At 72.6% G+C, this 57671-nt stretch carries 52 protein-coding genes and 3 tRNA genes; 13 read left to right on the top strand and 42 right to left on the bottom strand.

The genetic code is table 11. The features are described 5' to 3' along the window. Positions 1-46: 46 nt before the first annotated feature. Complete coding sequence (locus VNF07_01525; GenBank protein HVB04916.1) at positions 47-325, bottom strand: hypothetical protein; 279 nt, start codon at positions 323-325, stop codon at positions 47-49. 118 nt (positions 326-443) lie between these two features. Further along, positions 444-525 (bottom strand) — tRNA-Leu (locus VNF07_01520). A 51-nt stretch (positions 526-576) separates the two neighbouring features. Here VNF07_01520 and VNF07_01515 point away from each other — a divergent pair. Continuing rightward, complete coding sequence (locus tag VNF07_01515) at positions 577-945, top strand: hypothetical protein (protein ID HVB04915.1); 369 nt, start codon at positions 577-579, stop codon at positions 943-945. Here the strand turns inward: VNF07_01515 and VNF07_01510 are convergent, their stop codons facing one another. Genes VNF07_01510 through VNF07_01500 form a run of 3 tightly spaced genes read right to left on the bottom strand, consistent with a single transcriptional unit; the run spans position 946 to position 5247 of the window. Beyond that, on the bottom strand, positions 946-1965 hold the full coding sequence (locus VNF07_01510) for an alpha/beta hydrolase (GenBank protein ID HVB04914.1): 1020 nt from the start codon (positions 1963-1965) through the stop codon (positions 946-948). It abuts the gene before it with no gap. Between the two features lie 32 nt (positions 1966-1997). Next, complete coding sequence (locus VNF07_01505; protein HVB04913.1) at positions 1998-3380, bottom strand: aminotransferase class III-fold pyridoxal phosphate-dependent enzyme; 1383 nt, start codon at positions 3378-3380, stop codon at positions 1998-2000. Between the two features lie 37 nt (positions 3381-3417). Beyond that, positions 3418-5247, bottom strand: coding sequence for a glycosyltransferase family 39 protein (locus VNF07_01500; GenBank protein HVB04912.1), 1830 nt, complete (start codon positions 5245-5247; stop codon positions 3418-3420). Between the two features lie 23 nt (positions 5248-5270). On the opposite strand from VNF07_01500, the gene VNF07_01495 reads away from it, so the two are divergent. Continuing rightward, positions 5271-6560: a DNA repair exonuclease gene (locus tag VNF07_01495; protein HVB04911.1), complete on the top strand. Its 1290-nt coding sequence runs from the start codon at positions 5271-5273 to the stop codon at positions 6558-6560. Beyond that, positions 6557-9319, top strand: coding sequence for an AAA family ATPase (locus tag VNF07_01490; protein HVB04910.1), 2763 nt, complete (start codon positions 6557-6559; stop codon positions 9317-9319). Before VNF07_01495 ends, VNF07_01490 begins: the two co-directional genes overlap by 4 nt. 7 nt (positions 9320-9326) lie before the next feature. Here VNF07_01490 and VNF07_01485 read toward each other — a convergent pair whose 3' ends face one another. After that, positions 9327-9914 (bottom strand): vitamin K epoxide reductase family protein, encoded by a 588-nt coding sequence (locus tag VNF07_01485; GenBank protein ID HVB04909.1) that lies wholly within the window; start codon positions 9912-9914, stop codon positions 9327-9329. Further along, on the bottom strand, positions 9914-10945 hold the full coding sequence (locus tag VNF07_01480) for a DUF929 family protein (protein ID HVB04908.1): 1032 nt from the start codon (positions 10943-10945) through the stop codon (positions 9914-9916). The genes VNF07_01485 and VNF07_01480 overlap by 1 nt, the downstream gene beginning before the upstream one ends. Positions 10946-11124: 179 nt before the next feature. On the opposite strand from VNF07_01480, the gene VNF07_01475 reads away from it, so the two are divergent. Continuing rightward, on the top strand, positions 11125-12975 hold the full coding sequence (locus tag VNF07_01475; protein HVB04907.1) for an ABC transporter permease: 1851 nt from the start codon (positions 11125-11127) through the stop codon (positions 12973-12975). A gap of 28 nt (positions 12976-13003) precedes the next feature. Further along, positions 13004-13747: an ABC transporter ATP-binding protein gene (locus VNF07_01470; GenBank protein HVB04906.1), complete on the top strand. Its 744-nt coding sequence runs from the start codon at positions 13004-13006 to the stop codon at positions 13745-13747. A gap of 7 nt (positions 13748-13754) precedes the next feature. Here the strand turns inward: VNF07_01470 and VNF07_01465 are convergent, their stop codons facing one another. The 10 genes from VNF07_01465 to VNF07_01420 all read right to left on the bottom strand — a co-directional run bounded on the left by VNF07_01465 (position 13755) and on the right by VNF07_01420 (position 24496). After that, a complete protein-coding gene (locus tag VNF07_01465; protein ID HVB04905.1) occupies positions 13755-14975 on the bottom strand; it encodes a GNAT family N-acetyltransferase in 1221 nt (406 codons plus the stop codon). Continuing rightward, on the bottom strand, positions 14975-16228 hold the full coding sequence (ispG, locus tag VNF07_01460) for a flavodoxin-dependent (E)-4-hydroxy-3-methylbut-2-enyl-diphosphate synthase (protein ID HVB04904.1): 1254 nt from the start codon (positions 16226-16228) through the stop codon (positions 14975-14977). Before ispG ends, VNF07_01465 begins: the two co-directional genes overlap by 1 nt. 120 nt (positions 16229-16348) lie before the next feature. Further along, positions 16349-17653 carry a site-2 protease family protein gene (locus VNF07_01455; protein HVB04903.1) on the bottom strand — a complete coding sequence of 435 codons (1305 nt, stop codon included), beginning with the start codon at positions 17651-17653 and terminating at the stop codon, positions 16349-16351. After that, complete coding sequence (dxr, locus tag VNF07_01450; protein HVB04902.1) at positions 17650-18843, bottom strand: 1-deoxy-D-xylulose-5-phosphate reductoisomerase; 1194 nt, start codon at positions 18841-18843, stop codon at positions 17650-17652. Before dxr ends, VNF07_01455 begins: the two co-directional genes overlap by 4 nt. An 81-nt stretch (positions 18844-18924) precedes the next feature. Continuing rightward, complete coding sequence (locus VNF07_01445; GenBank protein HVB04901.1) at positions 18925-20313, bottom strand: phosphatidate cytidylyltransferase; 1389 nt, start codon at positions 20311-20313, stop codon at positions 18925-18927. Between the two features lie 43 nt (positions 20314-20356). Next, complete coding sequence (gene frr / locus VNF07_01440) at positions 20357-20929, bottom strand: ribosome recycling factor (GenBank protein HVB04900.1); 573 nt, start codon at positions 20927-20929, stop codon at positions 20357-20359. Continuing rightward, positions 20926-21624, bottom strand: a complete 699-nt coding sequence (gene pyrH / locus VNF07_01435; GenBank protein HVB04899.1) for a UMP kinase — start codon at positions 21622-21624, stop codon at positions 20926-20928. Before pyrH ends, frr begins: the two co-directional genes overlap by 4 nt. A 59-nt stretch (positions 21625-21683) precedes the next feature. After that, positions 21684-22490, bottom strand: coding sequence for a translation elongation factor Ts (gene tsf / locus VNF07_01430; protein ID HVB04898.1), 807 nt, complete (start codon positions 22488-22490; stop codon positions 21684-21686). A gap of 1 nt (position 22491) precedes the next feature. Then, on the bottom strand, positions 22492-23427 hold the full coding sequence (gene rpsB, locus VNF07_01425; protein ID HVB04897.1) for a 30S ribosomal protein S2: 936 nt from the start codon (positions 23425-23427) through the stop codon (positions 22492-22494). A gap of 169 nt (positions 23428-23596) precedes the next feature. Then, entirely contained in the window at positions 23597-24496 is a 900-nt protein-coding gene (locus tag VNF07_01420; protein HVB04896.1) for a tyrosine recombinase, read from the bottom strand. A gap of 96 nt (positions 24497-24592) precedes the next feature. On the opposite strand from VNF07_01420, the gene VNF07_01415 reads away from it, so the two are divergent. Genes VNF07_01415 through VNF07_01405 form a run of 3 tightly spaced genes read left to right on the top strand, consistent with a single transcriptional unit; the run spans position 24593 to position 27456 of the window. Continuing rightward, complete coding sequence (locus VNF07_01415) at positions 24593-25285, top strand: response regulator transcription factor (GenBank protein HVB04895.1); 693 nt, start codon at positions 24593-24595, stop codon at positions 25283-25285. After that, the gene (locus VNF07_01410) at positions 25286-26833 is read left to right on the top strand and encodes a HAMP domain-containing sensor histidine kinase (protein ID HVB04894.1); all 1548 of its coding nucleotides are present in this window, start codon (positions 25286-25288) and stop codon (positions 26831-26833) included. It begins immediately after the preceding gene. Then, positions 26830-27456 (top strand): hypothetical protein, encoded by a 627-nt coding sequence (locus VNF07_01405; GenBank protein HVB04893.1) that lies wholly within the window; start codon positions 26830-26832, stop codon positions 27454-27456. Before VNF07_01410 ends, VNF07_01405 begins: the two co-directional genes overlap by 4 nt. 3 nt (positions 27457-27459) lie before the next feature. Here the strand turns inward: VNF07_01405 and rsfS are convergent, their stop codons facing one another. Continuing rightward, complete coding sequence (rsfS, locus tag VNF07_01400) at positions 27460-27834, bottom strand: ribosome silencing factor (GenBank protein HVB04892.1); 375 nt, start codon at positions 27832-27834, stop codon at positions 27460-27462. A gap of 43 nt (positions 27835-27877) precedes the next feature. Then, the gene (gene nadD, locus VNF07_01395; GenBank protein HVB04891.1) at positions 27878-28483 is read right to left on the bottom strand and encodes a nicotinate-nucleotide adenylyltransferase; all 606 of its coding nucleotides are present in this window, start codon (positions 28481-28483) and stop codon (positions 27878-27880) included. 116 nt (positions 28484-28599) lie between these two features. Between nadD and VNF07_01390 the strand changes: the two genes are divergently transcribed. Both VNF07_01390 and VNF07_01385 read left to right on the top strand, forming a co-directional pair. Then, positions 28600-29964, top strand: a complete 1365-nt coding sequence (locus tag VNF07_01390; protein HVB04890.1) for a 3-deoxy-7-phosphoheptulonate synthase class II — start codon at positions 28600-28602, stop codon at positions 29962-29964. Next, the gene (locus tag VNF07_01385) at positions 29961-32057 is read left to right on the top strand and encodes a hypothetical protein (protein ID HVB04889.1); all 2097 of its coding nucleotides are present in this window, start codon (positions 29961-29963) and stop codon (positions 32055-32057) included. The genes VNF07_01390 and VNF07_01385 overlap by 4 nt, the downstream gene beginning before the upstream one ends. A 41-nt stretch (positions 32058-32098) precedes the next feature. Here the strand turns inward: VNF07_01385 and VNF07_01380 are convergent, their stop codons facing one another. From VNF07_01380 to tig, 21 genes are all read right to left on the bottom strand, one after another. Continuing rightward, positions 32099-32965: an LLM class F420-dependent oxidoreductase gene (locus tag VNF07_01380; GenBank protein HVB04888.1), complete on the bottom strand. Its 867-nt coding sequence runs from the start codon at positions 32963-32965 to the stop codon at positions 32099-32101. A gap of 30 nt (positions 32966-32995) precedes the next feature. Beyond that, on the bottom strand, positions 32996-35683 hold the full coding sequence (locus VNF07_01375) for a glycoside hydrolase family 3 C-terminal domain-containing protein (protein HVB04887.1): 2688 nt from the start codon (positions 35681-35683) through the stop codon (positions 32996-32998). 78 nt (positions 35684-35761) lie between these two features. Then, the gene (locus VNF07_01370) at positions 35762-36478 is read right to left on the bottom strand and encodes a histidine phosphatase family protein (GenBank protein HVB04886.1); all 717 of its coding nucleotides are present in this window, start codon (positions 36476-36478) and stop codon (positions 35762-35764) included. A 33-nt stretch (positions 36479-36511) separates the two neighbouring features. Beyond that, entirely contained in the window at positions 36512-37045 is a 534-nt protein-coding gene (locus VNF07_01365) for a flavin reductase family protein (GenBank protein HVB04885.1), read from the bottom strand. Between the two features lie 39 nt (positions 37046-37084). Beyond that, positions 37085-38524 (bottom strand): VWA domain-containing protein, encoded by a 1440-nt coding sequence (locus VNF07_01360; protein HVB04884.1) that lies wholly within the window; start codon positions 38522-38524, stop codon positions 37085-37087. Beyond that, positions 38521-39432 carry a MoxR family ATPase gene (locus VNF07_01355; GenBank protein HVB04883.1) on the bottom strand — a complete coding sequence of 304 codons (912 nt, stop codon included), beginning with the start codon at positions 39430-39432 and terminating at the stop codon, positions 38521-38523. The genes VNF07_01360 and VNF07_01355 overlap by 4 nt, the downstream gene beginning before the upstream one ends. Next, entirely contained in the window at positions 39429-40676 is a 1248-nt protein-coding gene (locus VNF07_01350) for a glutamate-5-semialdehyde dehydrogenase (protein HVB04882.1), read from the bottom strand. The genes VNF07_01355 and VNF07_01350 overlap by 4 nt, the downstream gene beginning before the upstream one ends. A gap of 32 nt (positions 40677-40708) precedes the next feature. After that, complete coding sequence (gene proB / locus VNF07_01345; protein ID HVB04881.1) at positions 40709-41827, bottom strand: glutamate 5-kinase; 1119 nt, start codon at positions 41825-41827, stop codon at positions 40709-40711. A gap of 28 nt (positions 41828-41855) precedes the next feature. Continuing rightward, positions 41856-43124 carry a GTPase ObgE gene (gene obgE / locus VNF07_01340; protein ID HVB04880.1) on the bottom strand — a complete coding sequence of 423 codons (1269 nt, stop codon included), beginning with the start codon at positions 43122-43124 and terminating at the stop codon, positions 41856-41858. A gap of 39 nt (positions 43125-43163) precedes the next feature. Further along, positions 43164-43421 (bottom strand): 50S ribosomal protein L27, encoded by a 258-nt coding sequence (gene rpmA, locus VNF07_01335; GenBank protein HVB04879.1) that lies wholly within the window; start codon positions 43419-43421, stop codon positions 43164-43166. Next, complete coding sequence (gene rplU / locus VNF07_01330) at positions 43422-43763, bottom strand: 50S ribosomal protein L21 (protein HVB04878.1); 342 nt, start codon at positions 43761-43763, stop codon at positions 43422-43424. Between the two features lie 64 nt (positions 43764-43827). Continuing rightward, the gene (locus VNF07_01325) at positions 43828-45609 is read right to left on the bottom strand and encodes an Rne/Rng family ribonuclease (GenBank protein ID HVB04877.1); all 1782 of its coding nucleotides are present in this window, start codon (positions 45607-45609) and stop codon (positions 43828-43830) included. 306 nt (positions 45610-45915) lie between these two features. Beyond that, the gene (locus VNF07_01320) at positions 45916-48024 is read right to left on the bottom strand and encodes a penicillin-binding transpeptidase domain-containing protein (GenBank protein HVB04876.1); all 2109 of its coding nucleotides are present in this window, start codon (positions 48022-48024) and stop codon (positions 45916-45918) included. Next, a complete protein-coding gene (locus VNF07_01315; GenBank protein HVB04875.1) occupies positions 48021-48551 on the bottom strand; it encodes a hypothetical protein in 531 nt (176 codons plus the stop codon). The genes VNF07_01320 and VNF07_01315 overlap by 4 nt, the downstream gene beginning before the upstream one ends. Before the next feature lie 25 nt (positions 48552-48576). Beyond that, the gene (gene mreC, locus VNF07_01310; GenBank protein ID HVB04874.1) at positions 48577-49413 is read right to left on the bottom strand and encodes a rod shape-determining protein MreC; all 837 of its coding nucleotides are present in this window, start codon (positions 49411-49413) and stop codon (positions 48577-48579) included. 17 nt (positions 49414-49430) lie between these two features. Further along, positions 49431-50462, bottom strand: a complete 1032-nt coding sequence (locus VNF07_01305) for a rod shape-determining protein (protein HVB04873.1) — start codon at positions 50460-50462, stop codon at positions 49431-49433. Positions 50463-50549: 87 nt separating this feature from the next. Continuing rightward, positions 50550-50960, bottom strand: a complete 411-nt coding sequence (gene ndk / locus VNF07_01300; protein HVB04872.1) for a nucleoside-diphosphate kinase — start codon at positions 50958-50960, stop codon at positions 50550-50552. Continuing rightward, on the bottom strand, positions 50957-52321 hold the full coding sequence (locus tag VNF07_01295; GenBank protein HVB04871.1) for a folylpolyglutamate synthase/dihydrofolate synthase family protein: 1365 nt from the start codon (positions 52319-52321) through the stop codon (positions 50957-50959). The genes ndk and VNF07_01295 overlap by 4 nt, the downstream gene beginning before the upstream one ends. 18 nt (positions 52322-52339) lie before the next feature. Next, the gene (gene clpX / locus VNF07_01290) at positions 52340-53611 is read right to left on the bottom strand and encodes an ATP-dependent Clp protease ATP-binding subunit ClpX (protein ID HVB04870.1); all 1272 of its coding nucleotides are present in this window, start codon (positions 53609-53611) and stop codon (positions 52340-52342) included. A 15-nt stretch (positions 53612-53626) separates the two neighbouring features. Beyond that, positions 53627-54256, bottom strand: a complete 630-nt coding sequence (locus tag VNF07_01285) for an ATP-dependent Clp protease proteolytic subunit (GenBank protein HVB04869.1) — start codon at positions 54254-54256, stop codon at positions 53627-53629. 2 nt (positions 54257-54258) lie between these two features. Then, on the bottom strand, positions 54259-55656 hold the full coding sequence (gene tig, locus VNF07_01280) for a trigger factor (GenBank protein ID HVB04868.1): 1398 nt from the start codon (positions 55654-55656) through the stop codon (positions 54259-54261). An 86-nt stretch (positions 55657-55742) separates the two neighbouring features. Between tig and VNF07_01275 the strand changes: the two genes are divergently transcribed. The 3 genes from VNF07_01275 to VNF07_01265 all read left to right on the top strand — a co-directional run bounded on the left by VNF07_01275 (position 55743) and on the right by VNF07_01265 (position 56604). Then, positions 55743-55816: transfer RNA gene (locus VNF07_01275), tRNA-Pro, on the top strand. A 31-nt stretch (positions 55817-55847) separates the two neighbouring features. Continuing rightward, positions 55848-56510, top strand: a complete 663-nt coding sequence (locus tag VNF07_01270) for a DUF429 domain-containing protein (protein HVB04867.1) — start codon at positions 55848-55850, stop codon at positions 56508-56510. A 20-nt stretch (positions 56511-56530) separates the two neighbouring features. Beyond that, positions 56531-56604: transfer RNA gene (locus VNF07_01265), tRNA-Gly, on the top strand. 307 nt (positions 56605-56911) lie between these two features. Here VNF07_01265 and VNF07_01260 read toward each other — a convergent pair. After that, the gene (locus VNF07_01260; protein ID HVB04866.1) at positions 56912-57328 is read right to left on the bottom strand and encodes a PIN domain-containing protein; all 417 of its coding nucleotides are present in this window, start codon (positions 57326-57328) and stop codon (positions 56912-56914) included. Further along, entirely contained in the window at positions 57328-57621 is a 294-nt protein-coding gene (locus VNF07_01255) for a type II toxin-antitoxin system Phd/YefM family antitoxin (protein HVB04865.1), read from the bottom strand. The genes VNF07_01260 and VNF07_01255 overlap by 1 nt, the downstream gene beginning before the upstream one ends. Positions 57622-57671: the final 50 nt, after the last annotated feature.

Here is a 57671-nt window from a genome sequence, read left to right as displayed (position 1 = left end):
ACCGATCGACACGGGCCACGACAAGGCCGGGGGCCCGCGCCGACGCCTACTGCGCGGTCGGTGGCTCGGGCTCCTCGCACGGCGCCCGCATCTCGAGCTGACGGACCCACTCGTTCACCCAGTACCGGTCCAGCGCGGCGCGGAAGCGCTCGGCGACGATCGGATCCGGCTGCACCGAACGGAGGCGCCCGTCCTGGCGTCCCGCGGCCACGAGGACGCAGCGCAGGAGCTCGCCGAGGTCACTGAGACGCCGCGCGAGGGCGGACTGGCGCGGCGGCCGGTCCGCCCGATCCCCCGTCCCCCGCTGGATCCTTCCGCCGATCACCTCTGCACTATGAGCCGACCTGGCGAGCACCGCAACACGCCTCCTCGGGGGGACCGCTGACGAGTGTCCGTCGGCGCTCCCGGGGTCTCGACAGCCCACGCAGCCCGTCATGGATCGGTGCGGGCGGAGAGACTCGAACTCTCACCCCCGAAGGGACCGGGACCTAAACCCGGCGCGTCTGCCAGTTTCGCCACACCCGCGTCCGAGAATTATGGACCGCGCCCGCCGCCGGCCCCGGCGAGAATGTCGCGGTGCCGCGCCGCCTCCGCCTGATCGGCTACTGGCGGAACGACTTCACCTACGACTGGCCCGACGTCCTGCGGTGGATCGACCCCGACTGGGAGGCCGCGGAGCGCGCCCTCACCGTCGCCTACCTGCGCTCGGGCGCCTTCGCCCGACGCTTCTGGGGGAGCTCGACCTGCCGCCTGTGCGGCATCGAGAACGGGCGCGAGGAGCTCACCGACGGCGAATGGCTGTGGCCCGACGGCCTCGCCCACTACGTCGAGGAGCACGGGGTGCGCCTCCCCGACGAGTTCGTCGCCCACGCCCGCGCCCGCTACGGCAAGGTCGCCGAGGAGGAGATCGACCGCTCCTGGTGGCGGGCGCAGCGGGCCCGCTGATCAGCCCGACTGCGCGAAGGTCACGATCGCGCTCACGAGGGCGCCCTCGTCCTCGGCGAGCACCGCGTAGCCGCCGCCCGCGACGAGGTCGAGCTTGCGCTTCGGCAAGAGCATCGCGAGGCGGGTCGAGTCCGCCGCGGGGACCACGCCGTCGGCGAGGCCGTCGATCACGAGGGCGGCGGAGCGGATCCCGCCGAGCCCCGCCCCGAGCGCCCGGTCACCCGCCAAGGACGCCGCGGCGCTCGCCTCGGAGCGCACGCCGCTCGCGACGATGTCGTCCGGGGAGACCTGGAAGACGCGGGCGAGCCACGCCTGGCGGGCACCCGGCTCGGTCGCGGGGAACATCAGGCTCGCGACGGTGCCCGCCGTCACCGTTGGCGAGGCCAAGACGGCCGCCGCAGCGGGCGGCACGCCGAGGGCGCGGCTGCCGCCGACCATCGAGTCGACGAGCACGAGGCGGCCGACGCTCGACGGGTGGCGCTCGGCGAGCGCGAGCACGACCGCGCCCCCGAGGCCCCAGCCGAGCGCCACTGGCTTTTTGAGCTGCAGGGAGTAGACGAGCCCGGCGGCGACGTCCGCGTAGGACTCGACGGTCGGCGAACCAGCGAGGGCCGCCGAGTAGCCGGCGCCGGGGAGGTCGAAGATCGTCACCGTGAAGTGCGCGGCGAGGTCGGTGAGCAGCTGCGGGTCCCACCACGTCATCGTGCCGTGCTGGCCCATCACGAGCAGCAGCGCCGGCCCCGAGCCGAACTGGCGGAAGCCGACGCGCACGCTCCCCGCCGAGTACGGGAGGAGCGGCTCGCTCGCGGGCGGCGCGGCGGTGCCCTTCGCGAGGATGGGGGCGGGAATGCGCTCGATCGGGCCGAGCGAGGCGTAGGAGCCCTGCGGGCTCGTGCCCGTGAGCGTGACCGGCACCGGCAACGTCGTCGGCGGCACGGTGGTGGTCGTCGTGGCCGCCTGGGGGGCGGGGGACGAGCAGGCGCAGAGCGCCGCCGCCAGGGTGGCGAGCGCGATCGGCAAGAGGGCGCGCCGTGGCGCGCCGGGAGTGCGGGTCAGCGGTCGCGCCCGAGCGCGGCCTTGGCGAGGGTCTTGCCGAACTCGAAGACGAGGGCGTTTCGGTGCGCGTCGGCGAGGACCTCGTCGAGCGACTCGACGAAGTACTCGACCTCCTCGTGGCCGATCACGAGCGGCGGGAGCAGCTTCACGACGTTCATCTGGTCGCCCGCGACCTGGGTGAGGATCCCGTGGCGCTGGAAGAGCGGCCCCACCACGAGCTGGGAGAAGAGCCCCTTGTGCATCGCCTCGAGGAGCTTGAAGCGCGAGCGCATGCGGAACGACTTCGGCTCCCCGAAGACGAGGCCGATCATCAGCCCCTGGCCGCGCACCTCGTGGAAGAACTCGTAGCGCTCGACGAGGGGATCGAGCGCCTTGCCGAGGGCGTCACCCGATTGCCGCGCCCGGTCGATGAGGTCCTCGTCGTCGATCACCGAGAGGGTCGCGAGCGCGGCGGCCATCGCGAGGGCATTGCCCTTGAAGGTCGAGGAGTGGACGAGCGCCCGCTCCATCGAGGAGTAGACCGCGTCGGAGGTGGCCGTCGAGCAGAGCATCGCGCCGACCGGGACGTAGCCGCCCGAGAGCGCCTTGGAGACGGTGAGGATGTCCGGGACGAGGCCGTAGTGCTCGTGCGCCCAGAGCTTCCCGGTGCGGCCGAGGCCGGTCTGCACCTCGTCGACGACGAGCAGCGTCCCGTACTTGCGGCACAGCTCCTGCACGGCGTCCCAGTAGGCGAGCGGGGCGACGTTCACCCCCTTGCCCTGGATCGGCTCGATGATGAAGGCCGCGACCTCGCGGCGCGAGAGCGCCCGCTCGAGGGCGCCGATGTCGCCGAAGGGCACCTGCTGGAAGCCGGGGAGGAGCGGGCCGAAGCCGCGCCGGAACTCGCCGCCGCCGTTCGCGCTGAGCGCGCCGAAGGTGAGGCCGTGGAAGCCGTGGTCGCAGAAGACGACGCCGCTCCGCTTGGTCGCGAAGCGCGCGAACTTGAGCGCCGCCTCGACCGCCTCGGCGCCCGAGTTGGTGAGGAAGACCCTCCCCATCTGCGGGCCGCAGCGGGCGAGGAGCGCCTCGGCGAGGAGCCCGGGGAGCAGCGCCGCGTCCATCTGCACGAGGCTCGCGAGGTCGGCGTCGATCGCGTCGTGCACCGCCTTTTTCACGACCGGGTGGGCGCGGCCGAGGCCGAAGACCCCGAAGCCGGCGAGGAAGTCGAGGTAGCGGCGCCCCTCGTTGTCGTAGAGGTAGGCGCCCTCGGCGCGCACGTACTGGCGGTCGAAGCCGATCGAGCGCAGCACGCGCACGAGCTGCGGGTTGATGTGACGGCCGTAGAGCTTGAGGTTCTCGCCGGCCCGCTCCGCGAGCAGCGCGTTCAGGTCAAAGCTCATCACGTCCTCCGAGCGAGGAAGCGTACCTGCGGCCCGCTCACGGAGCTGACACCTTCGAGATGATGGCGAAGTACCGGAAGACCGCCTGCGGGTCGACCGGGTGGGCCGGCTCGACGAGGGTGAAGTCGCCGAGGGTGACGCTCCGGTAGGCGATCCGCCGCCGTTGCAGGTAGATGCCGAGCTCGCGCGCGTCGAGGCAGCGGTTGCCGACTGCCGCGCAGCCCGGATCGAGGAGCGGCGCGTTGCCGAGGTGCAGGGCGACGAGGCTGCGGTGGCCGGGGGTGACGAAGAGCCAGGCCGCCCTCGGGTCGCTCTCGACGCGCGTGAGGTAGGGCGGATAACGGACGAGCCGCGCGTCCGAGGCGGTGATCGCGCCCCGGGATTCGAGGTCGAGGACGTAGCTCACCCAGTAGCCGGCGTACATGGTGCGCTGCCGCCGGGCCTCGAGCTCGCTCGCGAGGCGGCCGACGTAGCTGCTCGGGTCGCTCGTCCACGTCGTCCAGCTGCGCGACGACGACCCCCGCACGTGGTTCGCGGGGTACGGGGAGCGGCTGTCGAGGGCCCACCCCGTGAGCGCCAGCGCGCCGACGAGGAGGAGCGCCGGCAGCGCTCCACCGAGCAGCGGGCGCCCTCGGCGGGCGAGCAGGCCGCCGAGCTCCGCCACGCCCGCGGCCGCGAGCAGGGCGACGACCGGCGGCAGGAAGAGCGAGTACCGGCCGTCCAGCCAGTAGTAGGTGAAGGGCGAGGCGGCGAACAGGAAGGGATAGGCGAGGGCGAACAGCACGAGCAGCGCCGCCCGCCCGCCTCTCGCGAGCGCGAGCAGCCACACGAGCCCGGCCAGCACCACCGCCACGGCGATCGCCTCTCCGGCGGCGACGCCGAAGAGCCAGTGGCCGCTGCCGTTGAGGTCGTTCGTCGGGGACCAGAGCTGCAGGCCGAGGACCATCGGCACGGCGTGCTGGGCGAGGGTCTTCAGGTGGCTGAGGAAGCTCGGATCGGGGGTCACCCCGGCGTGCAGCGAGGCGAAGCCGCTCCGCAGGTTCGCCCACCACCACGGGAGCGAGCCGACGACGAAGGCCCCCGCTCCGAGGGCGAGGGCGCCGGCGCGCAGCGCCGCCTCGCGCCGCAGCAGCCGGTAGGCGAACAGCAGCCCCACGGGCACGAGGTAGTAGGCGATCTCCGGCGTCGCCCACCATCCGACGCCGGAGAGGAGGCCGAGGCCGGCGACCGACCAGCCGCGGTGGGGCGCGCCCGGATCGAGCGCCCGCAGGGCCAAGAGGCTGGCGCCGAGGCCGCAGACGAGGGCCGCCCAGCGGAAGCCGTACTCGAGGGTCGACTGCCAGATGTAGGTCTCGGACCACAGCCAGTAGAGGAGCCCCGCCGCGACCCCGACGCGCAGCGAGAAGAGGCGGCGGCCGAGCAGCACCACGAGCACGACGGTGAGCGCGTCGAGGAGCACCGGCGTGAGCGCCAGCGTGAAGCTCGACTGGCCGAGCACGGCGAACACGAGCGCCACGGCGTAGGGCTCAACCCCGCCGTAGCTCTGCCCCCAGTAGAAGGCGAAGAAGTGGCCGTGCAGGATCTCGTGCGCCATCAGCCCGACCACGGCCTCGTCGGAGTTGATCGGCTGGCGGCCGAGCGCCCAGAGCCGGAGGAAGAGGCCGAGAGCGAACAGCAGGGCGATCCCGAGGAGCCGCAGACGGCGTGCGAGACCGGTGGGAGGGGGCTGCTCGGCAGCTCCGACGACCGCGGGGGGCGGGAGGGTGGCGACCCCCGACGGCGCCTGCAACGAGGAATCGACCACGACGAGCAGGCGATCGTAGTGGGCACCCCGGTCCGCGGGGCGCGAGGTCCGCGGTTGTGACATACCCCCTCTGTACGCTCAGCGCGATGGCCGAGCGGCCGCACTCCTTCTCCTTCGTCCACGCAGCGGACCTCCATCTGGACACGCCCTTCAGCGGCGTTCACGCCGTCGCGCCACAGGTCGCGACGGCGTTGCGCGACGCCTCGCTCGCCGCGCTCGACGCCATCGTCGACCTCGCGATCAGCCGTTCGGCGGCGTTCGTGCTGTTCGCTGGCGACGTCTACGACGGCGCGGAGCGCGGCCTGCGCGCCCAGCTGCGCTTCCGCGACAACCTCGCGAGGCTGTCGCGGTCGGGGATCGCCTCCTTCGTCGTCCACGGCAATCACGACCCTGTGGAGAGTGGCTGGTCCGCCCTCGGAGAGGGCTGGCCCGAGGGCGTCACGGTGTTCCGGCCGCACGAGGTGACCGTCGTCCCGGTCATGCACGACGGGGCGCAGATCGCCACGGTCCAGGGGATCAGCTACGCGCGCCGGGACACCGCCGAGAACCTCGCCCGCCTCCTCACGCGCCCCGATGGCGACGGCGTGCACATCGGCCTCCTCCACTGCAACGTGGAGGGCGCGCCGGGCGGCCATGCGAACTACGCACCGTGCACGCTCGACGACCTGCGGGCGACCCGTCTCGACTACCTCGCTCTCGGCCACGTGCACGAGCGCCGCATCCTCGCCGGCCCCGGGGCCGGTGACCCCTGGGTCGTCTACCCCGGAAACAGCCAGGCACGGAGCCCACGCGCGAGCGAGCGCGGCGCGAAGGGAGCCGTCGTCGTCGAGGTGCGCGACAGCGTGGTGCTCGAGCCCGAGTTCGTCGCCTGCGACCAGGTCCGCTTCGCCGAGGTCGCGGTCGACGTCGCAGAGTTCAGCGAGTTCGGTGGCCTCGCCTCCGAGCTCGCGGCGCTGGCGGAGGAGGCGCGGGCCGCGGCCGACGGGCGATCGGTCGTGCTGCGCGGCGTGCTCGGCGGTCGGGGCGGGCTGCACCGCGACCTCGCCCGCCCGGGGCTCCTCGACGAGCTGCTGCGCCACCTGCGCGACGGCTCCGGCGCGCTCAACCCCTTTGTCTGGTGGGACGCGATCGTCGACGAGAGCGCCGCCGAGACCGAGGTCGAGGCCGGGCGTGGCGACTTCGCCGACGACCTCCTCGCCATCGCCGCGGCGCTCGAGGACGAGCACCTCGCAGCAGCGCTCGCGGCCCTCGCCGGCGAGGCACCCCGCCCGTTGCGGCGGCCGATCGACGAGCTGCTCGCAACGCGCGAGCAGCGCGAGTCGCTGCTCGCGGCGGCGAGCCGGCTCGCGCTGAGTGAGCTCGGAGGGTCACGGTGAGGATCTCCACATTGCGCGTCGACGGCTACGGCAAGCTCGCCGACCTCGAGCTCGGCCCGATCGACCGGGGCCTCACCGTGGTCCTCGGCCCGAACGAGGCGGGGAAGTCCACCCTCCTCGACTTCGTGCGCGGTGTGCTGTTCGGCTTCCCGGACCGCCGCCAGCGCCTCCCCTTCCACGAGCCGCTGCGTGGCGGCCGCCACGGTGGCGCCGTCGGCCTCGTCGACGAGGAAGGCGAGCCCTGGCTGCTCGAGCGCCACGTCGGCAGGGCGCCGGTCCTCGTCGGCCCCGACGGCTCGGTCCGGGACATCGCCGCCCTGCAGCGCCTCGTCGGTGGTGCCGACGACGCGCTGTTCCGCTCGGTCTTCGCCTTCGGCCTCGGCGAGCTCGCGGCCTTCGAGTCCCTCGACCGGGACGAGGTGCGCGAGCTCGTCTTCTCAGCGGGCGTCCTCGGCGCCGGCCGCTCGGCGAGCGTCGCGCTGCGCGCCATCGACCAGCAGCGCCAGACCCTGGTCCGCCCCCGCCAGCAGGAGGCGAGGGCGAACCAGCTGCGGCTGCAGCTCGACGCCCTCGACGAGTCGCTGCGCTCCGCGCGCGCCGCGGCCGCGACCTACGCCGCGACCGCGGCCGAGCGCGACCGCCTGCGCTCCCTCGCGCTCGCGGCCCGGTCACGCGCCGAGTCACTGCACCGCCGTGCCCGCGAGCTCGAGCGCCTCGAGTCGTGCTGGGCACCCTGGCGCCGCGGCCGCGAGGCCGCCGAGGAGCTCGCCGACCTCGGCCCGGTGAGCGCCGAGGTCGCCGCAGTGCGCGAAGCCGAGTTCGAGATCCGCGCCCTCGGCGAGCAGCTCTCCGGCCACGAGGAGCGCTCGAAGGAGCTCCACCGCCTCGCCGGCCAGCACGCCGGGATCGAGCGCTCCATCGAGCTGCGCCTCGCCGAGATCGGCTTCGAACCCTCAGAGCGCGCCCTGCCGGCGCTCGACATCGGCCTGGAGGACGAGGTCACCGCCCTCGGCGTCCGCCAGCGCGCCGCGGCCGCCGCGGCCGCCGCGCTCGCCGAGGAGGAGGCGACGGCACAGCGTGAGCTGGCGGCGATCGGGGGCTCCCCCGGCGCCGCCGACTCCGGCGCGGCGCAGCTCGACGAGCGCCGTCGCGACGCCCTCGAGCTGCGCGGCCTGCTCGCCACGCTCGACCGCCTGGAGGGCGAGGCTGCGGCACGGCGGCAGGCCGCGGCCTACGCCGCCCTCGCCGGGCGACGGCCCCGCCAGCTGCCACGCGCCGGCGCCGCAACCGCGCTCGTCCTCGCACTCGCGCTCGCCAGCGCGGCCGTCGCGACACGGCGTCCGCTGCTCCTCGCCGCTGCGGGCGCCGCGCTCCTCGTCGCGCTCACCGCCGCCGCCCTCCTGCGCGCCGAGCGGCGCCGCGGCGCCTCCGCGGCGCTCCGCGCCCCCGATGACCTCGACGGACGGGTCGAGCGCGTGCGCGCCGACGTCGCGGCGCGCGGCGACGCCCTCGGCCTCGGGTCACGCCCCGAGCGTGAGGAGGTCGAGCTGCTCGTCGATGAGCTCGAGGAGGCGAGAGAGGGGCAGCGACGCGCCGAGGAGGTCGAGCGCGCGGGTGCGCGGGTACGCGAACGCCTGGACGGGATCCGCGCCCGGCGCGCCCTCCTCGACGGCGAGCTCGCCGAGATCGCCACCACGGTCGGCAGGGTCGCGGAGAAGCTCGAGCTCGCCCCGGGCCTCACCCCCGACGCGCTGGCCCGCGCCATCGACGGGCTGCGCAGCGTGAACGAGCTGATCGCGGCGAGCGCGCGCGTCGCCCCCGAGCTCGCCGCCGTCCGCGAGTCGACGGCCGACTACGAGTCGCGGCTCTCTCGGCTGTGCGCCCGCCTCGGCCTCGGCCCGGCGGCAGAGGCCGCGGCGAGCGTCGGGGCCCTCACCTCAGCGCTGCAGGGAGCGCTCGCGGACTGCAGCGGGCGCGAGCGCCTCGAGAGCGAGGTCCTCGGTGCGCGCCGCCTCCTCGAGGAATCCCTCGGCGAGGGCGACGAGGCGGAACGGCTCCGGGGTGAGCTCACGACCGGGACCCTCGCCGCGTGGGGCGAGGAGCGCCTCGCAGTCGAGCAGGCGCTCGCCGACGTCGACGCCTCCTACGAGGAGCTCCTCGGCTCCCAGCTCGACGCCGAGCGGAGCCTCGGCGCGCTCGCCTCCTCGGAGGACGTCGCCTCCCTCTCCCAGGAGCGCGAGCTCATCGCCACCGAGCTCGCCGGCGCGCTCTCGCAGTGGCTGCGCCTCGGCCTCGCGGGGACGCTCATCCAGCGCACCCTCGCCCGCTACGAGGCGGAGCGCCAGCCCCTCGTCATCGCCCGCGCCGGCGCGCTCTTCTCGGGGGTCACCGGCGGCGCCTACGAGAAGCTCGTCGCCCGCGAGGAGGCCGACCAGCGGCACCACGGGATCGAGGCGATCACTCCCTCGGGCGTGCGCGTCGACGCCGCCGAGCTGAGCCGGGGCACCGCCGAACAGCTCTACCTCTGCCTCCGCCTCGCCTTCGCGGCGACCTTCGCCGAGCGCTCGGTCGCCCTCCCGCTGCTTTTGGACGACGTCCTCGTGAACTTCGACGCCGACCGCGCCGGCGCGATGAGCCGGGCGATCGCGACCGTCGCCGAGGAGCACCAGGTGATCGTCTTCACCTGCCACCCCCACCTCGCCGAGGCCTTCCTCGCCACGGGCCCCGGAGCGGCGCTCCTCCAGCTCTCCCCCGCGTAGCGCCCGCTCAGCCCTCGGCGGCCGCCTCGCGCAGGTCGAGGGCGTCGTCCCAGCCGGTGGCGATCGTCACGAAGAGCAGGAAGGTGAGCACGTGCACGGCCGTGCACCAGATGCAGATCGCGCGGATCTCGAAGAGCTCGGCGTAGAGCAGGTAGCAGATGAAGCCGACCCCGGTCACCGCTCCGACGAGGCGCGCCGGGGCGATGAAGTGCTGCTGCGAGCGCCACGCGGGAGGCACGCAGAGGGCCAGCATCGCCACGAAGAAGGCCAGCCCGAGGATGGCGACGGGGACACCGAAGACGAGCGACTGCGGGCTCGTGATCACCTTCTCACAGTTGATCCCCTTGATCGCGAGGCAGGAGATCGAGGCCGAGGAGGTGAAGTGGATGTAGGTGAGGTAGCTCGCCGCCCCGAGACCGAGGATGCAGAGGACGGTCGCGACGATCGGACGGCGGGAGACGAACTCCACCTCGGTGCCCGGCTCGGGGCGGGGTGCCGGCGCCCGCCGCAGGCGCGTGCGCCGCGCCGGTGGGGGCGGCGGAGCGGCGAGCGTGCTCGGCCGACGGCCACGCGCGGCCGTCGGGGGCTTCGGCACTAGCCGACGGGCTTCTGCTTGGCGAGGGCCGCCGCCGCGGCCTTCACGCCGGACGTGCTGCAGACGCTCGCGGGCTTGCCGCCGTCGAGGGCGCAGATCGCGGCCGAGAGGTAGTTCGCCTCGCTGATGAAGTACTTCGCGCCGATCCCCGGTCCGATGCCGCTCGTCGGGTCGGTGAGCGAGCTCGCCACCTCCGCGGCGCCCGGGCCACCGCCCGAGAGCGCCTGCGCGATGGCGGCCAACGCCTGTGGGTCACCGGAGGAGACGTACTTGTTGCCGATGTCGAGGAAGGGGATGCCCGCGCTCGACGAGGGGTTGAAGGGCGCCGCCGCCTTGCCCGAGGCCGAGCCGTCGTACTTCGCGTAGAGGTCGTTCACCTGCTTCGGCACCGACTGCAGCGGGTTCTTGTCGCGGTCGAGGTACTCGTAGGGGGTGAAGGCGACGTAGGGGCTCGAGTACGTCGCGCCGAGGAAGCTGAAGGTGGGGACGCTCGAGGGGATGTCGGTCGAGGAGGAGGTGGTCTGCTTCAGGCCGCTGAAGGTCCCGAAGCGGCTGAGCGCGGCGATCATCGACCAGCGCATCACCCCGCAGTAGGGGCAGTACTCGGCGCCGTAGTAGACGAAACGCGGCTTGCCGTCGGAGGTGAGCGCCGGCTGGTCCTTGGTGAGGGTGAATGGTGCCGGCTGGTTGGAGATGCCCACCGAGTTGTAGGTCGCGAGCGGGACGTTGAGGACCGGGTCGAGCTGGGTGGCGGCGGCGAGCGCGGGGTGCTGGCCGGTCGAGATCCCCGACGAGGAGCCGGGGCCGGAGTTGCCCTTGGCGAAGTTCCACACCAACAGCGCGACCACGACGACGACCACCGTGCCGACCGCGATCCAGCCGGCCTGGCGCGAGCGAGCCTGGTGCCGACGGTCGTAGCGGCGCTGCGCGCTCGCCGACATCGTCGCGTTCTGCTGGCCGCCGAGGCGCCGCGCACCGGCGGCGGTGCTCCTCGGGTCGGGTCTCCGACCCTGCTTGGAGTTGCGCGCCACTCTCTATCTCCTCCGGCTCCGGACGCCGCAGTGTACCGGCACCCCCTGTGACGCTCCTGAAGAGCGCGGCGGGGGCGCGCACAAATCTGCGGTGAGCTCTCGGCGTGGCCCCAGCTCGGCCACAGAATGGTTGCATACGGTCAGGGCAGCGAACAGTTAGATACGCAAAGGAGTCACCCGTGTTCTCGCTCGGCTACGCCTTCAACGAGCTCCGCCGCCGCTTCGGCCGCACCCTCGTGACCGCCCTCGGCCTCGCCGCCGGCGTCGGCCTCGTGATGGGGATCATCGGCGTCTCCGAGGGCCTCTCCGAGGCCCAGAACCGGATCCTCTCCCCCCTCGGCAGCGTCGGCACCGACATCATCGTGACGCGCACGATCGCCCCGACGACCGAGCAGACGACGGCCACGACCACGCCGAGCAGCGGCTTCCCCGGCGGTGGCGGTGGCGGTGGCGGCTTCTTCGCGCGCGGCGTCGCCGGCTCGGGCGTCACCGCCTCGCAGGCGGCCGCTCTCGCGCAGAACAACGCCTCGGTGATCACCGACCTCGCGAAGCTCGGAAAGCCCGGCACCCAGTTCACCCACGACTTCTTCGTCCCCGGCACGCTCATCACCTTCCCCGCGGCCGCGGTCAGCGACGTCTCGAAGATCACCGACGTCACCTCCGCGGTCGGCGCGCTGTCGCTGCAGGCGCTCCACCAGACTGGCACGGTCCCGAAGATCACCGACACCGTGAAGACCGGCGGCCAGACCCTGAACACCAAGGTGAAGGCGCCCACCCTCACCCCCGCCCAGCAGGCAACCCAGCGCTCCTGCATCCAAGCCGCGCTGCAGAAGTCCTTCGGCTCGTTCTTCAGCGGCGCCGGCACCGCGGGCGCCGGCAAGGGCGGCGGCGGACGGGGCGGCCTCGGCGGCGCCGGCAACTCGGGCGCCCCCGCCGGGGCAGGCGGCCCGACGACCACCCAGCGCCGCCAGTTCGCCGGCTTCGCCAACAACCCCGTCGTCGAGAAGTGCCTGACCCCCGCCGAGATCACCTACGAGCAGCAGGTGGTGGTCCCCGAGCGGACGATCCAGCGGGTGCTCGCCACGCCGACCACCAACACGAACACCTCGAGCTACACCGTCGCCGGCGTCGACCCCTCGAACACGACGACCGGCCTCGTCACGAGGGCCCAGCTCGTGCAGGGCAGCTGGTTCACCGCCGCCCCCGCCGACGAGGTCCTCGTGAACACGGCCTACGCCAGCACCAAGAAGCTGAAGCTCGGCGGCACGCTCACGATCAACGCCAAGGGCTACAAGATCGTCGGCCTCGTCTCCCCGACCCTCACCGGCAACGTCTCGGACGTCTACTTCCCCCTCACGACGATGCAGAGCCTCTCCTCGGCGAAGGGCTACGTGAACGAGGTGCTCGTCGCGGTGAAGAACTCCTCGGACGTCTCGGCGGTGACCGCGGCGATCAAGAAGGACCTCCCCGGTGCTGAGGTGCTCACCTCCAAGCAGCTCGCCGACCAGGTGAGCGGGAGCCTCTCCAACGCCCACAAGCTCGCCAACACGCTCGGCACCGCGCTCGCCATCGTCGTGCTGCTCGCGGCCTTCCTGATCGCGATGCTGCTCACGCTCTCGAGCGTCGCCAAGCGGGTCCGCGAGATCGGCTCGCTGCGGGCGATCGGCTGGTCACGCGGCGCCGTCGTCCGTCAGGTGATGGCCGAGACCCTCGGCATCGGGGTGATCGGCGGCCTCATCGGGATCGGGGTCGGGGCGATCGTCTGCGGGATCGTCGCCGCCGTCGGCCCCGGCCTCTCGGTGACGACGACCGGCCTCACGGTCGGCGCCTCGACCCTCTCGCAGAGCCTCCTGCACCAGTCGACGACGGGCACGATCAACACGATCGTGCACCTCACCGCCCCGATCCGTGCCGCGACGATCGGCCTCGCCTTCGCCGGTGCGCTCGTCGGCGGCCTGCTCGCCGGCGCCGCGGGCGGATGGCGGGCGGCGCGCCTCGCCCCGGCCACCGCGCTGCGGGACCTCGGCTGAGCGGGCGCGAGAGAGAAAGGACGACCCCATGGACACCACCGAGACCACGGCCGCGACGACGGGGGCCGGCGCCCCCACCGCCCCCCTCTACGAGCTGCGCCACCTCGAGCGCACCTTCACCCGCGGCGGCGTCGCCGTGCACGCGGTGCGCGGCATCGACCTCACGATCGCGCGCGGCGAGATGATCTCCCTCGAGGGGCCGAGCGGCTCGGGCAAGAGCACCCTCCTGCAGCTCCTCGGCGCCCTCGACAGCCCGACCGGAGGGGAGATCCTCTTCGGCGGCCGCAACCTCGCCGGCCTCGACGACCGGGCGCTCACCGCCATCCGCGCCAAGGAGATCGGCTTCGTCTTCCAGCACTTCAACCTGATCCCCACCCTCACCGCGACCGAGAACGTCGCCGTGGCGATGATCCCGAACCACGTACGCCTGAAGGAGCGCACCGCCCGCGCCGAGGAGCTGCTCACCCAGGTCGGCCTCGCCCACCGCCTCGGCCACCTCCCCTCGCGGCTGTCGGGCGGCGAGCAGCAGCGCGTCGCGATCGCGCGCGCGCTCTCGAACAGCCCGAGCGTGATCATCGCCGACGAGCCGACGGGCAACCTCGACTCCGAGACCGCGAAGGAGGTGATGGCGGCGATCGCGGACCTCAACCACCACGCCGGCGTGACCATCGTCATCGCCACCCACGCGGAGGACGTCGCCCGCCTCACCGACCGGCGGGTGCGGATGCGCGACGGCGCGGTCCTCGAGGACTCGACCGCTTCCCCCGCCTGAGGGCGCCCTACAGCTCGGCGCCCTGGAAGGGTGCGCGGCCAAAGAGGAAGAGGCGGTCGGCGCGCGCCGCCGCTCCCGCCACCTCCTCGCGCGCCGCACCGACCTCGGTGAGGCGGGCGAAGCTCGTCGCGCCGAGGTAGGTGGCGGCGAGCGCGTCCACCCCGAGGCGGAGCTCCCCGCCCTCCTCGTTCGCGACGGCGCGGCCGCGGCCCCCGGGGTCGACCTCGAGGCGCCAGCAGCGCGCGTTCCAGGGGCAGCCCGGGTCCTCGACCTCGAGGGTGACGGCACCGGCCGCCGCGTACGAGCGGCCGCCGAGCGCGCCGGGCAGGTCGACCAACCGCAGCCAGCCACGGTGGCGCTGGGCGACGACCTCGCACGCGCCCGGGTCGCGCAGCAGGTGACGGAGGGGTTCGTCGACCGGCCGGGGCGCGGTCGTGATCGTCACGCCCTCCCCGAGCGAACCGATCACCCAGCCGAGCGCGCGGTAGGCGGCGGGCGTCGTCGCGACGAGCTCCTCGAGGCGCACCTCGCGCCCGCTCGCGCCGACGAGGGCGCGGTAGCGGAGGTAGCCGTCGAGCTCGCCGTCGGCCTCGTGGGCGACGACGAAGCCGGTCCGGTCGGCCCCCTTGTCGGTGACGAGAAGGCGGCGCCACTCCTCGGCGGTGCGGGTGATCTCGCCGACCGAGGCGCGGCGGTGGCGGTCGAATATCGCGGGCAGTGCCTCGAGGGCCTCGTCGGGGCGCAGCTGCACGAGGGAGCCCGGCGGGGAACCGGGCTCGTTCGCGACGGCGCGGCCGGGGGCGATGCGGTACTCGTTCGCCCAGCTCGCGGGGGCGAAGCCGAAGCGCCGGTAGAAGCCTCCGTCGCCCGCCTCGAGGAGCGCGACGGCCTCGCCGCGATCGTGCGCGTCCTCGAGGAAGCGGGCGACGAGGCGGCCGCCGAGCCCCTGGCGGCGGTGCGTCGGCGCGACCCCGAGGTCGGTGAGCGCGGCGACGCGAAGCGGCCGCGGCCCGGGGACGGTGAGCTCGACGAGGTGGCTCGCGAGCGTGCCGAGGACGGCCCCGCCGGCTTCGGCGACGAGGCAGCGCCCGGGGTCGAGGGCGGCGAGGAAGAGCTCGCGCTCGTCGTCGGGGAACGAGAAGACGAAGGCGGCCTCCACACAGGCGGCGAAGGCGTCGAGCTCGTGGGGCGCCGGCGCCCGCAGCACGGGCGCCGGCCGGTGGCGCATCAGCTCTCGCTGGCCCCGCTGTCGCCCTTGCCGAGGTTCTTGCGGATCTTCAGGATCACGTCCTCGGAGTGGTTGGCGTCCTCGCCGCGCTCGCCGAGCAGGAGCAGGCGGTCGGCCGCGGCCTCGCGCTCGGCGCCGGCGTCGGCGGCCTCCATGCGCGCCTCGATCCCTTCGGCGACGATCTTCTCGGCCTCTGAGACGAGCGCCTCGACCATCTCGTCCTCGGGGACGACGCGGATGATCTTGCCCTTGATGAACAGGTGGCCCTTGTGCTTGCCCGCCGCGATGCCGAGGTCGGCCTCGCGCGCCTCGCCGGGGCCGTTCACCACGCAGCCCATCACCGCCACCTGCAGCGGGAGGTCGCGCTCGCTGAGCGCCGCCTGCGCCGCCGAGGCGACCGCGATGACGTCGATCTCGGCGCGCCCGCAGCTCGGGCAGGCGATGAGGTCCAGGCCCCGCCGCTCGCGCAGCCCGAGGGCCTCGAGGAGCTGGCGGCCGGCGCGCACCTCCTCGACGGGGTCGGCGGTGAGCGAGTAGCGGATCGTGTCGCCGATCCCCTCGGCGAGCAGCGTGCCGATCCCGGCGGTGCCCTTCAGAAGCCCCGCCGGCGGCGGCCCCGCCTCGGTCACGCCGAGGTGCAGGGGGTGGTCGAAGGTCTCCGAGGCGAGGCGGTAGGCCTCGATCATCACCGGGACGTTCGAGGCCTTCACCGAGATCTTCACGTCGTGGAAGTCGACCTCTTCGAAGTAGGCGATCTCCATCCTCGCCGACTCCACGAGCGCCTCGGGGGTGGCGCCGCCGAAGCGCTTGTAGAGCTCGGGGTGCAGCGAGCCGGCGTTCACGCCGATGCGGATCGGGATGCCGCGGTCCTTGGCCTCGGAGGCGACGAGCTTGATCTCCTCGGGCTTGCGGAGGTTGCCGGGGTTGAGGCGCAGCCCCTGCACCCCCGCCTCGAGGGCGGCGAGCGCCATCTCCACGTGGAAGTGGATGTCGGCGACGATCGGCACCGGCGAGCGGGGGATGATCTGCGCGAGCCCCTCGGCGGCCGCCTGCTCGTTGCAGGTGCAGCGCACGATGTCCGCGCCCGCCGCGGCGAGGGCGTAGATCTGCTGCAGCGTCCCCTCGACGTCCGCGGTCTTGGTGGTCGTCATCGACTGCACGCTGACGGGCGCGCCGCCGCCGATCGCCACCGGCCCGACGTGGACCTGCTTGGTCTGCCGCCGCTGCCCCAGGTTCCCTGCCGCACGTGCCATCGTCCGCGGTCCTCCTCGACTGCGCCGCCACCTCTGCGCCCTCAGACTACGGCCTCACGGCCCTTCCTCGGGTGTGGGCGAGGTGAACGGCGGGCGAACTGTTCGACCGCGCGCCGGCGATCAGCCCCCGGGCAGGTGAACTGGATTCACGGCGTTCGCGTAGAGGGCGCCGAGGCCGAGCACGAGGATGAAGGCGAGGAAGAGGTAGGCGACCGGCATCAGCTTCGCGACGTCGGCGTGGTAGCGGCGGCCGCGGCGCGAGCGCAGCCGCTCGTAGACGGCGATCGCCACGTGGCCGCCGTCGAGCGGGAGCATCGGCACGAGGTTCACGATGCCGACGAAGACGTTCACCGCGACGAGGATGTAGAGCAGCTCGGAGACGTTCTGGTGCGCCGCCTGCGCCCCGACCTGGATCGCACCGAGGATCGAGACGAGCTGGCCGGAATTGCCGGTCGCCCCCGTGTTCCCCGCGGCCGCGGCGGCGTGCTGGGAGCGCGCCGAGGCCACCGAGCGGGCGAAGGAGGCGAGGCCGTGCGGCGAGAAGATCTCGCCGAGCCCGGCGAAGCTCGCCCGCGTCACGCTCCCGAGGAGCGCGCCGGCCCGCCCGAGGGCGGAGAGGGGGTTCTCGGTCACGTAGCTCTGGCCGAGCGCCACCCCGATCACCCCGACGGGCTGCTTGGCCTTGATCTCCGGCGTCGGGACGCCGTTCACCGCGACGTCGAGACCGCGGGCGTCCCGGCTCACGACGACGACGGAGACGAGCCTGCCGGCACGGCGCACGCCGAGGTCGAGGCGGGCGTCTGGATGGGCGTGCACGTAGTTGACGAAGTCGTTGGCGGTCGGCACGGCACGGCCGTCCACCGAGACGACGACGTCGCCGGCGTGCAGCCCCGCCGCCTTCGCCGGGCTGACAGCATTGGTGTAGGTGGTGAAGCCGCCGATCTCCGCGGCGGACGAGGGCAGGCCGGCGAAGGCGACCATCCCCCACAGGAGGAGGAAGGCCATCACGAAGTGCATCGTCGACCCGGCGACGCCGACGAGCACGCGCCGCGGGAAAGTCGACTGCCGGTAGCTGCGCGCCTCGTCGAGGGGGTCGACCTCCTCGAGGCCGGTCATCCCGACGATCTTCACGTAGCCGCCGGCGGGGATCGCCTTCACGCCGTACTCGGTCTCGCCGCGGCGGAACGAGAGGATCCGTGGCCCGAAGCCGAGGAAGTACTCGGTGACCTTCATCCCCGAGAGCTTCGCGGTGACGAAGTGCCCGGCCTCGTGGGCCATCACCATCACCACGAGGGCGAGGACGACGATGAGCACGTCGAAGCCGTGCAGCCACAAGGTGAGCAGGACGACCGCCGCGACGAGCGCCAACAGCCGGTAGAGCGCGCTGCGATTGCTCGTCTGGACCGAGGGCGGGCGGCCGATCACGCGACGACGGCGGCGGCCTCGACCACCGACGCAGCGACGCGGCGAGCCGCGGCGTCCGCGGCCAGCACGTCCGCGACCTCGACGAGCTTGGTCGCCTCGTGGCGCGAGAGCGTCTCCTCGACGACCCGGGCGATGTCGAGCCACCCGATGCGGCGCTCGAAGAAGGCCTCCACCGCGACCTCGTTCGCTGCGCTCAGCCACGCCGGCGCCGAGCCGCCCAGGCGGCCCGCCTCGAAGGCGAGGCCGAGGCAGGCGAAGGTGCCGAGGTCCGGCTCCTCGAAGTCGAGCGAGCGCAGCGCCCGCCAGTCGAGGGTGCCGAAGGGCTCGCCGAAGCGGTCGGGGTAGGAGAGGGAGTAGCCGATCGGGAGGCGCATGTCCGGGTAGGAGAGCTGTGCGATCGTCGCGCCGTCGACGAACTCGACCATCGAGTGGACGATCGACTGCGGGTGCACGACGACCTCGATGCGGTCGAAGCCGACCCCGAAGAGCTCGTGCGCCTCCAGCACCTCGAGGCCCTTGTTCATGAGCGTCGAGGAGTCGATCGTGATCTTCGGCCCCATCTTCCAGGTGGGGTGGGCGAGGGCCTCGTCGATGGTCACCGCGGCGAGCGAGGCGCGCGAGCGGCCGCGGAAGGGGCCGCCGCTCGCGGTGACGAGCACACGGCGGACGTCGGTCGGGCTCTCCGGCCCCTCCGGCCCGACGTGCGCGTCGGGGCCGACGTGGCGACGCTCGCCGAGGCACTGGTGGATCGCGCAGTGCTCGGAGTCGACGGGGACGATCTCCGCCCCGCGCGCCGAGCGGGCCGCCTGCACGACCGGGGCCCCGGCGATGAGCGACTCCTTGTTGGCGAGCGCGAGGCGGCGGCCGCTCGACAGCGCGGCGACCGTGACCGGCAGGCCGGCGAAGCCAACGACGGCGTTCAGCACGATGTCACCGGTCGCGCCGAGCTCGGAGAGCGAGGCCGGCCCGGCGAGGACGGTCGTCCCCGCGGGAACGATGGCGCGCAGCTCCTCCACGCGGGCCGCGTCGGCGATCGCGACGACCTCGGGGCGGAGCTCACGGGCCTGCTCGGAGAGGAGCTCGACGTTGCTCCACGCGCCGAGCGCGACGACGCGGAAGTCCTCCGGCGCCCGCCGGCAGACATCGACCGCCTGCGTCCCGATCGAGCCCGTCGAGCCGACGATGCTCACCTCACGCACGGCTGCGACCCATCGGGAAAGGGTACCGGTGGCCGGGGTCCCGGCGGCAGCAGGGCGCGGGCGATGAGCTCCTCACGAGAGGTGTGCCAGGCGGGCGAGCGCGTAGGTCGCCGGGAGGACGAATAGCAGGGCGTCGACGCGGTCGAAGAGGCCGCCGTGGCCGGGCAGCAAGTTGCCCATGTCCTTCAGCTCGAGGTCGCGCTTCACCATCGACTCCGTGAGGTCGCCGAGCGGGGCCACCGCCGAGACGAGGACGCCGAGCTCGAGGGCGCTGAGGCGGCCGAAGGGGTGCAGCATCCCGACGGCGAGCACGGCGACGAGCACGGTGAGCAGGGTCCCTCCGACGAGGCCCTCGAGGGTCTTTCCGGGGCTGATGTCGGGTGCGATGCGGTGGCGGCCGACACGGGAGCCGACCACGAAGGAGCCCACGTCATGGGCCACGGTGAGCAGCACCGCGGCGAACACGAGGGTCACGCCGTGGCGGTGCGGGAACTGCGCGGGGGCGAGGAGGAGGCCGCCGAAGGCGCCGAGGCCGCCGACCCACACCGCGACGAAGAGCGTCGTCGCCATCGAGACGAGGGGATCGGCGGGGGGACGGAGCAGGTGGAACAGCGCCGTGAGGACGACCGCGCAGCCGAGGACGGTCATGATCCCCGAGCCCTGGCGCAGGTAGGCGGCGACCACGAAGGCGGGGACGGTGAGCAGCCCGACGAGCGTCGCCGGCCGGTAGCCGGCCCGCTGCAGGGCGGCGAATGCCTCGCCGGCCGTGAGGGTCAGCGCGAGTGCGGCGAGGACGAGCGTGGCGAGGGCGCCGAGCAGGAGGCAGACGGCGACGAGGGCTGCGAGACCGAGCCCCGTGAGCGTCGCCACCCGGCCGTCACGCCCCTTCGGCGCGGGCTCGGTCGCGCCCCGCCGCGAGCGGCTCGAGGCGTGCCTGCGGCGTTCGCTGCGCAGCGTCGCGAGATCTTCCGGCGCCTCCTCCTGGTTGAGCAGCGGCGCCCAGGCCGCCTCGGGCTCGGTGCCCTCGACGGGCGAGCCGCCCCGCTCGAGCTCCTCGAAGGAGAAGGTGAAGGGAGCCTCCCCCGGCTCCACCGTGCCGGCGATCACCGTGTCGTCGCTCTCGTCGGGCTCGACTGCGGCGAAGATCGAGAGGTCGGTCTCGGCCGCCCAGTCCGAGCTCGCCTCACGCCACGTCGGGCCACGCACCGCGTCCGGGCGTTCGGCGTCGGGGTGGTCGAGCAGCACCCGCGGCACCTGCCCGGTCGGAGGGTCGGCCCAGTTGGGCAGCTCGTAGGCCTCCGTCGGCTGCTCGACGGCGACCTCCTCGTCTTCGGGATGCGGGTGGACGAGCCCGGCGGCCACCGCCGCCTCGACAGCCGCGATCCGCACCTCGCCCGTCGACGGGCCGTTGCCCTCGGCGCGCGTCTCGTCCTTGTTGTCGTCTTCGGGCTGTTCGGCCACGACTCCCCCTGCTCACCCGACTTCCTCACGCGCCGACGCGCGCTCAGACGTCGAGCAGCTCCTGTTCCTTGTGGGCGAGGAGATGGTCGATCTCGGTGACGAGCTCGTGCGTGAGGTGCTCGAGCTCCTTTTCCGCGCGATCGAGATCGTCGGAGGAGATCTCCCCGTCGTGCTCCAGCGCCTCGAGCTCGTGTCGGGTCTGGCGGCGCACGTTGCGCACCGCAATTTTCCCGTCCTCGGCGCGCTGGCGCACCGTGCGGACGAGCTCCTTGCGTCGCTCCTCGTTCAGCTGGGGGAAGGACAGGCGCAGCACGATGCCGTCGCTCGACGGGTTGACGCCGAGGTCCGAGCTCTGGATCGCCTTCTCGATCGCCTTCAGCGCGCTCTTGTCGTAGGGGTTGATCACGAGCGTGCGCGCCTCGGGCACCTGGAAGCCGGCGAGCTGCTGGAGGGGCACCTCGGTGCCGAAGTAGTCGACGCGCAACCGCTCGACGAGCGCTGGGCTGGCCCGGCCGGTGCGGATCGTCGAGAACTCGGTCTTGGTGTGCTCGATGGCCCTGTCCATCTTCTCCCGTGTCTCTGAGAGGGCGATGGCGATCAAGGAGTCGTCGCTCACGTGATCAGCGTACCGATCTGTTCCCCGGCGAGCGCCCCGCGGATGTTGCCGGCGCGCATCAGGTCGAAGACGACGATCGGGAGCGAGTTGTCCTTGCAGAAGGTGATCGCGGTGAGGTCCATGACGCGCAGGTCCTCGGAGATGACGTCCATGTAGCCGATCTCGTCGTAGCGGGTCGCACTCGGGTCGACCTTCGGGTCTGCGCTGTACACGCCGTCGACCCCGCCGTGCGTGCCCTTCAGCACGACCTGCGCCTCGATCTCCGCGGCGCGCAGCGCCGCCGAGGTGTCGGTCGTGAAGAAGGGGTTGCCCATCCCCGCGGCGAAGATCACGACGCGGCCCTTCTCGAGGTGGCGGGTCGCGCGACGGCGGATGTAGGGCTCGCAGACCTCCGCCATCGCGATCGCCGAGAGCACCCGCGTCGGCTGCCCCTCGCGCTCGAGGGCGTCCTGCAGCGCGAGCGCGTTGATCACCGTGCCGAGCATTCCCATCGTGTCCGAGGTGGCGCGGTCCATCCCCTCGCCGGCGCCGGTCTGCCCCCTCCAGATGTTGCCGCCGCCGACCATGATCGCGAGCTCGACGCCGAACTCGACGCGCGACTCGGCGATCTCCTTCGCGATGCGGCGGGCGGTGTGCGCGTCGATCGTCTCGTCCGACGCGGACGAGGCGAGGGCCTCACCGGAAAGCTTGAGCACCGCCCGGCTCCAGCGCCGGGCGGGGAGAGGCGAGATCGGCGAGACCTCGGCCAAAGTGCCTAGGCCCCCACGACGACCTGCGCGAAGCGGAGGACCTGCGCGTCGCCGAGGATCTGTGCGACCGACTTCTTGTCGTCCCTCGCGTAGGGCTGCTCGAGGAGGGCGCGCTCCTTCACGAAGCCCCTGAGGCGCCCCTCGACGATCTTCTCGAGCTGCTCCTCGGGCTTGCCCTCGTTGCGCGCCGTCGCCTCGATCGTCTCGCGCTCCTGCGCGAGCACCGACTCGGGGATGTCCTCGCGCCGCAGATACTCGGGGCGGGCGAAGGCGATATGGATCGCGACGTCGTGGGCGAGCTCGGGGGTGGCGCCGGCGAGCTCGACGAGCACGCCGTTCACGCCGCGGCCGTTCTGCACGTGCAGGTAGCTGTCGAGGATCGCGTCGGGGGAGGCCTCGAAGCGGGTGTGGTTCCCGACCGCGATGTTCTCCTTCAGCGTCACCTTCAGCTGGTCGATCTCCTCGTCGTGCTTGGCGAGGGCGTCCTCGCCCTCGCTCGCGAGCGTCTCGGCGAGCGTGTCGACGAGCTGCACGAACTCGGCGGACTTGGCGACGAAGTCGGTCTCGCACTCGAGTGCGAGGACGCCACCGAGACGCCCGCCACCGGTGACGACGACCGAGACCGCACCCTCGGCGCGCTCGCGCTCGGAGCGCTTGCTGGCCCCGGCGAGGCCCTGCTCGCGGAGCCAGCGCGTGGACTTGTCCTGGTCGCCGTCGCACTCGATGAGGGCCCGGCGGGCGTCGAGGATTCCCGCGCCGGTCGCCTGGCGGAGTGCCTGAACCTCCTTGGCGGTGGGGGTGTAGTCGGACATCTCAGGCCTCCGGGGTGCTCGCAGCGACGCTCTCGAGTTCGGTTTCGGGTGCGGCCTCGCTCGCGGGGGTCGCGGTTGCAGGTGCCGCTTCGCTCGCGGGGGCCGGGGTTGCAGGTGCCGCTTCGGCCACCGGCGCTGCCTCGGCGGGCTCGGCTGCCGCTGCCTCGGCGGCGGGCTCGGGCTCGGCGGGGACGGGCTCTGCGGGGCCGCCCTCGTTGCGGGTCTGACGGAGCGAGTCCGAAGCGCGGCGGGAAGCGATGTAGCGGCCCTCGCTCACCGCGTCGGCGACGACGCGGCACATCAGTCGGCCCGAGCGGATCGCGTCGTCGTTGCCGGGGATCACGTAGTCGATGACGTCGGGGTCGCAGTTCGTGTCGACGACGGCGACGACGGGGAGGCCGAGCTTGTTCGCCTCGGTGACCGCGATGTGCTCCTTCTTCGTGTCGATGACGAAGATCGCGTCGGGGAGGCGCCGCAGGTTGCGGATGCCGCCGAGGTTGCGGGCCAGCTTGTCGAGCTCGCGGGTGAGGATCAGCGCCTCCTTCTTCGGCATCGCCTCGAAGTCCCCCGAGCTGCGGCGCGACTCGAGCTCGACGAGCTTGCGGACGCGACCGGAGATCGTCTCGAAGTTGGTGAGCATGCCGCCGAGCCAGCGCTCGTTCACGTACGGCATGCCGCAGGAGGTCGCGTACTCGGCGACGGGGTCCTGGGTCTGCTTCTTGGTGCCGACGAAGAGCACCGTCCCGCCGTTCGCGACGAGGTCGCGGAGGAAGCGGTAGGCGGTGTCGATGCGGTCGAGGGTCTGGTGGAGATCGATGATGTAGATCCCGTTGCGCTCGCCGTAGAGGAAGCGCTTCATCTTCGGGTTCCAGCGCCGCGTCTGATGGCCGAAGTGCACCCCGGCCTCGAGCAGCTGCTTCATCGTGACGACTGCCATGACAACTCCTTCAACGGTTGGCGTTCGTGCGTCGCGCCCGGAGGCGACCGTTTCGACGACACGATGTGCGTGCGCGGTGAGACACCGGGACCCGGGCGGGTCCGAGGGAGAGGATACCCGGTCCAGGGGTCGCCCACTCCGGCCGCGGTGGCAGCGGGCCGACGGCCGCTCAGGCCCGCGGATGGGTCTCCGCGTAGACCGCAAGCAGCCGCTCGCGCGAGACGTGGGTGTAGATCTGGGTGGTCTGCAGGCTGGCGTGGCCGAGCAGCTCCTGGACGACGCGCAGGTCCGCTCCCCCGTCGAGCAGGTGGGTGGCGAAGCTGTGGCGGAGCGCGTGCGGGTGGGTGGGCCGTGAGGCCCGGCGGTCGATGATGCGCCGCACGTCTCGGGGGCCGAGACGGCTGCCCCGCTGGTTGAAGAAGACCGCCCCCGCGGGGGAGTCGTCGGCGAAGAGCGCGCTGCGCGCCTCGCGCAGGTAGCCGGTGAGCGTCGCCACGCTCGCCGCGCTCATCGGCACCCGCCGCTGCTTGGAGCCCTTCCCCCACACCGTGACCACGCCGTTCGCGAGGTCGACGTCGCCGAGGTCGATGCCGCAGCACTCGCTCACCCGCAGCCCCGAGCCGTAGAGGAGCTCGAGCACGGCGTCGTCTCGGAGGTCGAGCGCGTCGGCCCGCGCGTCGCGCTCGCCGCCTCCGGCAGGGGCCGCTGCGGCGGGCTCGAGCAAGCCGGCGAGCTCCTCGTCGCTCAGCACCTGCGGCAGGCGCGCCGCGCCGCGCGGCGCGCTGAGCCTGCGCGAGGGGTCCACCGCGATGAGGTGCCGGCGCTCGGCGAAGGCGAAGTAGCGCCGCAAGGTCGAGGCCTTGCGGGCGATCGTCCGCCGCGAGTAGCCGCGTGTGTCGAGGTAGGCGAGGTAGCGCCGGAGCAGCAGGCGGTCGACCTTCTCGGGGCCGTCGAGGCCCGAACGCGCCGCCCATTCGACGAAGGCCTCGGCGTCGGAGCAGTAGGCGCGCACCGTCGCCGGAGCGGTCGCGCTGAGTGATTGCAGGAACGCCTCAATCTCCCAGCTCATGGGCCTAGGCTAACGATGACCCCACGACGGGGGCTGGCACTTGGGCACTCGGGCCGAGGATCCCCCGGGGGCGCCGTACGGGGGGAGAATGCAGCCATGGCGAGCCACATCCTGATCGTCGAGGACGACGAGCGGATCCGCGCCTCGATGTGCCTCGCGCTCGAGGACGAGGGCTACGACGTCACCGAGGCCGCGAGCGGCGAGGAGGCCCTCGAGATCTTCGGGCAGTCGCTCGTCTCACAGCCCTTCGACCTGATGATCATCGACATCATGCTGCCGGGGATCGACGGCTTCGCGTGCTGCCGCGAGCTCCGCCGGCAGAGCGCGATCCCAATCATCATGGTGACGGCGCGCACCGACACCCACGACGTCGTCGCCGGCCTCGAGGCGGGTGCCGACGACTACGTGACCAAGCCCTTCGAGCCGAAGGAGCTGGCGGCGCGCATCCGCGCCCTTTTGCGGCGGGCGCGCCTCGCCGAGGGCGGCCCGGCGGTGCTCACCTTCGGCGATCTCGAGATCCTCCCCGAGGCGGGTGTCGTGCGGGTCGCGAGCGTCGAGGTGCACCTCACCCGCACCGAGTTCCTGCTGCTGTGCGAGCTCGCCGCCAACCCCGGCAAGGTGCTCTCGCGCGAGCAGCTCCTCGAGCGGGTGTGGAGCTACGACTACTTCGGCGACGGCCGGCTCGTCGACGTCCACGTGCGCCGGCTGCGCACCAAGGTCGAGCCGGACCCCGCCAATCCCCACCACGTCCTCACCGTGCGGGGTCTCGGCTACAAGCTCGCCCCCTAGGTGAGCGTGCGCGCGCCGGCGGCACGGCGCGAGCGGCCGTGGCGCCTCGGGCGCCGCCTCCGCCATCTCCGCCCGCAGCTGCGGGTGCGCCTCATGCTGAGCTTCGGCCTCGGCGCCCTCGCGCTCTGCATCGTCGTCACGAGCACCGCCTACTTCGCCGTGCGGCGGGCGACGCTCAACCAGTTCGTGCAGAGCGCGGTGACCCGCGCCGAGGCCAACGCCACCCTCTTCGGCCAGAACCTCAACAAGGGGGAGAACGTCTACGCGATCGAGGGGCTGATCGCCCCGATCGACGCCGCCGCCGGCCAGGACACGAGCACCTGCCCCCTCGCCACCTCGGTCCTCAACGCGGGCGGCGACTGGGTGCCCGACGACACCTACCTCTTCCTCACCCCCGAGGGCTCCCCGAACACCGAGAAGGCGCTCAGCGCCTACGGCGTGACGAAGGCCGTCTCCGCGGGCAAGGCCGCGGAGCAGATCGTGCAGTTCCCGCCCTGCGGCGCCTACATCCTCGTCGGCTACGCCGTGCCGACCCCCGGCGGGCCGAACGCCCGCTACTTCGCGCTGATCTCGACCCAGCCCGTCAGCCACACCCTGCACCTGCTCCTCGCGGCGCTCGCCCTCGCCTCGGCGGTGACGGTGTTCGCCGGGATGATCCTCGGGCGCTGGGGGGCCGACCGGGTGCTGCGGCCGCTGCGCTCGATCGCCGAGGTCGCGAGCGCGATCGCCGACGGCCGCCTCGACTCGCGCATCGAGGCGCAGGGCTCGGGTGACCTCGCGGTGCTCAGCTCGTCGTTCAACCAGATGGTCGACCGCCTCCAGCAGCGCATCGAGCACGACGCGCGCTTCGCCTCGGACGTCAGCCACGAGCTGCGCTCGCCGCTCACCACCCTCGCCACCTCGCTGTCGGTGATCGAGTCCCGTCGCGAGGAGCTCCCCGAGCGCGCCCAACAGGCGCTCGACCTCCTCTCGGCCGAGGTGCACCGCTTCCAGGCGATGGTCCGCGACCTGCTCGAGATCTCGCGCCTCGACGCCGGCTCGGTCGACTTCCAGATGAGCCTCGTCGAGGTGGGCGAGCTCGTGGAGAACGCCCTCGCCGCCTCCGCCGCCGACCACGTGCCGCTCGAGATCGACCCGCTCGTCGGGCAGCGCAAGATCACCGCCGACAAGCGGCGGGTCGAGCGGGTGATGACGAACCTCGTCGACAACGCGGCGCGCCACGGCGGTGGCGCGGTGCGCGTCTCGGTCGAGTACGCCGGCACCGCCGAGGCGGACTTCGTGCGCATCGCGGTCGAGGACGAGGGGCCGGGCGTCCCCGAGGGCGAGCGCAGCCGCATCTTCGAGCGCTTCGCCAGAGGGACCGTCGCCGCCGGCCGCCGCGGCCGCGGCGGCGGCTCGGGGCTCGGCCTCGCGCTCGTCGCCGAGCACGTCCGGCTGCACGGCGGGCGGGTGTGGGTGGAGGACCGCGCGGGGGGAGGGGCGCGCTTCGTCGTCGAGGTCCCCCTCACCGCCCCGGGCGCCGGCGAGGAAGAGGAGGAGGAGCAGTGAGCCGCCGCTCCCGACGCGCCGCGCTCTTCGCGCTCCTCGCGGGGCTCGCCGCGCTGCCCGCCTGCGGCATCCCGCTCGACGCCACCCCGAACACGATCCGCGGCCTCCCGAACAACCCGCCGACGCCGACGAGCACGGCGACGGGGAGCAGCGGATCCCAGAAGGCGACCATCTACTACATGCAGGGCACCCGTCTGCGGGGGGTGACGCGGGCGGTGACCAACCTCAGCCCGGCGACGCTGTTGACGCTCCTCGTCCTCGAGCCCACGCCGGGCGAGGCCGACGAGAAGGGCGGCCACATCTTCAACGTCCTCAGCCCGAACGACGCGCTCGGCCTCGCGAACCCGAACGCGAGCCGCGGCGACCTCACCGTGCAGCTCCCACCCGAGATCCGCAGCCTCGAGGGGAGCCTGCTCGCCGACGCCTACGGGGAGATCGTGTACACCCTGCTCGACCCGGCGAACAACCACGGGTGCGCGTACACCGGCGTGCTGTTCATGCTCGACGGCCAGCCGCTGCCGGCGCTGCTCCCGAACTTCCTGCTCGCCGCCGGCCGCGCCGTGACGCGCAAGGACTACCTGAAGATCGCACCGAAGGGTGCGGCGGCGCCGACGGCCTGCTGAGGGTTAGCGGGCCTGCCCGGCCGACGGCGTCAGCTCGTCGTCGAAGTCGCGGCGGGGGGCGTCGGCCCACAACCGCTCGAGGTCGTAGTACTCGCGGGCGGTCTCGGAGAAGACGTGCACGACGAAGTCCCCGTAGTCGAGGAGGATCCACTCGCCGGAGTCGTTCCCCTCGATGCGGCGCTCGAGGGTCCCCGCGGCCTCGCGCAGGCGTCGCGAGATCTCGTCGACGATCGACTTCATCTGCCGGTTGTTCCTGCCGCTCGTGACGATGAAGTGGTCGGTGATCCCGAGCAGCTCACCGACCTCGAGCAGCACGGTGGACTCGTCCGTCTTGCTGGCCGCGGCGCGAGCGGCGACCTGGGCGAGCTCGAGGGTCAACGGGCGGAACCGCCGCGTGGCATCGCTGGAGCGCCGTAGTGACTCATCTGCTGAGAGCGTACAGGCCGCGTTCGCGTAGCAGGCGGACCGCCGGCCCCGGGACGAGGAAGTCGAGCGGGCGCCCCGTCGCCGCCCGGTCGCGCAGGTCCGTGCTCGAGATCTCGAGGGCCGGGACCTCGATCGCCACCGCACGGAAGCCCCTGAGGTGCGGGCTCGTCGCGATGTCGACGGCCGCTGCGCCGGGGCGGTTGACGACGACGAGGGTCGCGAGCTCGCGCACCTCGTCGACGCGCTGCCAGGTCGAGAGGCCGGGCACGACGTCGGCCCCGACGATCACGAACAGCTCGGCGCCGGCGTGAAGCGCCCCGAGCTCGATCACGGTGTCCGCGGTGTAGGAGGGGCCGCCGCGGCGGATCTCGAGGTCGGAGGCCTCGATCCCCTCGCTCTCCGAGACCGCCGCGGCGACGAGCGCGAAGCGGTCGACCGCGGGGGTGACGGGGCGCTCGTCTGCCTTCTGCCACGGCTCGTTGGCGACGACGAGGAGGACGCGGTCGAGCTCGAGGGTGTAGCGGGCGTTCACGGCGGCGACGAGATGGCCGACGTGCACCGGGTCGAAGGTGCCCCCGAAGACGCCGATGCGGGTCGTCACCGGGGGATCCCTGCCGCGCGACCGGGCCGCTTCATCGCCCCAGGGTAAGTGTGAGGATCCTGTAAGGCCAATGCAATCCGTCCGACACGGCCGCGACGAGTGCCTACGCTTTGGCCATGGCCGAGACCTCCCGCAGCTTCCGCGGCGACTGGAGCCCCTCCTCCTGGCAGGCGAGACCCGCCGCGCAGACCCCCGAGTGGCCGGACCCCGAGGCCCTCGAGTCGACCCGCGCCGACCTCGCGACGCTCCCGCCGCTCGTCTTCGCCGGCGAGGCGCGCACCCTCACCAAGGCGCTGCGCAGCGTCGCCGAGGGACGGGCCTTCGTGCTGCAGGCCGGCGACTGCGCGGAGTCCTTCAACGCCCTCTCGGCGGACGAGATCAGGGACAAGCTGAAGGTCATCCTGCAGATGGCCGTGGTGCTGACCTACGGGTCGGGCGTCCCGGTAGTGAAGATCGGCCGCATCGCCGGGCAGTTCGCGAAGCCGCGGACCTCGCCCACCGAGCGGGTGGGGGAGGTCGAGATGCCCTCTTTCCGCGGCCACATCGTGAACGACGACGCTCCCGTGCCCGCCGCCCGCATCCCGGACCCGGCGCGCATGATCCGCGCCTACCACCACTCCGCGTCGACCCTCAACCTGCTGCGCGCCTTCACCAAGGGCGGCTTCGCCGACCTCTCCCAGGTGCACCTGTGGAACCAGCAGTTCGTCGCCTCGAGCGCGGAGGGACGTCGTTACGAGGCGATCGCCGGGGAGATCGACCGGGCGCTGCGCTTCATGCGCGCCTGCGGGGTCGACCTCGCGAGCGAGGCGACCATCCAGCAGGTCGACTTCTTCACGAGCCACGAGGCGCTGCTGCTCGACTACGAGCAGGCGCTCACCCGAGAGGACTCGCTCACCGGCGACTTCTACGACTGCTCGGCGCACATGCTGTGGATCGGCGAGCGGACCCGCCAGCTCGACGGGGCGCACGTCGAGTTCCTCGCCGGCGTGCACAACCCGATCGGCGTGAAGCTCGGCCCCGAGGCGAGCCCCGAGGAGGCACTCGCGCTCTGTGAGGTGCTGAACCCCGAGCGCATCCCCGGACGCCTCACGCTCATCACCCGCCTCGGCCACGCCAACGTGACCACGCTCCTCCCCCGGCTCGTGCGCGCCGTCACCGACGCCGGCCACCCCGTCATCTGGGAGTGCGACCCGATGCACGGCAATACCTTCAGCGCCGGCGACGGGCTGAAGACTCGGCACTTCGACGACGTGCTGAGCGAGATCCGCGGCTTCTTCGCCGTGCACCGCGCGGAGGGCACCTGGCCCGGCGGCGTGCACGTCGAGCTCACCGGCGACGACGTGACCGAGTGCCTCGGCGGCGTCGAGGACATCCTCGAGGAGCACCTCCCCCTCCGTTACACCACGACCTGCGACCCCCGACTCAACGCCAGGCAGGCCATCGACCTCTCCTTTCGCGTCGCGGAATTGCTGCGCGATTGACCGGCTGGGCTCGACACCGCCGAGCCCGAGCCGCCGAGACGGGACTCCTCGCCTTCGGCGCGCTCGCGCTCTCGGCGATCGTCCCGTTCGCGGGGGCGACCGCCGCCTCGAACACCGGCCCGACCGGCTCGGGGCTGCCGACGGGGCTCGGCGGGACGGGCACCACCCCCCTCAAGCTGCTCCCGAACGCGAGCGCCTGCGCGCCGGGTCCGGTCGCGACGACCACCACGACCACGACCACGACCACGACCACGACCACGACCACGACCTCGACCACCACCACCACCACCACGAGCACGACCACGACGACGACGACGACGACGCTCGCCCCGACGGGCGCCTCGGGCGCGTCCGGCGCGTCGGGCGGCGGGACGACGACGACGGTGCCGAGCGCCACGACCACCTCGGTCGCGCCGACGACCACGACCTCGGCGCCGAGCGTCACCACGACGACCATCCCCACCTCGACGCCGGGGGCCACGGTCGCCTACGACCTCGTCACCGCGAAGGGCGCTGTCTCGAACTTCGGGGGCGCCGCCTTCTACGGGGACAAGGTCAAGCACGGCCTCGCCTCGCCGATCCGCGGCGCCGAGGCGACCATCGACGGCGGGGGCTACTGGTTGGCCACCGCCAGGGGCAGCGTCTACAACTTCGGTGACGCGCCCTTCGTCGGCTCGCTCGTCCACAAGAAGCTGAAGCGGCCGGTCACGGCATTCGCCTCCTCGCCGGACAGCCAGGGTTACTGGTTCGCGCTCGCCAACGGCAGCATCTACAACTTCGGCGACGCCGCCTTCTGCGGCTCGCCGATCCACGCCCACCTCGCGAGCCCGATCGCCGCGATGGCCCCGACCCAGGACGGCGAGGGCTACTGGCTCGTCACCGAGAAGGGGCAGGTCTACGCCTTCGGCGACGCGCCCAACTGGGGTGGCAACCCGGTGCACTCGCACCGCACGAAGATCGTCTCGATCACCCCCACCCCCGACGGCGGCGGCTACTGGCTCGCCGCCTCGAACGGCGCGATCTACAACTACGGCGACGCCCCCTTCCTCGGCTCGGGGGTGCACACGCGCCTCTCGCGACCCGTGACAGCCTTCGCCGCCACCCCCGACGGCGCCGGCTACTGGCTCGTCACCGCCAACGGACGGGTCTTCAACTACGGCGACGCCCCCTTCCTCGGCTCGCTCGCCGCCCACCAGCCGCGCCGGCCGAACGCGGTCGTCGCCCTCGTCCGCACCTACGTCGTCCTCAGCGCGAGCACGGTGCCCCTCCCGCACCACCTCCTCGGCTACGACGTCTCCAACTACCAGTGCGCGAAGAAGGACTCCGCGGGCCTCTTGTCGAACCTGCCGACGAGCTCGCCGCTCACGATCATCGAGGCGGCGGGCTGGCTCGACAGCGCGGACAACTCCTGCCTCGCCGCCGAGGCGGCGTGGGCCAAGCGCGCCGAGGGGGCCGGCGGCGCCCCCTACGAGCTCTATCTCTTCCTCAACTCTCCGGGCACCAACGTCGAGGCGACGGCGACCTACTCGACGGGGCCGAAGGGGACCTGCGGGACGCTGAGCGGCGGGGCGCAGCAGAGCTGCATCGCCTACAACTACGGCTTCAATGGCGCGAAGGGCGCGCTGCAGTACGCGAAGGCCCAGAACGTCGCCGCCGCGGTCTGGTGGGTCGACATCGAGAACGCCACGCTCTCGTCGACCTCGTTCTCCAATGAGTCCCAGGGCCAGTACTGGTCGGGCTCGACGGGACTCAACGCGCAGACCGTGCAGGGGGCGATCGATGCGCTCCACCAGGCGGGGATCCTCGTCGGCATCTACTCGACGAGCGTCCAGTACCCGAAGATCGTCGGCAACCTCGTCCCTGCGGGGGGCCAGGTGCCGCTGTGGATCGCGGGCGCGACGCGCACCAACCCGCCCTTCACCGAGAAGGACCTCCCCAACACCTCGGTGCTCGCGCCGTGGTGCGCGGGGACCGCGAGCTACGCCGGCTTCAAGGGCAACGACCTGTTCGCGAGCGGCATCCCCTGGATCCTCCAGGAGACGCCCGGAACCCTCGCCTCCCCCTACGGCCTGGACCCCGACTACACCTGCTGAGAGGGGGCGGGGACAGTACCGTCCCCGCCCGCCGCTGACCGCTAGCAGAGGACGGCGGCGAGCTCCTCCCACTCCCGATGCGGGAAGGCGACGGGGTCCTCGGTGAGGACCTGGATGCAGACGTGGTCGGCGCCCGCCTCGCGGTGCGCGGCGACCCGCTCCGCGACGTCGGCCGCGCTCCCCCAGGCGACGAGGTCGTCCACCACCTGGTCGGTCCCGGCATCGGCGAGGTCGTCGGCCGCGTAGCCGAGACGGACGAGGTTGTTCGCGTAGTTCGGCTGGCGGAGGTAGCGGTCGAGGTGGGCACGGGCGATCGCGCGGGCGCGGCCGGCGTCGGTCTCGAGCACCGCCTTCAGCTCGGGCGCGAGCAGCGGCCCGGCGCCGAGGACGCCACGGGCGAAGCGGGTGTGCTCGGGGGTGATGCAGTAGGGGTGGGCGCCCGCGGAGCGGTCACGCGCCATCTCGAGCATGCGCGGGCCGAGCGCCGCGAGGCAGCGCTCCTCCCTCGGCACCGGCGCCGCGGCGCCGTCGAGGCCGTCGAGAAAGGCGCTCATCACCGCGAGCGGCCGACGGTAGGCCTCAGCCGTGTTCTGCTCGACGATCGAGGCGTGCGAGACCCCGAGGCCGAGGAGGAAGCGCCCGTCGTGCTCGGCGTTCAACTCCTGGTGCTGCGCGGCGACCGCCGCGGGGTCGTGCATCCAGATGTTGAGGATCCCCGAGGCGATGACGATCCGCTCGCTCGCGGCGAGCAGCTCGTCGGCGACGTCGAGGATCTCGTCGGTCCCACCGCCGGGGATCCACACCGCCGCGAAGCCGAGCTGCTCGACGGGGCCGATCGCGGCGAGCGCCTCGGCGCGCGGTGCGGTGCGGAACTGCTGGGCCCAGAGACCGACGGGACCGAGCTGCATGGGATCTCCTCTCGAAGTGGCGCCCCGAGCCTAGGAGGAGCGCCTCGCCGCCGAGACCGTGACCCCCACCGCGGCGCCCGAGGCGCCGCTCGAGCCACTGGCGCCGCTCGTCGCCGCGCCGCCGCCCGACGGGGAGGCGCCCGCCCCGCCCGCCACCGCGGGAGCGCCCGGGTTGAAGCCCGGCGCGAAGACACTCGCCCGCAGCCCGAGGTCGGCCGAGGACTCGCCGACCGAGAGGGTGTACTGGCCGGGGAGCGCCTGCCACCTCCCGTTCAGGTAGGCGGTGAAGGCGCTCGCCGGGAGATCGAGGGTCACCGTCGTCGCCGCGTGCGCGGCCAGCGGGACGCGCACGAAGGCCTTCAGCTGCTCGGGGGGCTCCCCCGCTGCTGGTGGGAAGGCGAGGTAGGCCTGGACGACGTCGGTCCCGGCGCGTCGGCCGAGGTTGCGAACGGTGACCACCGCCTCCTCACCGCCGTCGGCGTCGGCGACGACGCGCAGCCCCGACTCGGAGAAGCGCGTGTAGCTGAGGCCGAAGCCGAAGGGGAACAGCGGCGTAAGACCGTGCGCCTGCTGGTAGCGGTAGCCGACCTCCAGCCCCTCGCTGTACGAGACGGTGCCCGCCACCCCCGGCCAGGTCGCGGGGCTGTGCGCGGGGACGGCGCCGTTGGCCGCCGGGAAGGTCACCGGCAGGTGGCCCGACGGGTCGCTGGCCCCGAAGAGGACCGCGGCGGTCGCCGCCCCGTCCTGCTCCCCCGGGTACCAGGCCTCGAGGACGGCCGCGACGTCACCGAGCCACGGCATCAGCACCGGGCCGCCGGTGTCGAGGACGACGACGGTGTGCCGGTTGACCGCGGCGACCGCCTCGACGAGGGCGTTCTCGTCGCCGGGGAGGCGGAGCGAGGGACGATCGCTCCCCTCGGCGTTCGCGTCGTTGACGAAGACCACCGCCGCCGAGGCGTGCGCCGCGGCGCGCACCGCGGCGGCGATGTCGGCGCCGCTCGAGCGCCAGCCGACGACGGGGACGGCGCCGCGCGACGAGGGGTAGTAGCGGAGCGAGATCGCCGTCGGCCGGCCCTTCACGAGGAAGACCGGCACCGTCCAGGTGGAGAGCTGGTGGGTGCCGGGCGTGGAGAGGAGGAGCTTGCCCCCGACCGAGAGCCAGGCGTTGCCGGTCGCGGTCACCGAGAAGTCGTAGTGGCCGCTCGCCGGCGCGCTCACCCGCGCGCTCCACTCCGAGAGCGCGTGCTCGAGGCTCGCCGGGAAGAAGCCCGTCGGCGCGTACTGCCGGGCGAGCAGGCCCGCCGCCTGCCCGTGCAGCGCGAGGGGTGCCGGCCCGGTGAAGGAGAAGGAGTGCAGGCTCGAGGGGGAGATCGGCGAGAAGGGCTGCACCGCGGTGCCCGCCGCGACGTAGCGCACCTTGGTGCGGGGGCCGACGATCGCGGCGATCGCCGCGAGCGGCCGCGAGACGAAGGGAGGGCGCACGTAGGCGCTGCCGCCGCCGGCGGCCACCGGCGCGGTGCTCGCCGCCGCGCCGATCACGGCGAGCGAGGCGAGGTGGCCGGTGCTGAGGGGCAGCACCCCCGAGTCCTTGAGGAGCACCATCGACTCCTCCGCGGCGCGCAGCGCGAAGCGGGCGTGCGCGGCGGTGGCGACCTCGGCGCCGCTGCGGCCGGTGAGCGGGTGCTCGATGAGCTGGAAGGTGAACTCCGCCTCGAGCAGGCGGCGCACGGCGTCGTCGAGGCGGGACGGCTTCACGATGCGGTCGGCGAACGCGCTGCGCAGCACTGCGGTCGCCGCCGGCTTGATGAGGTCGAGGCCGGCGGCGAAGGCGAGCGGCGGTGAGGTCACCGAGCGGAGGTCCGAGCGGACGAAGCCGGTGAAGCCCCAGCCCTGGTAGAGCTCCTTGAACAGCGCCGGGTCCGAGCAGTCGTTGACGCCGTTCACCTCGCCGTAGGAGCACATGATCGAGGCGACGTGCGCGACCGTCACCGCGGCGCGGAAGGGCGCGAGGTAGATCTCCTGCAGGGCCCGCTCCCCGACCTGCTCGTTCAGGGCGGCCCGGTCGGTCTCCTGGTTGTAGGCGGTGAAGTGCTTGGCGTCGGCGAGGACGCCCGCCGACTGGATCCCCTCGATGTCGGCGTCGCCCATCACCGAGACGAGGTAGGGGTCCTCGCCGTAGCCCTCGAAGGCGCGCCCGCTCTCGGGCACCCGGTCGATGTTGAGGTTCGGCCCCTGCACGACGTCGATGCCCTGGCCGCGCGCCTCCGCGCCCTGCACGGCGCCGTAGCGCTCGGCGAGGGTCGGGTCGAAGCTCGCCGCGACGCCGAGCGAGGAGGGCAGCTGGGTGGCGCCGCGGTCGCCGGCGGAGAGGCCGTCGGGGCCGTCCTGGAGCGTGAAGGGCGGGAGGCAGAGGGCGCGGATGCCCCGGACGCGGTTCTCGTAGCCGTCGCCCGGCGCGAGCGCGAGGAGGGTGAGCTTCTCGGCGAGGTCCATGTGCGCGAGGACCTCATCGGCAAGCGTCGTCGGGGTCGCGCGCGCCGCGGCCTCGGGCGCCGCCCACGGGCACGGCCCCGCCGCCCGCGCCGCGGGCGCGGCGGCAGCGGCACTGCCCGGAGCGAGCAGGGCCGGCAGAAGGGCGAGGGAGAGGGGGACCAGCAGCGCCCGCCAGGCGTGGCACCGCCGCCACGACGCGCTTCGCGGCCCCCCGGAGAGCCGCATCGCAGAAGTGTCGCATGCCCGCCGCGGCGGTACACGTCGGTGAGAGGGCCGGCGACGGCGCGCCGCGAGCGACGACTCCTAGGGGGACTCCTTGAAGACCCACTCCGGCGGCTCGGCGTGCAGCGGCCCGGAGGCCGCGTGGAGGTGGGCGGCGTCGTTGTAGCGGACGAGTCGCCAGCGCCGGCCGGTGTGGCGCCACTCGGTGATCGAGGTGTTGTCGACGTGCAGGCGCACCCCGTTGCCGTGCTCGGAGAGGCCGAGGAAGGAGATCAGCGAGGAGTCGATGACCCCGCCGTGCGAGACCACCACGACGAGGCCGCCGGGATGGGCGCGGGCGAGGTCGAGGAGCGCGCCGGCGGCGCGGGCGACGAAGGCCACCCAGCTCTCGCCCCCCGGCGCGAGCGGGAGGTCGGGCTCGTCACCCGGTGTCGAGGAGCGCCCGAAGCGGCGGGCGAGCTCGGCCCAGCTGAGGCCGTCGGCGACACCCGGCTCGCGCTCGGAGAGCGAGGCGGAGCGCTCGATCCTCGGGGCACCGAGCGCGGGGGCGATAATCTCCGCGGTCTCGTAGGCGCGCGGCAGCACGCTCGTCCACAGCGCTGCCGGCTCCGCGAGCTCACCGGTGGCGCGCAGCCGCTCGGCGAGCGCCTCGCTCTGCAGGCGGCCGAGCGCGGTGAGGCCGCGGCAGCTGCGGAGGCCACCGACGAAGCCCTCGGCGTTGCAGATCGCCTCCCCGTGACGGATGACGGCGAGGCGCGTCCCCGTCTCGATCCCGAGCGTGGGGGCGGCGGCGGTCACCCCGTCACGCTACAAGTGCGCGGCGCCGGCGGGTCAGCTGGTCGGCGGCGGCGTGCCGCCGAGCGGCACCGTCGCCTCCTCCATCCCGTAGCTGCTCTGGAAGAACAGCAGCGGCGAACGCGCCGGGGCGGCGCCGAGGTAGCGGACCTCGCCGACGACGATCACGTGGTCGCCCGCGGGGTGCTCGGCGGTGATCGTGCAGTCCACCCAGGCGAGCACCCCCTCGAGGATCGCGGCGCCGGAGGGCGCGGGGCCCCAGGAGATCTCCGCGAAGCGGTCGACGCCGAGCCGCGAGAAGAGCTTGGCCAGCTCCGCCTGGTCGTCGGCGAGCACGTTCACGCAGAAGCCCCCGGCGCGGCGGATCCGGGGATAGGTGGTCGAGGAGCGCGCCGCGCAGAAGGCCACGAGCGGCGGCTCGAGCGAGACCGAGGTGAACGAGTTGGCGCTCATCCCGACGATCTCCTCGCCGTCACGGGCGGTGATGATCGTCACGCCGGTCGCGAAGTTCGAGAGCACGCTGCGGAAGAGCTCGGGGGTCGCGGCTTGCGGCTCGACGGGGAGGCTCACCTGCGCTGGCGCCGGCAGGCGCGGGCGTGGCCGGGTCGCTCAGGCGAGCTCGTCGATGAAGTCCTGCAGCTGGCGCAGGTTGCGGCACTCGTACACCCCATCGCAGTGGCGAGCGTACTCGGCGATGATCGAATCGCCGCTGCCCCAGTAGGCCCGCGGCTCGGGGTTCAGCCACAGCACGCGGTGCGCGCGGCGTCGCAGCTCGGCGAGCTCCTCGGCGCCCGAGGAGTGGTAGTTGTTGCGCGCGTCGCCGAGGATGAGCAGGTCGGTCTTCGGGGTGAGCTGGCGGCCGTAACGCTCGCGGAAGAGCGCGAAGGCGCTCCCGTAGTTCGAGTGGCCGTCACCGTGCACGACGTCGGCCTCGCGCGCGAGGCGCTCGATGGCGTCGGCCATCGAGGTCGAGCGGCGGAGCAGGCCGGTCACCTCGTCGACGCCGTCGATGAAGACCGCGGTGCGCACCTTGGAGAACTCCGCCGCGATCGCGTAGACGAGGAGCACGGTGAAGCGGGCGAAGGAGGCCACCGAGCCCGAGACGTCGGCGAGGACGAAGAGCTCGGGGCGCGCCGGGCGGGGCGGGCGGAAGCGCGGGTCGAGGGGCACCCCTCCCTGGGAGAGGGAGCGACGGATCGTCGCCCGGAAGTCGAGCGGCCCCCGCCGGCCCCGCCGCCGCCGGCGGGCGAGGCGGGCGGCGAGGATGCGGGCGAGGGGATAGATCGAGCGGCGCATCGCGACGAGCTCCTCGCGCGAGGCGTGCATGAAGTCGACGTCCTCGACGAGGGGGCGGCGCACGCCGCGCGCGACCGCTCCCGCGCCGCGCCCGTCGACGAGGAGGCGGCGGATCTCGGCCTCGACGAGCTCGCGGAACTGCGCGGCGCGCCGGGAGAGCTCGTCCGCCGCGAACCGCTCGCGCAGCGCCCCCTGCCCGGCGAGGCCGAGGAGCTCCCCGGCACCTGCGCCGGCGCGCAGCAGCGACTCGAGGAGGCCCTCGAGGTCGACACCGCGCAGCGTCCGGTGCAGGTAGTAGGAGATGCCGACCGGGCGGGAGGCCTCCACCCCGCCGTAGAGCGCCACCGCGAGGCGCGAGGCGAGGCCGAGCGCCTCGGCGGAGCCGCTCACGAGCGCCTCGCGCAGCATCGCCGTGAGCTCGTCGGGGGTCGGCATCGCGCCCGGGCGGCCGCCGACGCCGGGCGTCTCGCCGCCCGTCGCCACCGGCAGGGCCTCCCCGTCGCCGCCGGTGAGCACCTCCTCGACGAGCGGCGGCGCGCCGCGCAGCGAGAAGAAGACCTCGAAGGCCGCCTCGAAGGCCTTGCGGTGCGCCGGCGACTTCACGAGGGTCGCGCCGAGCGCGCTCCTGAGGGCGGCGCGGTCGAGCAGCGGGATCTTCTCGACCGCGACCGCGGCGTCGATCGACTCGCGGGTGGAGACCGGCACGCCCGACTCCCGCAGCTCCACGATGAAGCGCGAGAGGACGTCGATCACGGGCCGGCCGTGCCCTCGGCGCCGAGGGTCGTGAGCTCGCGGGCCGCGGTCTCGAGGTCGCCCCGGTACTTGAGGAGGAGGTTGAGAGTGGAGCGCGTCGTCTCGGCGTCGGCGTGCTCGGCGCCGAGGATCACGAGGGTGCGCGCCCAGTCGAGGGTCTCAGAGATCGAGGGCCGCTTCTCGAGCTCGAGGCCGCGCAGCATCGCGACGACGCGCACCACCTCCTCGGCGAGGTGCACGTCGATCCCCGGCACCCGCTCGAGGACGATCGAGCGCTCCCGCTCGAGGCTCGGGTAGTCGAGGTAGAGGTAGAGGCAGCGGCGCTTCAGCGCCTCGGAGAGCTCGCGGGTGCCGTTCGAGGTGAGGAAGACGAGGGGGCGGCCGACCGCCTCGACGGTGCCGAGCTCGGGGATCGACACCTGGTAGTCCGAGAGCACCTCGAGGAGGAGGGCCTCGGTCTCGAGCTCGACGCGGTCGATCTCGTCGATGAGCAGCACCGTCGGCGTCGTCGAGCTGATCGCCTGCAGCACGGGGCGGGCGAGGAGGAAGTCCTCGGAGAAGATGTCGCTCTCCACCTCGGACCAGCTCGGCCCGGCGTCGCCGCTCGCCTGGCGCTCGACCTGGATGCGCAGCAGCTGCTTGCGGTAGTCCCACTCGTAGAGGACCTTCGCCTCGTCGAGGCCCTCGTAGCACTGCAGCCGGATGAGGCGCAGCCCGAGCGCCAGCGCGACGGACTTCGCGAGCTCGGTCTTGCCGGTCCCGGCCGGCCCCTCGACGAGGATCGGCTTCTCGAGGCGCGCCGCGAGGTAGACGATGGTCGCGATCTCCTTGTCGGCCAGGTAGCCGACCTCGGAGAGCAGGCGGAAGGCCTCGTCGATGGAGTCGAACCCGGGCGAGCCCGGGCTCACGCGCGAACCTGGCCGTTCCCCTCGATGACGTACTTCACCGAGGTGAGCGCGACGAGCCCCATCGGCCCGCGCGCGTGCAGCTTCTGCGTGGAGATCCCGATCTCGGCCCCGAGGCCGAGCTCGCCGCCGTCGACGAAACGGGTCGAGGCGTTGACGAGGACCGCGGCGGCGTCGACCTCCCGGCAGAAGCGGGTCGAGTTGGCGAGGTCGCGGGTGATGATCGCCTCGGAGTGGCCCGTCGAGTAGCGGGCGATGTGCTCGATCGCCTCGTCGAGCGAGTCGACGACCTTCACCGCCATCTTCAGGTCGAGGAACTCCGTCGCGTAGTCCTCCTCGGTCGCCTCCCCGGCGCGCGCCAGCAGCGCGCGCGTCGCCCCGTCGCCGACGAGCTCGACCTGCGCGAGCGGGCCGTCGAGGCGGGCGAGGAGCTCGGGCGCGACGGAGCGGTGGACGAGCAGCGTCTCCATCGCGTTGCAGACGCTCGGGCGCTGGGTCTTCGCGTTGACGACGACCCGCTCGGCGACCTCGAGGTCGGCGCTCTCGTCGACGTAGACGTGGCAGTTCCCGTCCCCGTCGATGACGAAGGGCACCGTCGCCCGCTCGAGGACCATGCCGACGAGGCCAGGCCCACCGCGGGGGATGAGCAGGTCGATGACGCCGCGCATGCGCACGAACTCCTCGACGGTCTCGCGCGCCACGTCCTCGACGAGGAGGACGGCGTCGGCCGGGAGGCCCGCCTTGTCGATCCCCTCGCGCAGCGCCGCGGCCACGGCCCGGTTGGACTCGAGCGCGCCGGCCGAGCCGCGCAGCAGCGCCGCGTTCCCCGCCTTCAGGCAGAGCGCGGCGGCGTCGGAGGTGACGTTCGGGCGGTTCTCGTAGACGATGCCGATCACCCCGAGCGGGACGCGCACCCGCCGCACCACGAGCCCGTTCGGCCGCACGTAGCCCTCGACCACCTGGCCGACGGGATCGGGCAGCTGCGCGACACTCAGCAGCCCGGCGGCCATCTGGCTCACCCGGCCGGGGTCGAGCGCCAGGCGGTCGACGACGGTCGCGCCCGCCCCCGACTCCTCGGCGCGGGCGATGTCGAGCGCGTTGGCGGCGAGGATCTGCTCGACGTGGCGTTCGAGCGCCTCGGCGGCGAAGGCGAGCGCGTCGTCGCGCTCGCGCGTCGAGCTCGCGGCGAGGGCGCGCGCCGCGGCGCGGGCGCGGGCGCCGAGCTCGCTCAGGGTGGAAGAAGCCATGCGCAAGGCTATCAACGCCCCGCCGGGGGGCCTCAGGACGAGGGGCGGCGGCTCACGGCGCCGACCAGCACGACGAGGTCGTCGCGGTGGACGAGCTCACGGGCCAGCCCGGCCGCGAGCTCGTGGGTCCGCCGCCCCCGCCACTGCTCCGCGTTCGCCGAGGCGAGGCGGGCGATCCCCTTGGCGAAGACCTCCCCGCTCTCGGTCACGACCTCGACCGCGTCGTCGACGCCGAAGGCACCCTCGACCGAGACGACGCCCGCGGGGAGGAGCGAGGCCTCCTGCTCCAAGAGCGCGCGCCGCGCCCCGGCGTCGACGACCACCCGCCCGACGGCCGGCAGCGCGAAGGCGATCCAGAGCTTGCGCGCCGGGAGGCGGCGCGCAAGCGGTGCGACCACGGTCCCGACGCCCGCCCGGCCGGCGACGGCGTCGGCGAGCACCCCGGGCCGCGTCGCGGAGGCGATCACCACCCGCACCCCCGACCACGAGGCCATGCGCGCCGCGGCGAGCTTGGCCGCCATCCCGCCGCTCGAGCGCACGCTGCCGGGGCCACCGGCGGCGAGCTCGAGCGCCTCGTCGATGGCGGTCACCTCCTCGACGAGGGAGGCGTCGGCGAACAGCCGCGGGTCGGCGTCGAAGAGGCCGGGGAGGTCGGTGAGGAGAACGAGAAGGTCCGCCCCGAGCAGGTTGGCGACGAGCGCGGCGATGCGGTCGTTGTCGCCGAAGCGGATCTCGTCGTCGGCGACGGCGTCGTTCTCGTTCACGATCGGCACCGCGCCGAAGTCGAGGAGGCGGAGCAGCGTCGTGCGGGCGTGCAGGTAGTGACGGCGGTCGCCGAAGTCGAGCGGAGCGAGCAGCACCTGGCCGCCGTGCAGCCCCTCGGTGGCGAGCGCGTCGTCGTAGACGCGCATCAGGCGGTGCTGGCCGACCGCGGAGAGGGCCTGCAGGGAGATCGGGTCAGCGGGGCGCCCGCCGGTGGGGCGCAGCGCGGCGACGCCGGCGGTGACCGCGCCCGAGGTGACGACGACGACCGAGTGCCCCTCGCGCCGCAGCGCCGCGACCTCGGCGCAGAGCTTTGCGACGGCGGCCTCGTCGACGGTCCCCTCCTCGGTCGTCACCGAGGAGGTCCCGATCTTCGCGACGACGATCATCGCAGCGCCTAGGTGTCGGCCCCGCGCCTCAGCGCTGGCCGTCGTGGGTGAAGACGAGGCTCCCGATGTGCACGGTGTCGCCCTCCTTGGCCCCGGCGCGCTCGAGCGCCCGGTCGACCCCGAGCGACTTGAGGCGCCGCTGCGCCTCGGCGATCGCATCGGGGTTGGTGAGGTCGCTCAGCGCCACGGCGCGCTCGGCGGTCCGCCCCTCGACGACGAAGTCCTCGCCCTGGCGGCTGATCGCGAAGCCCTCGGCCTCGGGGCGGTGCACGACGGGGACGGTCGAGCGCTGCGGGAGGGCGCGCCGCATCTCCTCGACGAGGGTCCCGAGGCGGCGGACGAGGGTCTCGACGTTCTCGCCGGTGACCGCGGAGATCGCGAACGCGACGTCCGCGGACTCCTCGACGGCGGCGGGCACGTCGGGCACGAGGTCGCTCTTCGAGCCGATCACGAGGCGCGGCCGCTCGAGGAGCTCGGGGCGGAAGTTGCCGAGCTCGCCGATCAGCACCTTCACCTGCTCGGCGGGCGGGAGCGGCGCCAGCTCGGAGAGGTCGGCGATGACGAGCAGCACCCGTGCCCGCTCGACGTGGCGGAGGAACTGGAAGCCGAGGCCCCGCCCCTCGCTCGCGCCCTCGATCAGCCCCGGGATGTCCGCGACCGTGTACTCGAAGGCCTCCCCTCCGAGCTCGCGGCGGACGACGCCGAGGTTCGGCTCGAGGGTGGTGAACGGGTAGTCGGCGATCTTCGGCTTGGCCGCCGAGATACGCGAGATGAGCGTCGACTTGCCGACGTTCGGGAAGCCGACGAGCGCCACGTCGGCGAGCAGCTTCAGCTCGAGGTTGAGCCAGCGCTCCTCCCCGAGCTCGGCCTGCTCGGCGAAGGCGGGGGCGCGCAGGCGGTTCGAGAGGAAGCGCGCGTTGCCCTTCCCGCCGCGCCCCCCGGCCGCCGCCACGAGGCGGTCGCCGGGCTCGGCGAGGTCGGCGAGCACCTGCCCCTCGAGGGTCCGCACCACCGTGCCGACGGGGACGGGGACGACCACCGCGTCGCCGCGGTGGCCGTGCTTGTTGGAGCCGCTGCCGTGCACACCGCTCTCGCCACGGCGGTGCGGGTGGTCGCGGAAGGAGAGCAGGGAGACGACGTCGGTGGTCGCCTCGAGGATCACGTCGCCGCCGTCGCCGCCGTCACCTCCCGCGGGACCGCCGTGGGAGACGTGCGCCTCGCGGCGGAAGGCGACCGCGCCCGCGCCACCGTTTCCCGCCTTGACGTGGATCTGGGCCTCGTCGACGAAGCCAGCCATCAGTGAGCCTCTCGCGGCGCGCAGCGCCGCGAAACGGGATCAGCCCTCGGCGGGGACGATGTCGACGAGGCGCCGCCCGGCGCGCGCGCCGAAGCGGACCGTGCCGTGGGTCATCGCGAAGAGCGTGTCGTCGTGGCCCCGGCCGACGTTGCGCCCGGGGTGGAAGCGCGTCCCGCGCTGGCGGATGATGATCGACCCCGCCGTGACGAGGCTGCCGTCGGAGGCCTTCACGCCGAGGCGCTGGGAGTTGGAGTCCCGGCCGTTGCGGGTGGAGCCGCCACCTTTGGTCTTTGACATCTAGGCCTCGCTTCGCGCCGCGGTGCGGGTCTTCGCACCGGCGATCTCGGTGATCTCCACCGTCGTGTAGTGCTGGCGGTGGCCGTAGCGGCGGCGCCGGCGGGCCTTGGCCTGGTAGGTGAAGCCGGTGATCTTCGGGCCCTTGGACTCCCCGGTCACGACTCCCGAGACCGTGTAGGCCCCGAGGTCGCCGGGCTCCACGACCACCTGCTCGCCGTCGACGACGAGGAGCGGCGCGAAGGTCACCGTCTCCCCGTTGCCCTCTGCGACGAGCTCCACCTCGACGACGTCGCCGACAGCGACGCGCGCTTGCTTCCCGCCGATCGAAATCACTGCGTACATAGGGCTGCCACCTTACCAGGGCCCCGGGGAGGGCCTCACCGGCGAAATCGAGCCCGAGGAGGGATCAGAGCTCGTCGCCGAAGACGATCCCCCGCCCCTTGCACATCGGGCAGGTCTCCGAGAGCGTCTCGACGAGGCCCTCCCCGACGCGCTTGCGGGTCATCTCGACGAGGCCGAGCTCAGAGATGTCGAAGACCTGGGTGGGGGTCTTGTCGCGCGAGAGCGCGGCGCGCAGCGTGCCGGTGACCTCCTGGCGGTTGCCCTTCACCTCCATGTCGATGAAGTCGATGACGATGATGCCGCCGATGTCGCGCAGCCGCAGCTGGCGCGCGATCTCCTCGGCCGCTTCGAGGTTGTTGCGGAAGACGGTCTCCTCGAGCGAGGAGGAGCCGACGTTCTTCCCGGTGTTCACGTCGATCACCGTGAGCGCCTCGGTGCGCTCGATGATCAGCGACCCGCCGGAGGGGAGCCAGACCTTGCGGTCGAGCGCCTTGTGCAGCTGCTCGTGGACGTGGTTGCGCTCGAACAGCGGCAGGCCCTCGGCTGCCGGGTCGTAGTACTCGACGCGGTCCGCGAGGCTCGGGTCGATGTCCGAGACGTAGGTGCGGACGAGCTCGTGGAGCTGAGGGTCGTCGATCACGACCCCCCGGTACTCCTCGGTGAGCTCCTCGCGGATCGCCCGCAGGGCGAGGTGCGGCTCGGAGTAGAGCAGCGCCGGCGCGGAGAGGTGGCGGGCCTTGTCGTCGATCTCCTGCCAGATCTCGAGGAGCTGCTCGACGTCGCGGCGCAGCTCGTCGGCGCTCACCCCCTCCGCCGCGGTGCGCACGATGAGGCCGTGGCCCGGGGGTCGGATGTCGTCGAGGACGCCGCGCAGCCGCCGCCGCTCGCGGTCGTCGAGGCGCTTGGAGATCCCAGACGCGCTCGAGTTCGGCACGAGGACGACGAAGCGGCCGGGAAGCGAGACCTCCTCGGTGAGACGGGCGCCCTTCAGGCCGATCGGGTTCTTCGTGACCTGGCAGACGATCGTCTGGCCGGGGCGCAGCAGGTGCTCGATGCGGGTCGCCCCCGCGTCGCGCTCGATGCCGTCGTCGCGGTCGTTCTGGACGTCGCCCCAGTACAAGACGGCGTTCTTCGGCGTGCCGATGTCGACGAAGGCGGCCTCCATCCCCGGAAGGACGTTCTTCACGCGGCCCCGGTAGATGTTGCCGTCGATCTGGTTGGCGTCGTCGGTCGCCCGCTCGACGTGCAGCTCGATGAGCGAGCGCCCCTCCAGCACCGCGATCTGGGTGACGTCGTCCTCGACGTGGACGCACATGAGGTAGCGGCCGACGGGGCGGCCGTTGCGCTCGCGGCCCTGGCGCCGCGACGAGCCGCGCTCCTCGGCGGCGACGCCGCCGCGGGGCGCACGGCTCTCGGCGGCGGGGCGCTCCTCGCTCGGCCGACGCCGTGGCGCCCTCGCCGAGGCGTCGCCGGCAGCCGCCTGCTGCTCACGGTGGCCGTTCTGTGCGGGGGGCGTCGCCGCCTCGGTGGGAGCGGCGCCGTTCGTGCCACGGGCGCCGCCGTTCGCGCCACCCGCACCACCGGGGCGCGAGCCGCCGCGGCCGCGGCCGCCACGTCGGCGGCGCTTCGGGCGGGGCGCCTCACCGCCGGCGGCGTCGGGTGCCGTCGGGCTGACGGGCGGCGCGGGGCGCGAGTCGCCGATCTTCGGGCGCGGGGGCGCCGCGGGGGCGGAAGCCTCAGCGGGCCGGGTGGCCCCCGCCGACAGGCTCGTCGGCCGCGCCGGGGAGTTCTCCGGCGGCACGGGCGCAGGGCCAGGAGGAACCTGGCCGATCGTGGAATCGGACATGGGAGGAATCCCTTCTCCTCGCCGCGCGCGGAAAAGCGGCGGCGGCGATCGTCGGCGCGCCTGCTCGCGACTGCGAGGCGGCGCTGCGGACGACGCAAGCGTTGCTGGGGGACGGGGCGGGCGGGCGGCGGGCGGACTCGGGCAAGGCGGCACCATCGGGCCGTGGCACGACGAGACGCGTGTGCCCGGCGGAGGCGGTGGTGGCGGCAAAGCCTGGGGGACGTCGCGTCCGACCCAGCCCCAGCGTGATCATCTCGAGGCGAGTGTACCGCCCGGCCCGGTGGGCGCCCGCCCACCCGTCGCGGCTCAGGAGCCCGACGGCAGCGAGACGGGCGGGAGGGGGTGCTGCGCGAGGTAGCTGAGGACCTGGCGGGCGACGGGCGCCGAGGCGGCGGCGCCGAAACCACCCTGGTCGATCTCGACGGCGACCGCGTACTGCGGCTTTCCCCCCTGCGGCCCCATGAAGGCGACGAACCACGAGGTCGGCTGGCAGCTGACGTCGCCGGCGCACGTCGTCGCCGTGCCCGTCTTGCCGGCGACGTCCCACTTGGAGAAGTCGAAGCCCGAGAAGGCGGCGTAGGCGGTGCCGCGCGCGTTCTGCACCGCGCCGCGAAAGCCGTCGAGCATCGGCTGGCGGGTCGAGGGGGGCAGGTCGACGCGCGACATCACCTTGGGGGCGATGCGCTTCACGAGCTGGCCGTGCGGGCTGACGATCGCGGCGGCGAGCTCGGGGGCGTAGCGGGTGCCCCCGTTCGCGAAGGTCGAGTAGGCCTCCGCGAGCTGGAGGGGGGTGACGAGCGTCTCGCCCTGGCCGAAGGCGAGCTCGATGTTGTACCCCTCGAAGTAGGTCGGGTTCGGGAAGGCCGCCGGAGCCTCGTGGTGCTGCTGAATGAGCAGCGCCGGCGATTCGAGCTGCCCGACGCTCGTGCCGGGGAGGTCGATCCCCGAGGCCGCGCCGAGGCCGTAGGCGGAGGCCGTCTTCTGGATCGGGGTCTGGCCGTAGCGCGCCCGGTCGACCCAGAACTCGGCACCGAGGTTGTAGAAGAAGACGTCGCTCGATTCGGAGAGCGCGGAGGTGACGTTCACCTCGCCGAGCGCCTCGTTGTCCGAGTCGTGGAAGGTCGTGGGCGGGTTGCCGATGGTGAACGAGCCGGTGTCGTCGTAGTAGGAGTTCGCGTTGATCAGCCCGACGTTCATCGCCGCCGTCGCCGTCGCGAGCTTGAAAGTCGAGCCCGGCGGCTGCAGACCGGAGACGGCGTAGTCGAGGAGCGGGCAGCTGACGTTCGGGTTCCCCGACGCACAGCCCGGCGGGTTGAGCCGGTTGTACTCGGCGGTGGAGATCCCCGGTACCCCGTTGACCCCGACGACAGACCCCCAGACGTTGTTGTCGTAGCCGGGGGCCGAGGTCATCGCGAGCACCGCGCCGTTGTTCACGTTGAGGACCACCGCTGCCCCCCACGGGGAGCCGAGCTTCCCGACCTGCCGGTTGAGGTCGTCGGTGAGCGTCCGCTCAAGGGCGGCGTCCATGTTCAGCACGACCTGGTCACCGGCGACCGGCGTCGTCTCGGTGGGGGCGCCGATCGAGTTGCCGGAGGCGTCGACCTCGAAGGTGTCGACGCCGGGCTTGCCGCGCAGCGCCGACTCGTACTGGGCCTCGAGGCCGCTCTCGCCGATGATGTCGTCGATGCTGTAGCCCTTGGCCTCGAGCGCCTTCAGCTGCTGCTGCTCCAGGGGGGTGCTGTTGGGGATCGCCCCGAGGTAGCCGAGGACCTGGGAGGCGAGGGCGTGCTGGGGGTAGGTGCGCTGGTAGCCGACGGTAACGGTGACGCCCGGGAAGGTCTGGGGGTACTGCTTGATGTAGAGCACGTCCTGGGCGGTGACCTGGGTGGGGCTGACCGGGAGGGGCACCGGCGCGGCGTTGGCGTAGCGCTCCGAGGCGAGCTGGGTGTCGATCGACTTCACACTGAGGCCGAGGAGGTGCGCGAGGCGGGCGATCACCTCGGGGTGCTGCTTCTCCTCCCCCTGGGCGAGGACGATCTCGTTGAACGCCTCGTCGCAAGCAAGGCACACACCGTCGCGCGTGAGGATCTGGCCGCGGGGGGCGGGGACCTCGACCGTCGCCGTCGTGTAGGCGCGCGCCACGCTGTTCAGCTGGGCCCCCTGCACGAGCTGCAGCGACCAAAGGCGGACGAGCAGCACCGAGAAGAGCGAGACGACGACGAAGGCCGTGACCGAGAGGCGCAGCCCGACGCGCGCCCCGGTGCGGTCAGAGGCGGTGCGCGTCGGGGCCGGCGGGGTGATCGCCGTCACCGGGCCGACGATGTCGTCGCTGCGGCGCACGGCGCGCACCGGCAGGCCGAGCGCGCTCTCGCTGTGGCGGTACCGCCAACGGCGCAGCGAGCGCCGGAAGCTCACGCCGCGCTCCCCCCGCTCGGGATGAACGAAGAGCTCGCCGAGCCGGCGAGCACCCAGCGCACGAGGACGAGCGTCGGGTAGGCGAGCACGAGCGCCCCGAGCGCGACGATGACCACCGCCGAGGCGGCGGAGGCGCCGAGCACCCCGTGCTGGTGCAAGAAGACGGCCGCGAGGGCGTAGAAGGCCGTGCCGCTGGCGCCAGCCGCGGCACAGGCGCCGACCCGGACGCTCATCGCGTCGCGGCTCGCAGGGAGCAGCCCGAGCAGGCCGACGCCGAAGCCGAGCACGGTGAAGGTGAGCGCCGAGAGGCCGAAGGGCAGCGAGACGACGAGGTCGGCGACGAGGCCGGTGACGAAGCCGACGACCGCGCCGCGCTCCGGCCCGCCGACGAGGCCGGCGGCGGCGGGGATGAGCACCATCACGTCGGCGTGCGCGCCGAGCACGACGATCTGGTCGAGCACGGCGACCTGGAAGACGACCGCCGCGAGGACGACGGCGAACAGCCGCAGCCAGCTGCGGGCGTTCACCGCCGGCTCCCGACTCTGGCGGTCCTCACGCCGGTGGCAGCCACTGCAGCACGGTGAGGAAGCGCAGCTCGGAGAGGTGGGCGGTCGGGGTCACGGTGACGACGACGTTGAGGCCGCCGGGGGCGGTGCCGACCGAGGCGACCCTGCCGACGGGGATCGCGGGAGGGTAGGCGCCGGCGTCGGCCCCGCTCGTCACGAGCTGGTCGCCGCGGCGCGGCGGGGTGGCCGCGGTGACGGTCTCGAAGGTGAGGGGGCGGCCCGCGCCGCCGCCGTCGGCGACGTAGAACGCGCCGTTCCTCGTGTCCTCGACGGCGATCGTCGTGCGGCTCGCCGTGAGGAGGGAGACGAAGGCCGTCGAGTCCGCGGCGGTCGAGACCCTGCCGATCAGCCCGCCGTCGGAGACGACGGGCATGCCCTTGCCGACGCCGACCGCGCTGCCGCTCGAGATCTCGACCTCGTCGGCGAAGTTGGAGGTGCTGCGCGAGATGACCTGGGTGAGGACCTGGGGCACGTTCGGGGCGAAGGGGAGGTGCGCGAGGCGGAGCAGCTCGGCGTCCTGGGCGCCGGCCGCGTAGGCGCGCCCCGCGGCCTGGTCGTCGAGCGCCCCGATCTCCTCGCGCAGCTGCGCGTTCTGCGCCTGCAGCGAGCCGTAGTGGAAGGCGGAGGAGACGACGTCGCCGAAGGGGTGGAGCACCGCGGCCGCGCCGCGCTGCAGCGGCGCGAGGGCGTCGGTCACCCCGTTGCGGACGTGGCCGATCCCATGGCTCGCCTCACCCCGGTAGTCGAGGGTGATGACGGTCACCGAGGCGAGGACGAGCATCACCAGCGTGACGCGCTGGCTCGTCTGGCGGTTCGCCGCCACGGGCTAGCCCGCGACGCTCAGCGACCGGAAGAGGAGATCAGCACCTGGCGGAGCGCCTCGAACTCCTCCAGGCACATTCCGCTCCCGAGGGCGACGCAGTTGAGGGGGTCGGGGGCGACGACGATCGGCATGTTCGTCTCGGTCTGCAGGCGGACGTCGAGGCCGTGCAGCAGGGCACCGCCGCCGGTGAGCACGATCCCCTGGGTCATGATGTCCGCGGCGAGCTCGGGCGGGGTCTTGTCGAGGGTGATCTTCACCGCGTCGACGATCGCCGCGACCGGCTCCTCGATGGCCTTGCGGATGTCCTTGGTCGAGGTGACGACGGTCTTCGGGAGGCCGCTCACGAGGTCGCGGCCGCGGATCTCCGCGTGCAGCTCCTCCTCGAGCTCGCACGCCGAGCCGAGCGCCATCTTGATCTCCTCCGCGGTGCGGTCACCGAGGGCGAGGCTGTACTCCTTTTTCACGAAGGAGATGATCGCCTCGTCGAGCTCGTCGCCGCCGATGCGGATCGACTGGCTGGTGACGATGCCGCCGAGGGAGATCACCGCGACCTCGGTGGTGCCGCCGCCGATGTCGACCACCATGTTCCCGGTCGGCTCGTGGATCGGCAGGCCGGCGCCGATCGCGGCGGCCATCGGCTCCTCGATGATGTAGGCCTTGCGGGCGCCGGCGTACTCGGCGGCCTCCTGCACGGCGCGCTTCTCGACGCCGGTGATGCCGGAGGGGACGCAGATCACCATCCGCGGCTTGGAGAAGCGGCGGGGGTGGACCTTGCGGATGAAGTAGCGCAGCATCATCTCGCAGATCTCGAAGTCGGCGATCACGCCGTCTTTGAGCGGGCGGATCGCCTGGATGTTGGAGGGCGTGCGGCCGATCATCCGCTTCGCCTCGACGCCGACCGCGAGCGGGTGGCCGTCCTTCACGTTGATCGCCACCACCGAGGGTTCGTTGAGCACGATCCCCTTGCCCCGCACGTAGACGAGGGTGTTGGCAGTGCCGAGGTCGACCGCCATGTCGCGGCCACCGAATCCGAAGGTGTTATCGGGCATCACGACTGCTCCAGGCTCGCGGCGACGCGGTGAAGGTTACGGGATCACCTCGGGACGAACAAGGCGCCTTTTCAGGGGCGAGCCGGCTCAGTCGAGGTCTGGGAAGAAGAGCGCGATCTCGCGTACCGCGGACTCGGCGCTGTCCGAGCCGTGGATGAGGTTCTCGGCCAGTTCCACTGCGAGGTCGCCGCGGATCGTACCGGGCGCCGCCTCCGCGGGGTTGGTCGCCCCCATCAGGGTGCGCACGATCCGCCAGGTGTCGGTCGGCCCCTCGACCACCACGACCAGGGCCGGCGAGCGGCCGATGAACTCGACGAGGCTGCCGAAGAAGGCGCGCTCGGCGTGCTCCGCGTAGTGCGCCTCGGCGAGCGCCTTGTCGATCACCCGGAGGTCACCGGCGACGAGATGGAGGCCCTTGGCCTCCAGGCGGCCGAGGATCTCGCCGACGAGCCCGCGCTCGACGGCGTCCGGCTTCACGATCACGAGGGTGCGGTTCATGGCCCGATCGACCCTAGTCGGCGGAAATACGTGCGAGCCGCGCCGACCACGTAGAGCGAGCCGGTGACGAGGACGAGGTCGTCGGGGCCGGCCTCGGCGAGGGCGCGGTCGAGCGCGTCGTCGACCTCGTCGGCGGCGACGGTCGCGATCCCGAGGCCGATCGCCGCCTCCGCGACGAGCTTCGCTGCCTGCGCGCGCGGCGATGCGGGCGCACACGCGACGAGAAGCGAGACGCGAGCGAGGGGGAGCTTGGAGAGCAGCTCCGCGGGGTCGCGCCCGCGCAGGCACCCGACGACGAGCACGATGCGCTCCGCGGCCGCGAAGTCCTCCTCGAGCGCCTGGCCGAGCACCGCCGCGCCCGCCGGGTTGTGCGCCCCGTCGAGCACGACGAGCGGTCGCCGGGAGGCGACCTCGAGGCGACCGGGGACCGTGACCGCGCCGAAGGCCTCGGCGACGACGGCCTCGTCGAGGGGGGCGCCGAAGAAGGCCTCGGCCGCGGTGAGCGCCGCGGAGGCGTTGTCCCCCTGGTGCGCGCCGTGCAGCGGGAGGTAGAGGCCGTCGTAGTCCCGCCCGGGCGTGCGCAGGTCGACGACCCGACCGCCGACGGCGATCAGCGAGCTCGTGCAGGCGAAATCCGGGCCGCGCCGCCACAGCGGCCCCGCCCCCACCGCGCTCGCCTGCTCGGCGACGATCTCGACGACCTCCTCGTCGGTCTCGCCGACGACGACGGTCGCCCCTGCCTTCACGATCCCGGCCTTCTCGCGGGCGATGTGCGCCGTCGTCGGTCCGAGGATCTCGACGTGGTCGAGGGCGACGTTGGTGACCACGGCCACCTGGCCGTCGGCGACGTTCGTCGCGTCCCAACGGCCGCCGAGCCCGACCTCGACGACGGCCGCGTCGACCGGCGCGTCGGCGAAGTGGCGGTAGGCGGCCGCGGTGACGAGCTCGAACCAGGTCGGCGGCAGCGCGCTCAGCCCGCGCGCGAGGACGAAGCCCTCGAGCTCCTCGAGGGCGACGAGCACGTCCAGCAGCTCGTCGTCACTGATCGGCTGGAGGTCCTTGGTGATGCGCTCGTTCATCACCTCGAGGTGCGGGCTGGTGATCGTCCCCACCGAGAGGCCCTGCGCCATGAGGAGCGCCGTGGCGAGGCGCGTCGTCGAGCCCTTGCCGTTGGTCCCGGTGATGTGGATGACCGGATAGGCGCGCTGGGGGTCGCCCATCGCCGTCATCAGCGCCCCGATGCGGGCGAGGGTCGGCTCCGCGGCGCGACCGGCGGCGCCGCGCTCGATCGCCTCGAGGTTGATGTGGCGGTCGAGCCAAGCGATCGCGTCGCCGAGCGAGCCGGAGTGGGGGCCGGTCAACGCGGCCCGCCGCCGGGCCTAGGAGGCGACGCGGCGAGCTCGCTCGGACTTCTCGCCGGCGGTGCGGGGGAGGAGTGTCGGTGCGACCCGCTCGAGCACGACCGACTGGTCGACGACGCAGCGGCCGACGTCGCTGCGGCTCGGGAGGTCGTACATCACCTCGAGGAGGACCTCTTCGAGGATGGCGCGCAGGCCGCGCGCGCCCGTGCCGCGCAGCAGCGCCTGGTCGGCGATCGCCTCCAGGGCGTCGTCGGTGATCTCGAGCTCGACGTTGTCGAGCTCGAAGCCCTTGCGGTACTGCTTCACGAGGGCGTTCTTCGGCTCGATGAGGATGCGCACGAGCGCTTCCCGGTCGAGGTTCGCGACGGCTCCGATCACCGGGAGGCGGCCGACGAACTCGGGGATCAGGCCGAACTTCAACAGGTCCTCGGGGAGCACCTGCAAGAGGAGCTGGCTCTCGTCGGGGCGCCGGTTGCGGCGGACGTCGGCGCGGAAGCCGATCCCGGACTTGCCGACCCTCGTGTCGATGATGCGGTCCAATCCGGCGAAGGCCCCTCCGCAGATGAAGAGGATGTTCGTCGTGTCGATCTGGATGAACTCCTGGTGGGGGTGCTTGCGCCCACCCTGGGGCGGCACCGAGGCGGTCGTCCCCTCGAGGATCTTGAGGAGCGCCTGCTGCACGCCCTCGCCCGAGACGTCGCGGGTGATCGACGGGTTCTCGCTCTTGCGGGCGATCTTGTCGATCTCGTCGATGTAGATGATCCCGGTCTCGGCCTTCTTCACGTCGTAGTCGGCGGCCTGGATCAGCTTGAGGAGGATGTTCTCGACGTCCTCGCCGACGTAGCCGGCCTCGGTGAGCGCCGTCGCGTCAGCGATCGCGAACGGGACGTTGAGCATCCGGGCGAGGGTCTGTGCGAGCAGCGTCTTTCCACAGCCGGTCGGCCCGAGGAGGAGGATGTTCGACTTCGCGAGCTCGACGTCGGCGTCGGCGTTGCCCGACTGCACCCGCTTGTAGTGGTTGTAGACGGCGACCGAAAGGATCTTCTTCGCCTGGTCCTGCCCGATGACGTAGTCGTTCAGGAAGTCGAAGATCTCACGGGGTTTGGGAAGATCCTCGAAGCTCACCTCGGAGGACTCGGCGAGCTCCTCCTCGATGATGTCGTTGCAGAGCTCGATGCACTCGTCGCAGATGTAGACGCCGGGACCGGCGATCAGCTTCTTGACCTGCTTCTGGGACTTGCCGCAGAAGCTGCATTTGACGAGCTCACCGCCATCGCCGAACTTGGCCACATCCCCTCCCAGCGGTCAGGCTGCGCCGACTGCCGACATGGACTCGACAACCTCGCGGCTCGTGATGACCTCGTCGATCACACCGTAGTCCTTGGACTCCGCCGCGCTCAGGATGAAGTCGCGGTCGGTGTCGCGTTGGATCTTCTCGATGCTCTGACCGGTGTTGTCGGCGAGCATCTCGTTCAACATGTCGCGCATCCGCAGGATCTCGCGCGCCTGCAGCTCGATGTCGGTCGCCTGACCGGCCGCCCCCCCGTAGGGCTGGTGGAGGAGGATCCGAGCGTGCGGGAGGGCGAAGCGCTTCCCCTTCGTCCCCGCCGCGAGCAGCACGGCGGCCGCCGAGGCGGCCTGGCCGAAGCAGAAGGTCGACTTGTCCGGTCGCACGTACTTCATCGTGTCGTAGATCGCGAACAGCGCGGTGATGTCACCGCCAGGAGAGTTGATGTAGATGTTGATGTCCTTCTCCTGGTCCTCGGACTCGAGGAACAGCATCTGCGCGCAGACGAGGTTGGCGACGACGTCGTCGATCGGCGTCCCGATGAAGATGATGCGCTCCCGCAGGAGACGCGAGTAGAGGTCGTAGGCCCGCTCGCCGCGTGACGAGGACTCGATGACCGTCGGAACCAGGTAGTTGTAGGCCTCCACGGTCAACCTTCCTCGCTGTCGTCGTGTGCGTGATCGTGGTCGTGACCCTCGTGGTCGTGGCCGTCGTGGTCGTGGCCGTCGCCCATCGGCTGCAGGTCGTGCTGCAGCTCCTCGCGGTCCATCGTCTTGCCGTCGGGATCGACGATAGCGATGTGGTCGAGGAGCCACTGCATGGCCTTGGCCCTCTGCAGCTCGGAGCGGAGGCCCGCCATCCGGCCGTTCTGCTCGATGGCCCGGCGGACGTCGGCGGGCGCCTGCTCGACCTGGCTGGCGATGCGCACGATCTCGTCGTCGATGTCGGACTCCTCGACGACGATCTCCTCCGCCTTGGCGAGCGCCCGCAGCGCGAGGTCGGCCTTCACCTGCTTGGTCGCCTCCCCCGTCAGCTCCGCGAGGAAGGACTCCTGGTCCTGGCCCATCGCCTGCAGGTAGTCGTCGAACGACGCCCGCTGCTGGTTCAGCCGACCGAGAAACTCCTCAGCGAGGTGCTCGCGCTCGTGGGTGACGAGCGTCTCGGGCGGCTCCTCCTCGACGAGGCCGAGGAGCGCCTCGAGGGCCTCCTGGCGGAGGGCGACGGTGGCCTGGTAGCGCTTCACGCTGTCGAGGCGGCTCCCGAGGTCCTCGCGGAGCTCAGCGAGGGTGTCGAACTCCGAGGCGTCCGAGGCAAAGGCGTCGTCGGCCTCGGGGAGCGTCTTTTCTCGGACCTGCTTCACCGCCACGTCGAGGTGAGCCGGGCCCCCCGGAGCGTCCTCGGCCTCGAGCTCGAACTCGTCACCCGCCTTGGTGCCGGTCAGCCGGGCGTCGAGCTCCTCGGTGATCCCGCCACTGCCGACCTGGTAGACGATGTCGTCGGCGGTCAGCCCGTCGGCGGGCTCGCCGTCGCGCGTCCCGTGTACGTCGATCGTCACGAGGTCGCCGTCGGCGACGGGGCGGTCGACGTCAGAGAGGGCGGCGAACTGGTCGCGCATCTTGTCGATCTGCGCGTCGATCTCCTCGTCGGTCGCGTGTGGCCGCGGCACGGTGATCACGAGCCCCTCGTAGCCGGCGACCGAGACCTCGGGACGGACCTCGACGACGGCGTCGAAGACGACGGGACCCTCGTCCTGGCCGGAGGTGACCTCGATCTCCGGAGGGGCGATCACGTCGAGGTCGGTCTCCTCGACCGCTTCCTCGTAGTAGCGCGGTAGGGCGTCGTTCAGCACCTCCTCGCGGATCGCCTTCTGCCCGAGGCGTACCTCGATGATGCGGCGTGGCACCCGGCCGGGCCGGAACCCGGGCACCCGAGCCTCTCGAGCGAGACGCTGAATCGTCTCCTCGTGCACCTTCAACACATCGGCTTCGTCAACCTCAATCGTGAGCTTGACCTTGTTTCCTTCTAGGTTCTCGGTTGAGGTGCGCATACGGAGGCCGAAGTGTACCGGTCGGGGCCACCTCCCCCGGGCGCCCCCCGCGGGGCCGACAACGAGCCCGAGTACGTTTAGGGGAGCGGGCTGTAGCGCAGCTTGGTAGCGCACCTGGTTTGGGACCAGGGGGTCGCGAGTTCAAATCTCGCCAGCCCGACCGTCAGTTGATTCGAAGTGCGAGGAGCGTCATGACGCGCCGTGCAGTCGGGATCGACGTCGGCGCCGAGACGATCTGGGCGGTCTCGTTCGACCTCGACGAGCGAGCGCGGCCGGCAACCGCCTGGCTCAGTCACCCCGTCGATCTCGTCGGCCTCGCCGAGCGTTGCGAGGGAGCCGCCGTCGTCGCAGTCGACGCGCCCGCCGCCCCCTCCGATCGCCCCCACCTCGGCGACGAGCGTCTCGCGAGCAAGTTCCAGGCGGCACGTTGCGGTGAGGTGGCGCTGCGCCGCCGTGGGATCGCCGTCCCCTGGGTCACCCCGCCGCGCGGCACGGTCCCGGCGCCGTGGGTGGCGACCGGATACGCGGTGTGGGAGGCGCTCTTGTCGCAGTCGCTCACCGTGGTCGAGACCTACCCGCACGGGATCTTCTGGCGGCTGTTCGGTGCCCCGATCACCCACAAGCAGCACCCGGCCGGGCATCTCCGGCGCATCGCGGTGCTGCGGGAGATCGCCCCCCTGCCGGAGGGCGTCGAGATGTGGTCCCACGACGGGATCGATGCCCTGGCGTGCGCGACCCTCGCCGTGCTCGTGGCCGACGGAGCCGGCGAGCGGGCCGACTGCACCGAGGACGGCGGATGGCCGACGCACGACGGCTCCTCGATCTGGCTCCCTCCAGCCGCCGAGAAGGCGTGAAGTACCCTTCTCGGCACCACGCGGGCGTAGCTCAATGGTAGAGCCCCAGCCTTCCAAGCTGGTCATGCGGGTTCGATTCCCGTCGCCCGCTCCAAGGGCCACGGACACAAGTGACCGATCCGCGACGACAGAACTCGTCGCCGAGGTATCCATATTCTGCCGAGGGGGTGTTTCACTCCGTCGGCAGAATGCCGTCAGGGTCGACCGGGGTCCCGGTCTCGTCAGGCCGTGCCAGGGGAAGGCGAGAGACGACGGTCATCGAACCGATGCCGGTTGCCCCTCCCTTCCCATGACGCTCTCCTCGGGAGAGCCGCGTGGCAGACAACGACTTGCTCGCCGTTTCTTCCTGCGGACCGAGGCGCGTCCGAGTCTGCGGCCGCTTTCCATCCGACCCCGGAGCGCTATGGCAAGTCTGTCGGATAAGTGACTGTGATCTCTTCGATCGACTGGGAGAAGTCGCGTCGATTGTTGGTGATGAATCGGTCGGCGGAGGCCGACACCGCCGTGGCGAGATGAACGGCATCGGCTGACCTCAACCCGTACAAGGCACCGAGCGCTACGGCAAGCGAGGCGATCGCCTCGTCGACAGGGCGCAGATCGAGCCGGGCGAGCAGCGCAGCGAGGGCCGCAACCTCGTCGTCGGCCGCGTCGCGCGTCGGCTTGGTGAGCACTTCGGGTAGGAGCAGCGTGGAGCCCACTCCTGCAAAGGTGCCGGCATCGTGAGGCGACTCTTCGGGGAACAGTGCCGCCACCGGAGTGCCGAGCGGATGGCCGGGCACGGCAGCGTAGATCAATACGTCCGCGTCGAACGCGTCCATCAGGGCCGCGCGTCTCGATCTGTCCTGATCGCGCTCACCAACTCATCGGCGCGGTCAGCCGTGATGCCCGATGCGCGCGACAGCTCGCGACGGCGACCAGCCTCGAGGAGCGCCCGGGTGTGCTCTGCCGTTCTCAGCACTTGCTCCGCGCGACGGCTACGAAGCGCGTCCGGCCGCACGACGACCGCTACCGGCCGACCGTGGCGAGTGATCGTGATCTCTTCGCCCCTGCCGACGCGGTCGAGCACTTCGGCGAGTGCTGAGCGCGCCTCGCTGATCGTCATCGTCGCCATGTACGTTATTGTACGTTGTCGTACGCAGACAAGACAGACGGCCAGAGCGA

The sequence above is a fragment of the Acidimicrobiales bacterium genome (genome assembly GCA_035533595.1).
Classification (GTDB): domain Bacteria; phylum Actinomycetota; class Acidimicrobiia; order Acidimicrobiales; family Bog-793; genus DATLTN01.
This window is presented reverse-complemented; position numbering and strand designations above follow the sequence as displayed.

Bases quoted from the DNA above. Each gene is read 5' to 3' on its own strand.
- VNF07_01505 (HVB04913.1), bottom strand. From the start codon at position 3,380: ATGAGCTTTGACCTGAACGCGCTGCTCGCGGAGCGGGCCGGCGAGAAC.
- VNF07_01500 (HVB04912.1), bottom strand. From the start codon at position 5,247: ATGTCACAACCGCGGACCTCGCGCCCCGCGGACCGGGGTGCCCACTAC.
- VNF07_01495 (HVB04911.1), top strand. From the start codon at position 5,271: ATGGCCGAGCGGCCGCACTCCTTCTCCTTCGTCCACGCAGCGGACCTC.
- VNF07_01470 (HVB04906.1), top strand. From the start codon at position 13,004: ATGGACACCACCGAGACCACGGCCGCGACGACGGGGGCCGGCGCCCCC.
- VNF07_01465 (HVB04905.1), bottom strand. From the start codon at position 14,975: ATGCGCCACCGGCCGGCGCCCGTGCTGCGGGCGCCGGCGCCCCACGAG.
- ispG (HVB04904.1), bottom strand. From the start codon at position 16,228: ATGGCACGTGCGGCAGGGAACCTGGGGCAGCGGCGGCAGACCAAGCAG.
- tsf (HVB04898.1), bottom strand. From the start codon at position 22,490: ATGTCCGACTACACCCCCACCGCCAAGGAGGTTCAGGCACTCCGCCAG.
- rpsB (HVB04897.1), bottom strand. From the start codon at position 23,427: ATGGCAGTCGTCACGATGAAGCAGCTGCTCGAGGCCGGGGTGCACTTC.
- VNF07_01420 (HVB04896.1), bottom strand. From the start codon at position 24,496: ATGAGCTGGGAGATTGAGGCGTTCCTGCAATCACTCAGCGCGACCGCT.
- VNF07_01415 (HVB04895.1), top strand. From the start codon at position 24,593: ATGGCGAGCCACATCCTGATCGTCGAGGACGACGAGCGGATCCGCGCC.
- VNF07_01390 (HVB04890.1), top strand. From the start codon at position 28,600: ATGGCCGAGACCTCCCGCAGCTTCCGCGGCGACTGGAGCCCCTCCTCC.
- VNF07_01380 (HVB04888.1), bottom strand. From the start codon at position 32,965: ATGCAGCTCGGTCCCGTCGGTCTCTGGGCCCAGCAGTTCCGCACCGCA.
- VNF07_01375 (HVB04887.1), bottom strand. From the start codon at position 35,683: ATGCGGCTCTCCGGGGGGCCGCGAAGCGCGTCGTGGCGGCGGTGCCAC.
- VNF07_01350 (HVB04882.1), bottom strand. From the start codon at position 40,676: ATGGCTTCTTCCACCCTGAGCGAGCTCGGCGCCCGCGCCCGCGCCGCG.
- proB (HVB04881.1), bottom strand. From the start codon at position 41,827: ATGATCGTCGTCGCGAAGATCGGGACCTCCTCGGTGACGACCGAGGAG.
- obgE (HVB04880.1), bottom strand. From the start codon at position 43,124: ATGGCTGGCTTCGTCGACGAGGCCCAGATCCACGTCAAGGCGGGAAAC.
- rpmA (HVB04879.1), bottom strand. From the start codon at position 43,421: ATGTCAAAGACCAAAGGTGGCGGCTCCACCCGCAACGGCCGGGACTCC.
- rplU (HVB04878.1), bottom strand. From the start codon at position 43,763: ATGTACGCAGTGATTTCGATCGGCGGGAAGCAAGCGCGCGTCGCTGTC.
- VNF07_01325 (HVB04877.1), bottom strand. From the start codon at position 45,609: ATGTCCGATTCCACGATCGGCCAGGTTCCTCCTGGCCCTGCGCCCGTG.
- VNF07_01305 (HVB04873.1), bottom strand. From the start codon at position 50,462: ATGCCCGATAACACCTTCGGATTCGGTGGCCGCGACATGGCGGTCGAC.
- ndk (HVB04872.1), bottom strand. From the start codon at position 50,960: ATGAACCGCACCCTCGTGATCGTGAAGCCGGACGCCGTCGAGCGCGGG.
- tig (HVB04868.1), bottom strand. From the start codon at position 55,656: ATGCGCACCTCAACCGAGAACCTAGAAGGAAACAAGGTCAAGCTCACG.
- VNF07_01270 (HVB04867.1), top strand. From the start codon at position 55,848: ATGACGCGCCGTGCAGTCGGGATCGACGTCGGCGCCGAGACGATCTGG.
- VNF07_01260 (HVB04866.1), bottom strand. From the start codon at position 57,328: ATGGACGCGTTCGACGCGGACGTATTGATCTACGCTGCCGTGCCCGGC.
- VNF07_01255 (HVB04865.1), bottom strand. From the start codon at position 57,621: ATGGCGACGATGACGATCAGCGAGGCGCGCTCAGCACTCGCCGAAGTG.